Below are 56,786 nucleotides of genomic sequence, written 5' to 3'. Positions count from 1 at the left end.
TCGAAGGAATAGCGGTAGAGTTTGCCGGTGCCGGAGCGGGCGCGCTTCAGCGCCTCCTCGATCGTCTGGCCGAGCACGAAATGGTTGCCCATGACGCGCATCGCCTGGCGGGTCGCGGTACGCACGGTCGGTACGCCCAGGCGCTTGGCGAGGCTGCTGACGATGCCCGTCGGCGTCTCGCCCGGCTGGATGACGCGGGCGGTGATTCCGAGCGCCCAGGCCGAAGCCGAGACCAGGAAGGCGTCTGACTTCGATTCGTGATGGGCGAAATCGCCCTGGCCGAGCTTGTCCTCGATCAGCCGGTCGGCGGTGGCGGCGTCCGGCACGCGCAGCAGCGCCTCCGCCAGCACCATCAGCGCGAGGCCCTCCTTGGTGGAGAGCGAATACTCGCGCAGCAATTCCTCGATGCCGCCAAGCCCGACCTTGCGGGTGCGGATCGCCTCGATCAGCCCGGTCGCACGCGCGTCGATCCGCGCCTTGGCCGCGGGGTCGCGGCGCGCGGCGGCAAGCAGCCGGCCGGCGATGGCACCATCATCCTCGGCGAAGGGTGCGCGGAAAGGCGGCATGGCGGTACGCGGGGCAGAGGCGGCCATGGAGGGCTCCGGAATGGATCAGGCTGGATTATCTGAAGGATGATGGATCATAGACCGCATATCAATTGGCATTTCCTCTCCCGTTCCAGTATAAATCTCAGTCAAATGGCGACTCAATAGAGATTTATCATGCTCGACAGGACGGACCGCCGTATCCTCGCTTTGCTGCAGGGCGATGGTCGCATCGCCGGCGTCGAGCTTGCGGAGAAGGTCGGGCTTTCTCCCACCGCCACGGGCGAGCGCCTGAAGCGGCTGACGCGCGACGGCTACATCACCGGCTATCGCGCCACGCTCGATCCGATGAAGCTCGGCCTGCATCTGCTCGTCTTCGTCGAGGTCTATCTCGACAAGACGACGCCCGACGCCTTCGAACGCTTCGCCGCAGCGGTGAAGCGGGCGCCCGAGGTTCTCGAATGCCACATGGTCGCGGGCGGCTTCGACTATCTGGTCAAGACGCGCGTCGCCGACATGAACGCCTATCGCCGCTTCCTCGGCGAGGTGCTGCTGGCGCTGCCGGCGGTGCGCGAGACGCGGACTTATGCAGTGATGGAGGAGGTCAAGACTGACGGTGCGCTGCCGTTGTGACGAAACCTCTGCCGCGTTGACGCCATTTCAACATCTTATGATGTCAAGAAGCGTGGACGATACGGAGATGCCGTATCGCGGTCAGCAAGGCGCCCGGAGGCCTGCCATGCCCATCGTTCCGCCCCCTCGTTCCCCAGTCCTGTGTCGGCGCGGGTTCGGGCAGCTGGCGGTCGGCGCTGTGGCTGCCTGTATCGCTGGCGGCGGCGCTGCCCGGGCGCAGGGCAATACCCCGATACGCTTCGCTCTGGACCGGCGTTTCGATGGGCTGGCGGCACCCTTCTTGGTCGCGCAGGACAAGGGCTATTTCGGCGCGGAAGGGCTCGATGTCACCATCGAGCCGGGCAGCGGCTCGCGTCCCATGCTGCAGCGACTGGCGACCGGCGCGCAGGATGCCGGCTTCGGCGACGTCAACGCGCTGATCCGCTTCCGCGACGAGAATCCGAGCGCCGATCTGACGGCGGTGATGATCATGCACGATCGGCCGGGCTTCGCACTCGTCGGCCGCAAGAGCCGGGGCATCACGGCTGAGCCGGTGAGCCTGGAGGGCCGCAAGCTGGGCACGGCGAGCACCGATGCCAGCTTTGCGCAGTGGCCGATCTTCAAGAGCCTGAACAAGATCGACGACAGCAAGATCAAGCTGGAGATCGTGGGTCTTCCGGTGCGGGAGCCGATGCTGGCCTCCGGGGAACTCGATGCCGCCTTTGGCTTCGGCGCGTCGACCTATGTTTCCCTCAAGGGGCGCGGCGTGCCGGCCGAAGATATCGTGCTGATGGACATGGCCGACCACGGCCTCGTGCTCTACGGCAGCGCGGTCATCGTGGCCGCCAAGTTCGCCGCCGGCAAGCCGGATGCGGTGCGCGGTCTGGTGCGCGCGGTCATGCACGGGGTCCGCGATACCGTCACGAACCCCGGCGCCAGCGCGCAACTGGTGGTTCGCCGCAACGAGGACGCTCAGCTCGAGATCGAGCGCGAGAAGCTCGGCATGGTCAACGAGCGGAACGTATTGACGCCCTATGTGCGGGCGCACGGCCTGGGCGGGATCGATGCCGAGCGCTGGTCGCGGGCGCTGGATCAGCTCACCCTGGCGGGAAGCTTCCGGGACAAGGCGCGCGCGGGCGATGCATTTTCGGAGGCATTCCTGCCGCCGGCCGGCGAACGCATGTTCTGAGCGCATCATGACGCACGGAAAGGCCGCGCCGGGGGGAGGTGACAGGGGCTGAGCGCCTGCCTATCGTGCCGCGCCTCCCACCGGACCTCTATCTCTTGATATTGCCAGCCCTGACCGACTACGCCGCATCGCGTGACGCTTTCCGCTGGCGCATTCCGGATCGCTACAACATCGCCGTCGACGTCTGCGACCGCTGGGCGGCGAGCGCGCCGGAGCGGTCCGCCATCATCGAGGTTTCGCAGGACTGGCGCGTGACGCCGGTCAGCTTCGGCTGGTTCCGCGAGCATTCCAACCGTCTCGCCAATGCCCTGCGCGCCCGCGGCGTCGGCCGTGGCGACCGGGTCGCGATCCTGCTGCCGCAGGGGCGGGAGGTGCTGACCGCCCATCTCGCCGCCTACAAGCTCGGCGCCATCGCCGTGCCGCTGGCGGCGCTGTTCGGTGTCGATGCGCTGGCCTACCGGCTGGAGGATTCCGGCGCGAAGGTCGTGATGACCAACGAAGCCGGCCTCGCCAAGCTCAGCCAGATCGCGCAGTCCCTGCCTGAACTCGCTTTGCGGGTTTCGACCGACGGGCCGGGGCGCGGCGCGGAGGGGTGGAACGATCTCCTCGCCGGGGGCAGCCCCGATTTCACGCCGGTCGAGACCACTCCGGACGATCCGGCGCTGATGATCTATACCTCCGGCACGACGGGCAATCCGAAGGGCGCGCTGCACGGCCACCGCGTTCTGCCCGGCCATTTGCCGGGCGTGCAGATGCCGCACGAATTCATGCCGCAGCCCGGCGACCTCGCCTGGACGCCGGCCGACTGGGCCTGGGCAGGCGGGTTGCTCAACATGCTGCTGCCGGCGCTGCATTTCGGCGTGGCGGTGGTCGCCCGGCCGGTGACGCGCTTCGAGCCGGACGAGGCCTATCGCCTGATCCAGGACCTCGGCATCCGCAACGCCTTCGTGCCGCCGACGGCGCTGAGGATGCTGCGCGGCGCCGGCAGTCCGCGTGGGCGTTACCAGCTGAATCTGCGCACGGTCGCGGCGGCCGGCGAGGCGCTCGGCTCCGAGACCCTGGCCTGGGGGCGCGAGGCGCTGGGTCTTACGATCAACGAGGCCTATGGCCAGACCGAATGCAATCTCGTGCTCGCCTCCAGCGCCGCCATCGGCGTGAGCCGGCCCGGCTCGATCGGCAAGGCGGTTCCAGGGCATGACGTCGCGATCATCCGGCCGGACGGCTCGATCTGCGCGCCGGGAGAGGAGGGGCAGATCGCCGTGCGCCGCCCCGACCCGGTGATGTTCCTCGAATATTGGCGCAACCCGGAGGCGACGGCGGCGAAGTTCGTCGGCGACTGGATGATCACCGGCGACGAGGGCGTGCAGGATGCCGATGGCTATGTCCGTTTCATCGGCCGCGACGACGATGTCATCACCTCTTCCGGCTATCGTATCGGGCCGGGCGAGATCGAGGATTGCCTGCTGAAGCATCCTGCGGTTTCGCTCGCTGCGGTGGTCGGGAAGCCCGACGTGCTGCGCACCGAGATCGTCAAGGCCTTCATCGTGCTGAAACCGGGTCGGGACGGCTCGCCGTCGCTGGTCTCCGAGCTTCAGAACTTCGTGCGCTCACGGCTCTCGGCACATGAATATCCGCGCGAGATCGCGTTTCGCGGCGAATTGCCCCTGACCACGACGGGCAAGATCATCCGCCGTGTGCTGCGGGCCGAGGCTTAGAGCCGGATCCGATCAGGTTGAGGCAACCTGATCGGCGAATCTGTCTCTCACTTCAAACCGCAGGCGCTTTACCGATCAGCTTGCGTCGCAGGCTGATCGGAACGGGTTCTGAACAGCGACTGGCCGATCCGGCGCTGGATGCGGGCTGCCAGATCGGCCGGAGTGCCGGCCCGTCGATGGCTGAGACGAAGCGTGCCGAAGCCGTCGCTCTCGGCTCCGAAGATCCGCAGGCCGCCGGCCAGCCTGATCTGTCGTGCGGGAGCCGCCTTGTTCATCATCGCCAGGAGCAGCGCCAGCGGCTCGGCCGGAGCCAGACTGTCGTCGCCGGCCGCCAGATAGAGCCAGTTCGTCGGAGCGCGGCCGAGCGTCAGTGCGGCCGCGATAGGCCTTTCGTCCAGCATCAGCAGCGCGATCCGGCAAAGTTTCTGCCGGCTGAGGCTGCGGGTCATGCTGCGCAGGAAGGCGGCCTCACGGATGTCCTGAAGGGTTGCGCGGCCTGTCTGCCCGCGCCGGCCCGAGGCTTCGAGCGCAAGGAGCATCTCGACGGCGTCGCGCCGGTCGGCGAGGGTCGACGGTTTCTCCAGGCGCAGCGTTCCCTGCGCCTCCAAAGCCGTCCGTGCCTCTGCGACGACGGCCATGTCCGCCAGCTGCGGACCAGGCATGCCGAGACCTTGCCAGTCCGCCACAAAGCCGTGCCGGCGGGCGATGCGGATGAGCGCCGCTGCGAACGGTCCGGCCGGATCGACGGCCGGGAAGGTCAGGCCGGCGGTCGGCCCCGCTTCCCGGCGCCAGGCGCGGAGCAGCGCCGACAGGGCCGGCGCCATGAAGGTGCTGTCGATCAGGGGCGTGCCGTTGAACAGGCGGGGATCGGCGAATTCGTCGAGAGCCTCGGCTGCGAACAAGCGCTGGCGTCGGCGGAACGGCACGAGGCCGATCAGCCGGCGCGGCTGCCGTTCGGCCTCGCCCTGCCAGAGGAGCATGAGCGCGACGTCGCGGAACGAGACGAGATGCTGGGCCGCCGTGAGCGCGAATCCGGGATCGAGAAAGGGGTTGGGCTCGATCGCGCGCGCTGCGAGATCTGCCCATTCCGCAGCGATCCCGTCACAGGAGGCGAGCGGACGGATTTCGCAGTGGACGGCAGTGCCGGGGTGCGATCGCCGGCCGGCGGGCACCATCGACGCCGTGCCGCCCATGCCAGCCAGGGCTATGAACTCGCTCATCCGGTCCCGCTCCCGATGTATCGTTCCGGTGCAAGGCTGTACCGGAATGGCGAGACACAGGCTTGTGCCTCGCCATGCAGGAGGGCGGGTTCAAGAAGCGGGCCGCAGCGGACGTGTCAGAACATTCTCGAGCGAGGTGGATACCGGTCCGCGTTAAGAAAATACGATCTAGGAGCGCGCAGTTCCGGCGCGCTCCGCCTGTTGACCGAGGAAGGCCGACCACAGGCGCTGAACGGTCTCCACCTCGACGTCCTTGACGATCAGGACAAGGCGAGAGCGCCGGTCGGCATCAGGCCAGGAGTCGAGCGTGACGGGCGGGTGCAGGATCTGCTGCACGGCGTGCACGAGCAGCGGACGCCCCGGCTGCTCGGCCACGTCGACCAGACCTTTCAGCCGTAGCAGGCGCGGCCCATGGAGCGAGCGCAGCAGGGTCCAGAACAGATCGAAAGTGCTTCGGGCGACAGGTCGGTCGGCCGTCAGCGCGAACGCACGGATTGCCTCGTCGTGACGATTGACGTCATGCGGATCCTCTCCGTGATGGTGATGCCCGTGCCCATGATCATGGTGGTGATGATGGCCGTGGCGGTGATCCGGAACTTCGGTTTCCGCCAGCCAGCGGCGTAGCGCCGCCGGGCGTCGCGCCAGATCGTAGAGGCCTGCACCGATCAGCGCGCTTGCCGCCGCATCCGGAAGGAGGATCTCGACACCCGGATTGAGAGCGGCGAGGCGTGCGCGCAGCGCATTGGCCGAGCCTGCGAGGTCGGTCTTGGTCAGGATAAGCCTGTCGGCGGCGACGACCTGCCGGCGCGCCTCCTCATGGGCATCGAGCGTCGCCATGCCGTTGACCGCGTCGACGAGTGTGACGACGCCGTCGAGCTGGAAGCGCATGGCGAGATACGGGTGGTTGATCAGCACGTTGAGGATGGGCGCCGGGTCCGCGAGGCCGGTCGTCTCGATGACCAGGCGCGAAAAGGCGCCGATCCGGCCATTGTCGCGCCGGCGCAGCAGATCCTCGAGCGTCACGATGAGGTCGTCCCGGATGGTGCAGCACAGGCAGCCGGATTCGAGGAGGATCATGTTCTCCTCGACGCCTTCCACCATCAGGTGGTCGAGCCCGACCTCGCCGAACTCGTTGACGAGCACAACGGTGTCCGCGAGCGCCGGGTCCTTCAGCAGCCGGTTGAGCAGCGTCGTCTTGCCGGCGCCGAGGAAGCCGGTGAGCAGCGTCAGCGGAATGGGAGCGGGGCGGGCGTTGGCGCCGGTCATGATCAGTCGTCCGGTCTCAGGGCATCGGACCGAAAGATGGAACCCACCCTCCGGGAAAATCCGATGCTTCGTCAAAGGGCTGGATCGCCACGATGCGTTTCGGGACGCAGGGCGCTCCAGCTTCTAGGCAGGCACCACGGCCCGCCTCGAATGTTCTACTATTACATTAATGACCAGCGCGACGATGACAAGGGCGCCGCCGGCATATTGCAGCGGACCGAGCCGCTCGGCGAGCACGATGGCGGCGATCGCCACAGCGAAGACCGGTTCGGCGCAGAAGGCAAGGCCGGCCGGCCCGGGCGCAATGCGGGCGAGCGCCAGGATCTGGAAGAGGAAGCCGATGATGTAGCCGCCATAGGTGACGGCGACGGCGATCGGCGCGAGCAGGAAGGTCTGCGGCGGCAGCAAGCCGCCGGTGATCAGCAGGATCGCCAGCGTCACCGGCAGGATGACGATATGCGACCAGAACAGCTTCGGCAGCGTCGCGACCTGGGCGCAGCGTGCGGCGGCGAAGAACTGCGCGGTGGCGCTGAGGCTGGCGATGAAGGCGAGGGCCAGCCCGCGCGGATCGAGCCCCTGCAGATCGGGGCCCACGACCAGCGCGACGCCGAGAAAGGCCAGGAGCGCGACAGCGAACCGGTCGACCCGGAATGGCGCTGGCGTGAACAGCGGCTCGGTCAGCACGATCAGGATCGGAAATGTGTAGAACACCACGGCCGCGACCGAGACGGGCACGAAGCTGACCGAGGAGAGATAGGCGGTGCCGACCAGCGCGGTCGCGAGACCGAAGAGCAGGACGGGCTGCCGTTCGTCGCGGGTGAGACTGAGGGAACTGCGCCAGGCCAGCGCCGCACCGCCGACCAGGATCAGCATCAGCAGGACGCGGTAGAAGACGAGCAACGGGCCGCTGAGGCCGGCCTGCCCGGCGATCTGCGCGCTGACGATATTGGTGCCGAAGGCGGCTGCCGAGGCAAAAGCCAGCAGCAAACCCTGGCGTGCGCTGGCCGGCCCCGCGTCCAATCAGGCCTCAGGCGTCGCTGGCGGGCTTGGCCTTCGCCTTGGCCGCGGGCTTGTCGGCCTGCGGCTTCGCGGCGGCCTGCGATGGCCGCGGCTTGGGCAATGCGCTCGTGCTGGCGGGCGCCTTGCCGGACTGGGGCTTGGCTGCCGGGGTCTTTGCTGGCTGGGGCTTGGCCGCCTGCGCCTTGGCGTTGCGGGGAGCGGGCTTGATGCCGGCGGCAGCGCCCGCACGCAGGCTCGCGGCATTCGCCGCACCGCGCTGGACCGCGCCCTGAAGCCGCAGCGGGCCGGCCTCGAACGCATCGGAGGACGGCTGGATCGGGGCGTCGGCCGGGGCGAAGGCCGTGGTGCCGCGCGGGATCGCGCCATTGCTCGACGCCGTGCGGCGGGGCGGCATGGCGAGTCCGGCGGTAACGGGTGCGCCCGGCTCGATCGTCGGGGCCGTGCCGCGCGCGACGCGCGACTCCGGCTGGGCCGTGGCGTTGGCGGCCAGCGGAGCAGCAGCGGAGCCCGCGGTGCGGCCGAAGGAGACCTGAATCGGCGCGACCTGCGCGCGCTGGCCGAGAACGATACGCCCGCGCGGCGAGCGTGTCGCGACCGGGCCTGCCGACTGGGTCGCGAAGGTGCCGAACCGGCCGCCATCGGAATCATTGCCGCCGGCGGCTGCGGACGCGGTGAGCGGACCGGAGATATCGGCATCGTCGGCCAGCGCCACGCCGCCGCCGCGATGGCGAACATCGTCGCAGATGTTGGGGGCGCGCGTGCCGCTGGGCGACATGGAAGCGACAGTGAGGCCTCCTCCACCCCAACGGCTGAAGCCGTCGTCGAGGAGCTGTGCGGCCTTGACGGTGCGCTCGACGCCGGAAACCGAGCCGAGCACCACGGCGATCAGGGTCTTGCCGCCGCGGCTGGCCGTCGCGACGACGTTGAAGCCCGAGGCGCAGGTGAACCCGGTCTTCATGCCTTCGATGCCGGCATAGCGGCCCACCAGGCCATTGGTGTTCTGCATCACCTGCTTGCCGAGCTGGACGGCCGAGGTGTTCCAGTAGTCCGAATACTGCGGGAAGTCGTGCATCAGCGCCATGGCGAGCACGGCGAGGTCACGCGCGCTGGTCTGCTGGTCGGGATGGTCCCAGCCATTGGGATTGACGAAATTGCTGTCCCGCATGCCGAGGCGCTGGGCCTCGGCATTCATCATGCCGACGAAGGTCGGGACATCGCCGCCGACGCCCTCGGCCACGACATAGGCGATGTCGTTGGCCGACTTCACCATCATGATGCGCAGCGCGTTGTCGAGCGTGATCTCCTGCCCGGGCCGGGCATAGACCTTCACGCGCGGCTGGCTGGCGGCGAGCTTCGAAACCGGGATCGCGGTCTCCAGTCCGAGGCGTCCTTCCCGCACGGCCTTCAGCGCGAGATAGATCGTCATCATCTTGGTGGTGGAGGCCGGCCGCCAGGCCTGCGTCGCGTTCTCGCTGGAGAGCACTGCACCGCTCGCGGCATCGACGACCAGACTCGCGCCGGCGAGGGCGGGGCCCGTTGCGACGAAGCTGAGGGCGAGGGCGGCGGCAAAGCGGGAGGGGGTCATCGGGCGGGCTTTGAACCTGTCTGGATGAAACTGGCGGGACGAAGAGGAGGCGGGCAGTCTGGACCAAGCGGGACGCGCAGCTTTCAACGCGACGCATGCTGCATTTTCGAGACGGCCGACGCAGTCGCCAGCCAGCAGATGCATACCTACCCTCTGCCGAGCGATTTGCCTAGACGGGGGCGTCGGTTCAAAAGCTGCAAGCAACCCTAGGCGCTCATTCTTTCCCGGAGTTTACCGTGGCTTTCGGCCTTCTCTGGATTCCGGCGACGATTCTCGCCTCGCTGCTGCAGACTGCCCGCAATCTGGCGCAACGCTCCCTCACCGATATCATCGGAGTCGTTGGTGCCACGCAGGTGCGCTTCCTCTTCGGCCTGCCTTTCGCGGTACTGTTCCTGATCCTGGCCTGCATTGGCCTCGAGCGCCTGCCGCCGGCCGTCGGCACGGCTTCGCTCGGCTATACGCTCTGGGGCGCGCTCGCACAGATCGCGGCGACGGCGCTGATGCTGGCGGCGATGCGGGAGCGCTCTTTCGCAGTGACGACCGCCTACACCAAGACCGAGCCGGTGCAGGTGGCGCTGTTCGGCGCGGCTCTGCTCGGCGATGCGCTGACGCCGCTGAAATTCCTCGCCATCGCGATCGCGACGGCCGGCGTGATCGTCGTGTCCTGGAAGCCCGGCGAGAAGCTGACCCGCGCCGGCCTGCGCCCGGCCGTGCTCGGCATCGTCTCGGGCGCCTTCTTCGCACTGTCGGCGATCGGCTTCCGTGGCGGCATCCAGGCACTGCCGGAGGGCGGCTTCCTGATCCGCGCCTCGACCATTCTCGTGCTCGGCCTCGGCCTGCAGACGCTGATCCTCACGGTCTACCTGCTCGCCGCCAATCGCGAGGCCCTGTTCCGGAGCCTCAAGAACTGGCGCCGCTCGCTCTCCGCCGGCTTCCTCGGAGCCGCCGCTTCGCAGTTCTGGTTCATCGGCTTCTCGCTGACCACGGCCGCCAATGTCCGCACCCTGGCGCTGATCGAGGTGCCGCTGGCGCAGATTGCCTCGCGCCGCCTCTTTTCCGAAGGCACCAGCTGGCGCGAGATGCTGGGCATGGCGATGATCGTCGGCGGCGTGGGGCTGCTGCTCTCGGTGGCATTGCAGTGAGTGTTGGGGGCGGCTAGTGCTGGAGGCAGAGCTAGCCAGCCGATCCGCGCACGGCGATCATGCAAGGATACGGGCTTGCCGGACGGCGCAAGGCTGCCAAGATAACGTGTAGCTACACATTATAGGGAGAACCGTCATGAGCGCTGCAATCGTCGGCTGGGCGCATACGCCGTTCGGCAAGCAGGATGCCGAAACCGTCGAAAGCCTGATCGTGCGGGTTGCGACCGACGCGCTGGTCGATGCCGGCATCACCGCCGACCAGGTCGATGAGATCGTGCTCGGCCACTACAACGCCGGCTTCTCGGCCCAGGACTTCACCGCCTCGCTGGTGCTTCAGGCCGATCCGGCCCTTCGCTTCAAGCCCGCGACCCGTGTCGAGAACGCCTGTGCCACCGGCTCCGCCGCCGTGCATCAGGGCGTGCGCGCGATCAAGACCGGTGCCGCCAAGATCGTCCTCGTCGTCGGCGTCGAGCAGATGACCAAGACGCCCGGTCCCGAGATCGGCAAGAACCTGCTGAAAGCCTCCTATCTGCCCGAGGAGGGTGAGACGCAGGGCGGCTTCGCCGGCGTCTTCGGCAAGATCGCCGCCGGTTATTTCCAGCGTCACGGCGACCAGTCCGACGCGCTCGCGATGATCGCGGCCAAGAACCACAAGAACGGCGTCGAGAACCCCTATGCGCAGATGCGCAAGGATCTCGGCTACGCCTTCTGCCGCGAGGAAAGCGAGAAGAACCCCTATGTCGCCGGGCCGCTGAAGCGCACCGACTGCTCGCTGGTCTCGGACGGCGCCGCTGCGCTCGTGCTGGCCGATGAGGAGACCGCGCTGCAACTGCGCCGTGCCGTCGGTTTCCGCGGCATGGCCCATGTCCAGGACTTCCTGCCGATGTCGAAGCGCGACATCCTGAAGTTCGAAGGCGGGGCGCTCGCCTGGCAGAAGGCACTGGCTCAGGCCGGCGTCACGCTGGACGACCTCTCCTTCGTCGAGACGCATGACTGCTTCACCATCGCCGAGCTGATCGAATACGAGGCGATGGGCCTGACCAAGGAAGGCGACGGCGCCCGCGCCATCAAGGAAGGCTGGACGCAGAAGGACGGCAAGCTGCCGGTCAACGTCTCCGGCGGTCTCAAGGCCAAGGGCCATCCGATCGGCGCGACCGGCGTCTCGATGCATGTGCTCTCGGCCATGCAGCTCACCGGCGAGGCGCCGGAAGGCATGCAGCTCAGCGATCCCCGCCTCGGCGGCATCTTCAACATGGGCGGGGCGGCAGTCGCGAACTACGTCTCCGTGCTCGAACGGATCAAGTGAGTCACCTCGGGCAGGTGCTTGTTCGGTCCGCCCGGAAGTTTGTGCCATCCCGGCCGTAGCGAAGCGAAGAGCCGGGATCCATGCCTGAACCTGCTTCGGCGGTGCTCCGGCACGGATACCGGGTCGAACCGGGGATGGCGTGTGGTTCCGGGCGAGCCGGGCGTCACCGGCTTAGCAGCCAAAGCGGATACCCCAACGTGACCGTCTTCATCGCGCTTCTGCCGGCCTACATCCTCTCGATCTTCTACCGCTCCTTCCTGAGCGTGATCGCCGGGCCGGTGATGGGCGATCTCGGCATCGGCCCGGCTGCCTTCGGCCAGCTCGGCGCCGCCTGGTTCATCGCCTTTGCGCTGGCGCAGTTCCCCGTCGGCTGGGCGCTCGACCGGGTCGGGCCGCGCCGGACGGTGGCGGTTGCGATGGCGATCGGCTCGGCGGGAGCCTTTCTGTTCGCCCAGGCGGGCGGCGCGATGTCGGCTGGCATTGCAATGGCGCTGATCGGAATAGGCTGCTCGCCGATCTTCATGTCGTCGCTCTTCCTTTTCGCCCGCACGGCCGCGCCTGCCCGCTTCGGGCTGCTGACCTCGCTGTTCATCGCGCTGGGCTCGCTCGGCAATATCGTCGGGGCCGGGCCGCTTGCCATCGCCGCGGCGCATTTCGGCTGGCGGGCGTCGATGATGGCGATGGCCGCGGCTTTCCTGGCCGCGACCGTTCTGGCCGTGATGCTCGTGCGTGACCCGCCACCGCGCCCGGCCTTCGCCGCGCCGGACGAAGGGCTGTTGCAGGGACTCGCCAGTATCCTGGCGCTCAGGCCGCTCTGGCTACTCGCGCCGCTGACCATCACCGGCTACGCCATCGTCGCCACGGCGCGCGGGCTGTGGATTGCTCCCTTCATGACGCAGGTCCACGGCTTCGACGCCGTCTCGGCCGGCCATGCCGCGACGATCATGGCGGTGGCGATGATCGTCGGCGCCTTCATCTATGGCTGGCTGGAAAGCCGCACCGGCCGAGCCAAGGCGATCGTCGCCTGGGGAACGGTCGTGACCGCACTCGGTTTCGTCCTGCTGGCGCGGAGCGGGCAGAGTTCGCATCTGACGGCGGTGGCGCTGTTTTCGCTGATCGGCGCGGCAGGCTTCACCTATGCGATCCTGATGGCGCATGCGCGGCAGTTCTTCCCCGAGCATCTGATCGGGCGCGGCATGACCTTCGTGAACTTCCTCTTCATCGCCGGCGCCGCGGCGGTGCAGTCGGCCTCCGGCTGGTTCATCGCCGAGCAGCGCGCGGCCGGGCTCGATGCCGCCGCGACCTTCGCCAATCTGCACTGGGCCTTCGCCGTCCTGCTGCTGGTCTCGGTCGCGATCTACGCGCTCGCGCCGCCCAAGCCGGCAAAGGCATGAGTGCTCAGGCCTCGCCCGGCGCCTTCGCGGCGATGGCAAGCGCGTGGACACGGTCTTCCAGCTCCTGCGCCAGCGCCGCATTGACGAGGCGGTGGCGCTCGAGCCGGCTCTTGCCGGCGAAGGCCTCTGATACGATATTGACGCGGAAGTGAGTCTCGCCGCCCTCGCGCCAGCCGCCATGCCCCTGATGCTGGTGCGACTCGTCGATCACCTTCAATTCCTGTGGCGCAAAGGCCTCGGTCAGCTTTCGCGTGATTCTTTCAGCGATTGCGGTCATGATCGTGCCACCGTTGCGATGATTGTCCTGTCGGTTCGGCGGTGCGCTGCATCGCACTTGCCGGCCCGAACCCTGCGTCTCATAAACCGTCGACGATGAACATCAACTCGCGCCTTTTCGACAGCATCAGGATCGGCTCTTCCGAGGCCGAAGCGACCGTGGACGGCGATGCGCCACGCTGTGACCATCCGGGCTGCGCGCGCGGCGGCGAGTTCCGTGCGCCGAAGGGGCGCGGCCGCGAGGGCCAGTTCTTCCTGTTCTGCATGGAGCATGTGAAGGCCTACAACGCGACCTACAACTACTTCGCCGGCATGGACGACGACGCGCTCGCTGCCTACCAGAAGCAGGAGGAGATCGGCCACCGGCCGACCTGGAAGCTCGGCGTCAACTCCAAGGCGGCGCGGATGTCGCAGCGCGGCCGTGCGGCGAACGGCGAGGCAGGCGCCGACATGAACGACGCCTTCAACCTCTTCGGCGCCCGCAACAAGCAGCAGGCCGCGCAACCGGAATCGCGCGTTGGCATCGTCGCGCGCAAGGCGCTCGATACGCTCGGCCTTGACGACACCGCCGATTCAGCCGCGATCAAGGCGCGTTACAAGGAGCTGGTGAAGCGCTTCCACCCGGATGCCAATGGCGGCGACCGTTCGCGCGAAGGCACGCTTCAGGAGATCCTGAAGGCCTATCAGCAGTTGAAGAGCGTGGGGATGGTTTGACCCTCTCGCGTCATGCCCGGGCTGACCCGGGCATGACGCGAGAGGGACGGTCCTGAAGCGTTCTTAGGCAAGAGATTCTCGGGTCTGCGCTGTGCTTCGCCCGAGAATGAAGCCGCCTAGTTTTTCGGCTTCGCCGCCAGCCCCGCCACATCGGCGATGATGCCGTCCAGCGCGAAATCCTTCGGCGTATAGACCCGTGCCACGCCCATGTTGCGCAGGGCGTTCTCGTCGTCCGGCGGGATGATGCCGCCGACCACGACCGGCACGTTCATGCCGGCGACGCGCAGGCGGGCGGTGACGTCGCGCACCAGCGGCAGATGCGAGCCGGAGAGGATCGAGAGCCCGATGATGTCGGCCTGCTGCTCCCTGGCCTCGCTGACGATCTCCTCCGGCGTCTGGCGGATGCCGCCATAGCTGACGCTCATCCCGGCGTCGCGGGCGCGCACGGCGATCTGCTCGGCGCCGTTCGAGTGCCCGTCGAGGCCGGGCTTGCCGACGAGGAAGCGCGGCGGGCGGCCGAGCCGCTCCGTCGCCTTCTCCACGGCCGCCTTCGCCGTGGCGAGGCCGGTGGCGTCGCCGAGCTTCGTGGTGTCGACGCCGGTCGGCGCACGGTACTCGCCGAAGATTTCGCGCAGGGTCTGCGCCCATTCGCCGGTCGTGACGCCGGCCTTGGCGCAGGCGATCGAGGCCGGCATGACGTTGCGGCCCTCCCGTGCGCTCGCCGCAAGCTCGGTCAGCGCCGTCTCGGCAGCCTTGGCATCGCGCGCCGAGCGCCAGGCCTTGAGCCGGGCAACCGCCTCGCTCTCGACCGAATCCGGCACGGTGACGACGGCGCTGTCGCCGGCCGAGAGCGGGGAGGGCTCGCTGTTGGTGAACTTGTTGACGCCGACGACGACCTGCTCGCCGCGCTCGATCGCCTCGATGCGACGGGCGCCGTTCTCCACCAGCGCCTGCTTCATGTAGCCGGTCTCGACGGCGGCGAGCGCGCCGCCCATGTCGTCGATCTTGGCGAGTTCCTCCAGCGCCGCTTCCTTGAGTTCGCGGACCTTGGCGTCGATCGCGGTCGAACCATCGAAGATGTCGCCGAATTCGAGCAGATCGGTCTCATAGGCCAGAACCTGCTGCATGCGCAGCGACCATTGCTGGTCGAAGGGGCGGGGCAGGCCGAGCGCCTCGTTCCAGGCGGGCAGCTGCACGGCCCGCGCGCGCGCCTTCTTCGAGAGCGTCACGGCGAGCATCTCGATCAGGATGCGGTAGACATTGTTCTCCGGTTGCGGCTCGGTCAGCCCCAGCGAATTGACCTGCACGCCATAGCGGAACCTCCGCATCGCCTCGTCGGCGACGCCGTAGCGGCCAAGCGTGATCTCGTCCCAGAGCTCGACGAAAGCCCGCATCTTGCAGAGCTCGGTGACGAAGCGCATCCCCGCATTCACGAAGAAGGAGATGCGCCCGACGGTGCCGGGGAACTCCTCCGCCGAGACCTCGGGCCGGGCGCGGATGGAATCGAGCAGGGCGATGGCCGTCGCCAGCGCGAATGACAACTCCTGCACCGGCGAGGCGCCGGCCTCCTGCAGATGGTAGGAGCAGACATTCGTCGGGTTCCACTTCGGCAGCTCGCTGGCCGTGAAGACGACGATGTCGGTGGTGAGCTGCATCGAGGGGCGCGGCGGGAAGACATAGGTGCCGCGCGAGAGATACTCTTTCACGAGGTCGTTCTGGGTCGTGCCCTGCAGCAGCTTGCGGTCGGCCCCCTGCTCGTCGGCGACGGCGATGTAGAGCGAGAGCAGCCAGGCGGCCGTCGCGTTGATCGTCATCGAGGTGTTCATCTGCGCCAGCGGGATCTGGTCGAACAGCGCCCGCATGTCGCCGAGATGGCTCACGGGCACGCCGACCTTGCCGACCTCGCCACGCGCCAGCACGTGGTCCGGATCGTAGCCCGTCTGCGTCGGCAGGTCGAAGGCCACGGAAAGGCCGGTCTGGCCCTTGGCGAGATTGGTCCGGTAGAGCCGGTTGGATTCAGCCGCGTCGGAATGGCCCGCATAGGTGCGGAATATCCAGGGCTTGTCGCGTTGGCCCGTCTGGTGGCCGCCAAGCTTGGTCGCGGTCATGGCGTCTCCCCGTATTGCAGAGCAATCTGAATGTTGCACTGCGGCGAAGATAACGCCAGAGCCTCGACGATGTCCTCTTCGACGTTAGGCGGACGCAATCCGGGCGTCGGTACGGGGTCGCACAGGGCTGCGCTGGTCCCGATGCCTATCGCGAGGAAAGGCTGCCCCTGATCTCGGAATCCGGCAGCAGCGCCAGGCGATTGTCGGCCTTGGGAGGCACCACGAAGGCGCGGATGGAGGCTTTCGGCAGATCGAGATCGAGCGGCCGGCCCGGCGGCAGCGGCGCGTTCTTGACGAGCATGACAGCCGGTGTCTGGAACGTAACGAGCTTGGGTGCCGCCGTCTCGGGAGCGAAGGCAAGCGGCGCCGATGCGAAGGACGTGGAGACCGTCGAGGAAGAGGTCGCGAGGGGTGCGGAGGTGGACGCCGATGCGAGCTGGATCGTCGGCTCCTCGATACGCCTGCGCTCGGGGCGCTCGCCCTTGAGATAGAAGGCGTTGCCGCCGGCCACGGTCACGTAACGCATGTTGGCGTAGCCGAAGCGCATGCCAGCCATATGGAAGTGCTTGGCAGACCCGACCGACTCGTTCCGGCGGCCGTTGAGGATGTCTTCCGCGATCGCCTCGATCTTCGGCAGGGTTTTTTCCGGCATCGGGCGCGTCAGGACGCCGGACGCGAACTGGCGGGGTGCTCCGACCACGCCGCAGATGGTCTCAGGGTAGCGCGCCGATTCGACCCGGTTCATCACCACCGTCCCGACGCCGAGCAGGCCGGCTTCGCTCGACCGGTTCGATTCGAAATACATCGCGCGGACGAGGCATTCCTTCTCGCGCGGATCGGCCTTGGCCAGAGCGACGGCGCGCTTGCGCGCGGCGGTCGGCTCCTTCGTCGCCGGCGCAGAGACCGCGGCGGTCTCGACCGGCGACATGCTGCAGGCGCCCAGCGCCGGCGCGAGGAGAGCCATCAGAATCGGGATGGATCCACGTCCGCCGTACCGGAAAACCCCGTCGGAACGGAGACCATGCGCAGCGATCGCGGCCCGCTTCATGCGGCAACCTCCTGAGTTCGGGATCATGGGCAGCCGGGGGGCGCACCGGGATCACCGGCAAAGAAACCCGAAACACTTAACAGAAAGTTAATCCGGGAAGGAAGGGCCGAGGCGCGCAAAGCTGCCGCCGACGGAGGTCTCCTTCCGCCGGCCCTTGATTTAACGCTTTGCCATAGAACGCAAAACCGGGTGTCCCGGGTCCCGAATTTTTATTCGTGGCGCGCTTGTGGCGGGAAGGAGGCGCGTGTCGGTCCGGCCGGAGGCTTCAGTTCCGCGTGCCGGGCAAGCGCGGCAGCGGCAGGAAGTCGACGCCCTCCTCATGCAGCGCGCGGGCGTCGTCGGCCGTCGCCTCGCCATAGATGGGGCGGGATTCCGCCTCGCCATGATGGATCTTCAGCGCCTCGTCGGCGAAGCGCTCTCCGACATGCTCGGCATTCTCATGCACATGCTGGTGCAGCGCCGTCAGCATCTCGCGGAAAGCCTTCTCCTTGTCGCTCATCAGCGCGACCGGGGCTGGCGGCGCGGCCGCGGGCGCAGAAGCTTCCGGTGCAGGCTCGGCCGCGCGTGCGTCGAGATCGGTGCGCGCGACACTGGGCGCCATGATCGCGCGCTCGACCTTGGTGCTGTTGCAGATCGGGCAGCTGACGAAGCCGCGCTTCGCCTGGTCCTCGAAACCGGCCGAGGACGGAAACCAGCTGTCGAATTCGTGGCCGTTGTCGCAGATGAGGGTGTAGCGGATCATGTCGTCTTAGATGGTGGTGTCGCGCCACCAAGGCAAATGGGCACGCAAGGGGCGCCGCAGGCTGGCTTGGCAGGGCCGTCGAGGCCCCGTGCTTCAGGCCGCCAGCAGTTTGTCGAGTTCGCCGCGGGCATCGAGCGCGTGGATGTCGTCGGAGCCGCCGACATGGCGCTCGCCGATGAAAATCTGCGGCACCGAAGTGCGCCCGCCGGCCCGGGCAGTCATTGCCTGCCGCAGTTCCGGCTGGCCGTCGACATCGATCTCCGAGAAGGCGACGCCCTTTCGGGTCAGCAGGGTCTTGGCCGCCTTGCAATAGGGGCACCAGGAGGTGGTGTAGATCGTGACCGGCGGCATGGGCTGAGGACTCTCGATAAGATGCTGAGCCCTCATGTAGTGCCTTCCCGGCCATCCGTCACGACCCGCGCGAAGGTCAGGATGTCGACTTCGCGGGCGCCGGCCCGCAACAATGCCCGGGCTGCGGCATTGGCGGTCGCGCCTGTGGTCAGCACGTCGTCGACCAGGAGGACGCGCCGGCCYTCGACCTGCGGGCGCATGCCGTCCGGCACCCTGAACGCGCCCTGCAGGTTGTCGGCGCGCTGCGCGCGGGTGAGCCCGACCTGCTGGCGCGTGCGCTTGACGCGGGCGAGCAGCTCTGGCGCGAGCGGAAGCTTCCCCTGGCGCGCGACGATGCCGGCCAGCGTGGCTGCCTGGTTGAAGCGCCGGTTCCAGAGTCGCGTGCGGTGGAGCGGGATGGGCGCGACGATCTCGGCCTCGCCGAGGAGCTCGCGGCCTGCCTGCGCCATCATGCGCCCGAGTGTCAGGGACAATTCGATGCGGTCGCCATATTTCAGGCGATGCACCAGTTCGCGCGCCGCACCGTCGAAGCGGCAGACGGCGCGGGCCCGCGTGAAGACCGGCGGGTCGGCGATCGCGGTCGGTGAAAGCAGGCCGGGACCGAGATCTACGGCGAAGGGCGTGCCGAGCCGCTCGCAATAGGGCCGCTCGATGAAGCCGATGCTGCCCCAGCAGGCCGCGCAGAGCGCCTGCGCCTCGCCGGTCGCGGCCTGGCAGGCGATGCAGACCGGAGGATACACGATCGAGATGAGGCCACGGAGCCCGGCCCGAAAGGCCAGGCGGCTGCGCTGGAGCGCGGCGAAGGGCAGGTGTCGTCGCTGCTCGCTCCCGTCCACCGAAACGCTCCCCCAAGCTCCTCCGGGGCAGTCTTCAGCTTCATCGGCAGGCTTGCAAGACCTGTCTGGCCGCTTCCCGCGCGGCCCGCGCCGTCTTTTCGTCGGTGCAGCGCGTCGGTCGCGCCGGCAACCGAGCGGGATGTTCCGATCGTCTCCACCTTGGCCACAATCCGCATGGAAAGGTCCGGATTATCGCCGCGGCTGTCGAACCCGCCGGGCAGGCTCAATGATTTTTGTCGGGACAGCTGCAAAAAAGCAGTTGCGGCGCCGCGGTGCTCCGACTACAGAACGCCCACGACCGGCGCTGCTCCCTTCGTCTAGCGGTCTAGGACGTCGCCCTCTCACGGCGAAAACAGGGGTTCGAGTCCCCTAGGGAGCGCCACAGCCAAGTCGCTGAATTTTTTCCGATCAGCCCTATCATGCCGACGTCCTCTGGGACTCGCGCAGGGCTGATTCAGATGCCGTCATTTTTTGATCGGCCAGCCCTTCGGCAGGGTCCAACCTTTCGTTGTCCTCGTCGTTGCCGGCACGACCTCTCGCGAACCGTTCTCTCGATAACGGAAGGGAGCTGCGGCAAGCTGCCGCTGCACCTTGCCGTGCTCGTCCTTGGGTTTGCGTATCCAAATTTCTATCGGATACGCGCTTCAATCCCAAGTATCTTCTCTATGGGAGCTGCTGGTTTTCGAAAAAGCCATCCAACGGTATTTGCGTCGTCTTCTCGAAATCATCCATCGCGTCGAGGAGACGTTGGCGATAGTTCAGCAGGGCCAGCAGGAGCTGCGCCGCATCCCTTGAAAGCCCGTATCGCGCCCAGCTTTCGGCTGTCCGCTGTTCCAGGCCGATCCGATCTCCGAATGCTTCGACCGTTTCAAAGCCCAGGCCGCGAACAACCTCGAGCAGCTCCTCCGGTGTCATGCGTGGCTTGACGACATGAGAATGCACGCGCTCCAGAACGAGGCGGATATCGGACGGCCGAAACTGGAGGGAATTTCGCGCGAATTGCTCGAAATTGGTTGCCATATCGTGTTCTCCCTATGCGTGAATTCGCTCTTTGGCGGTATTGCTCGCCGTGTTCTTGGCCAGAAGCGCTTCTGCGGCGCTCTCATCGGTGATGAGGACCTTGGCATTGCTGGCCCGCAGAGCCGCGCGAATCGCTTCCTGCTTGTCGGCACCGCCCGCCGCGATGGCCACCAGGCCGATCCCCCTGAGATCGGCAGGGCTTACCGCCATGACCCGCCTGTTAACGGGGTGATCGACCAACTGCCCCTCGGCATCGATGAAATGGCAGACAAGGTCGCCGACCGCTCCGGCCGCTTTTAGAGATGCCAGGTCCGATTGCGGCAACAGGCCCTCGCGAAACAGCGTCGACCCGGCAGCGACATCGCCAACGCTGACCAATGCGATATCGGCCGCTTTGGCCCGGTCGCGCAATTCGCGCAATGTCGGCTCGCGCCACAGCGCATCCCGCAATTTGGCGTCTGACACGAAGACCGGTGCGGTGAGCTGAAAGCAATCGGCCCCGAAAAGATCGGCGACGCGCCGCGCCACCGCTGAAGGATTGATGCTGCGGGAATGGGTCAGCCCGCCGAGCAGGGACACCACCGACATCGCCTCGATCTGACGGGGTTGAATGCCGCGGAGCGCTTGGCTCAGTGTTCGTCCCCAGCCCACGGCGAGCGACATGCCGTCGACAATCCGGTCCGAAAGCCAAAGACCAGCAGCGTAGCCAACGAGAGAGGACACGCTCGCCGGGTCGCGTGCCGCAGGTACGACGACTGCCTCCTGGAGCCCGAGCGCGGTCACCAATCCGCGTTCCAACGCGGCTTGCCGGGCCGAGCGCGCGTCGATTCTGATCTTGACGATACCGTCGTTTCGGGCCGCGGCCAGCATCCTGATGACCTTGACCCGGCTCAGGCCCAGCGCTTCGGCGATCTGCTCCTGGGTCAAGCCCTCGACATAATACAGCCAGGCAGCGCGGACCTTGGTTTCCGCGACCGGTCCTTCGCCCTGAGCAGATCCTCCGTCGAATGCGTCTTGCACTGCTAATCCGCCATACCGTCCACCGCGCCCACACAGCATCGCAGCATCGGCGCATCAAAGGCAACTGCCCCGAACATAGTGCTCTTGACAGAATAGATGTCCTGTCCTTTTGTTCCGGCAAAAGAACATATGTCCAAGGGAGCACTCGAGGAACATGGCCGCCATTCAACCGCCGCCGCCATCTGGCGCGCCAGCAGTCGGGCTCTCCCTGGCCGAAGCCCTGGACCTGCGCGAGAAAGCCGGAAAGCGCGTTCGCGTCGGCCTGATCGGCGCCGGCCAGATGGGTACCGACATTGTCGTGCAGATCTCTCAGATGCCCGGAATCGAGATCGCGGCCGTGGCCGACATTGCGCAGGACAGGATTTCGGACGCCGCCGCGCTGGCCGGGCGCAAGGGCGAGGTTGCTTCGGTCTCTGACGAGGCGGGGCTCGACGCCGCCCGGCGCAGAGGCCACATCGCCGCCACGTCCTCGCTCGATCTGATCTGCCGCTCGCCGTCGGTCGACGTCATCATCGACGCCACCGGCAATCCGGAAGCCGGCTCGCGGGTGGCGTTGACGGCGATCGCCGCGCGCAAGCACATCGTGATGATGAATGTCGAGGCCGACATCACCATCGGCTCGTATCTCGCTGCCGAGGCGGCGAAGGCTGGCGTGGTCTACACCCTGGGCGCCGGGGACGAACCGGCCGCCGCGATGGAGCTGATCAACTTCATCCGCGCCATGGGCTATCCGGTCGTCGCCGCCGGCAAGGGCAAGAACAACCCCTTCCGGATCGACGCGGTGCCGGCCGATTATGTCGACGAGGCCAAGCGCCGAAACATGAACCCGCGCATGCTCGTCGAGTTCGTCGACGGCTCGAAGACGATGGTCGAGATGGTCGCCATCGCCAATGCCTGCGGCTTCATCCCCGACATCCCCGGCATGCACGGCCCCGCCGCGCCGAAGGACGAATTGCAGAACTATTTCTGCCCGAAGGAAGAAGGCGGCCTCCTCTCGCACAGGGGCGTGGTCGATTTCTCCGTGGCCAAGGGCGTGGCGCCCGGCGTCTTCGCCATCGCCGAGATGCGCCATCCCCGCGTCCGCGAGCGGATGAGCGACCTGCATCTCGGCCCCGGCCCCTACTACTCCTTCTTCCGGCCCTATCACCTGACGAGCCTGGAAGTGCCGCTTTCGGCCGCTGCCGCCGTCATCTTCAACCAGAGCCATATGCGCCCGCTGCCGGTGCCGACCTCCGAGGTCGGCTGCGTCGCGAAGCGCGATCTCGCGGCCGGCGAAACGCTCGATGCCATCGGCGAATACGGCTATCGCGGCTTCGCGCTCTCACGCGCCGATGCTCAAGCGCGCAAGGCGCTGCCGATCGGCCTCGCTCAGGGCGCGACGATGACGCGCGCCGTCGCCAAGGGCGAATTGATCACGCTCGCCGACGCTACCCCCGACGAGCGCTTGAAGATCGTCGAGGTGCGCCGCGCTCAGGACGCGATGATCGCCGCGCTGACCTCCGGAGCCCAGACATGAGCGCACGCAAGACGGACGACATGGCGAGCGCCGCGCCGAGGCCCAACCAGCGGCCCGAACTCGCCGCGCTCGACGACGAGACGGTGGCGCGCGCGCTGACCCGGATGCACCTCATCCGCAAGTTCGAGGAGGCGGCCGAGGCGAGCTACATGCGCGGCCTGATCCACGGCACGATGCATCTCTCGATCGGCCAGGAGGCCAGCGCCGTCGGCACGACGTTGCCGCTCGAAGCGCACGACTACATCCTCTCGACCCATCGCGGCCATGGCCACTGCATCGCGCGCGGCGCCGAGCCGAAGCTGATGTTCGCCGAGTTCTTCGGCAAGGAGACCGGCTACTGCAAGGGCCGCGGCGGCTCGATGCACATCGCCGATGTCGAGGGCGGCAATCTCGGCGCCAACGGCATCGTCGGCGGCGGCCTGCCGATCGCGGTCGGCGTCGGCATGAGCATCAAGGCCCAGAAGAACGGCCGGGTCTGCATGGTCTTCTTCGGCGACGGCGCCTCCAACGAGGGCGCCTTCCACGAGGCGCTCAACATGGCCTCGATCTGGAAGCTGCCGGTCGTCTTCGTCTGCGAGAACAACAAATACGGCATGTCGATGGACATCTCGCGCGCCATGGCGGTGGCGAATGTCGCAGACCGTGCCGCCGCCTACGCCATGCCCGGCCATTGCCTCGACGGAAACGACCTTGCCGGCGTCGCGGCCGTGGCGCGCGAAGCGATTGCGCGGGCCCGCTCCGGCGAAGGCCCTTCGCTGATCGAGTGCAAGACCTATCGCTGGCGCGGCCACTCCAAGAGCGACCGCAATCTCTACCGGACCAAGGAGGAGATCGAGGAGTGGCGGGCGCAGGACCCGATCCGGCGCCTGGAGGACGAGCTCAAGGCGCATGACCGGTTCGACGCTGCGGCGCTGATGAAGCTGGAAGAGGATGCCCAGCGCGACATCGACGCCGCCGTCGAATTCGCCCGCGCCTGCCCGGACCCCGATCCGAAAGACCTGACCCGTGACGTCTATGCCCTCTGACACCCTCGAGGCCGCGGCCGAGATTCGCGAACTCTCCTATGCCGAGGCGGTGCGCGAGGCGCTCGGTCAGGCGATGGAAGCCGACGAACGCGTCTTCCTCTTCGGCGAAGACGTCGGAATCTATGGCGGCGCCTTCGGCGTCTCCGGCGATCTCGTCCACCGCTTCGGCAAGGAACGCGTGATCGACACCCCGATCAGCGAACTCGGCATTGCCGGCGCCGCGGTCGGCGCCGCGATCACCGGCATGCGGCCGGTGCTGGAGATCCAGTTCTCGGATTTCGTCACGCTTGCCATGGAGCAGCTCGTCAACCAGGCGGCCAAGATCCGCTTCATGTTCGGCGGCAAGGCGAGCGTGCCGATGGTGGTGCGTCTGCCCGGCGGCTCCGGCACCGGCGCCGCCGCTCAGCACAGCCAGAGCCTGGAGGCCTGGTTCGCGCATGTGCCGGGCCTCAAGGTCCTGCAACCGAGCACCCCGCATGACGCCAAGGGCATGCTGCTTGCCGCCATCGACGACCCCAACCCGGTCCTGATCTTCGAGCACAAGCTGCTCTACAAGACCAAGGGCCATGTCCCGGCCGAGGCCTATCGCGTGCCGATCGGCCAGGCGGCGATCCGCCGCGAGGGCACGGACGTCACCATCGTCGGCTCCTCGATCATGGCCCGCAAGGCGGAGGCTGCAGCCGAGCGCCTTGCAGCGGACGGCATCTCGGCCGAGGTCATCGACCTCCGCTCGATCCGCCCGATCGACTTCACCACCATTGCCGAGAGCGTGCGCAAGACGCACCGCTTGCTGGTCGTCTACGAGGGCGTCAAGACCATGGGCATCGGCGCCGAGATCTCGGCGATGATCGCCGAGAGCGAGGTCTTCGACTTCCTCGACGCGCCGATCATCCGGCTCGGCGGCGCTGATGCGCCGATCCCCTACAATCCGGTGCTGGAGAAGGCCGCCGTCCCGCAGGAGGACGACATCGTTGCCGCCGCCACCAATCTCGTGCGCCGCGGGGAAGCCTGATGCCGGTCGAGGTCATCCTTCCCAAGGTCGACATGGACATGGAGACGGGCACGATCGAGGCCTGGCATGTCAAGGAAGGCGATCTTGTCCGCCAGGGCGACACGATCTTCGAAATCGGCACCAACAAGGCCGTGATGGAGGTCGAGGCGCCGGCCAGCGGCGCGATCCGCGGCATCAAGCTCGAGACCGGCGTGCCGATCACGGTGGGGACGCCCGTCGCCTGGATCTACCTCGACGGCGAGGCCGCCACCACGCCGTCCGAGCCGGCAGCCGCTGCGGCTTCCGTGGCGGCTGCCACCTCCAACCCTGAAGGCGCGGCTCTGGGGTCAGGCGCCTCTGCGGCTCAATCTGTGGCGCCGGGCCTGCGCGCCACGCCGCTCGCCCGCCGTATCGCGCGCCAGAATGGCCTCGATCTCAAGGCAGTGGCCGGCACTGGACCGCGCGGACGCATCGGGGAAGCCGATGTGAAGCGCCATCTGGAGCAACGCCCGCGTTGCGCCCCCGCGCAGGAGACGCGCCCCGCGCTAGTCCCGGCCGCGAGCAATTCCGAGGGCCGGCTGCAGCCCTTCTCGGCGATCCGCCGCATCGTCGCGAACCGGCTCTCCGAGAGCATGCGCACGGCGCCGCATTTCTATCTCACCTCCGAGATCGAGATGAGTGCATCCCGCGATCTGCTGCGCCGCCTCGCCGTCCGTCACGAGCGCATCGGCGCACCCAAGCCCAGCATCACCGTGCTGATCGCCCGCATCGCTGCCCGCATCCTGCGCGACCACCCGGTCATCAACGCATCCGCCGAGGGCGAGGCCACGCGCTTCCACGAGCGCATCGACATCGGCATCGCCATGGAGCGCGACGGCGATCTCGTCGTGCCGGTGCTGCGCGATGCCGGCAACATGGATATGCCGGCGATGACGCGCGAATTCGCCAGATTGCGCGACGGCATGGCCAGGCGCACGCTGACACCGGCCGAGCTCGGCGGCGGCACCTTCACCATCTCCAATCTCGGCATGTACGGCGTCGACAGCTTCACCGCGATCATCAATCCGCCGCAGGGCGCGATTCTCGCGGTCGGCCGAACCGTCGACAAGCCTGTTGGCCGAGACGGCCAGATCGTGCTGAGGCCGATGGCGAATTTCACGTTGTCCTCGGACCACCGGATCGTGGACGGCGTCGCCGCCGCCCGCTTCATGGCCGATCTGCGCGAGGCGCTGGAAAGCCCCGAGATACTTTTGTGATTGAAGGGCGGTCGCGGCCGCGCAAGGCCGTGAATTGCCAGCTATAGACCATCAGAATGCAAGATCGGCCACCGCAACGGGCGCAAAGGTCGACGGCGAATAACGGAGGAGACGAAATGATGACCCAGACGAGACGCAAATTCGTGATGGCCGCGGCCTTCGGCGCGCTGCTCGCCGCCGGCCCGGCCTTCGCGCAGGCCCCCTCGGGCAAGCTCGTGCTCTACACCTCGCAGCCGGAGAAGGATGCGGCCCAGACCATTGCCGCCTTCAAGAAGGCTTATCCCAGCGTCGACGTCGACATCTTCCGCTCCGGCACGACCGAGGTGATGGGCAAGCTCGCCGCCGAGATATCGGCCGGCCAGCCCGGCGCCGACGTGCTGCTGATCGCCGATGCCGCGAGCATGGAGATCCTGAAGGCGCAGAAGCAGCTTCTCGCCTATCCCGGCGCCAAGACCGACGGCCTGCAGCCCGGCTCCTTCGACGCCGACAAGACCTATTTCGGCTCGAAGCTGATCACCACCGGCATCGCCTACAACACTGCCGCGAAGGAGAAGCCGAGCTCCTGGACCGATCTCGACAAGCCCGGCTACAAGGACCAGATCTCGATGCCGAGCCCGCTCTATTCGGGCGCCGCAGCGATCATGCTCTCGACCATGACGGCGCGTCCCGATCTCGGCTGGAAGCTTTTCGAGGGGCTGAAGGCCAACGAAGCGGTCGCCGTGCGCGGCAATGGGGCCGTGCTGCGCTCGGTCGCCACCGGCGAGAAGGCCTATGGCGTGCTCGTCGACTTCATGGCCTACAACGCCAAGAAGCAGGGCTCGCCGATCGACTTCGTCTTCCCGAAGGAAGGCGCCCCGGCGGTGACCGAGCCGGTCGCGATCGTGAAGACGACCAAGAACGAGGCCGCCGCCAAGGCCTTCGTCGACTTCATCCTCTCCGATGACGGCCAGAAGCTTGCGCTCGCCATGGGGTATATCCCGGCCAAGCCCAGCGTCGGCTCGCCGTCCTGGCTGCCGGAGGGCACCAAGATCAACGTCATGCCTTCCGACATCGCAGCCGTGGTCAAGGTGACGGAAGCCGACAAGGCCCGCTTCGCCACCATGTTCGGCAACTGAGCCCGGACGGGTGCGCATGTCACTCGCTGATACCGCGACGCTGCGCACGCGCGTCGAGGAGACGGGGCTCCTCTGGGGCCTCGTCGGTCTCGTCGCGCTGCTCTCGCTGCTGCCGATCGGGCGGCTGGTCGTCGAAGGGCTGGCCCCCGGTGGTCAGCTCTCGGCGACGGCGCTCGGCAAGGTGTTCGCCAGTCCGGCGACCTGGACGGCCACCGCCAACAGCCTGGTCACCGCGATATCCGGCACCGTGCTCGCGGTTCTGATCGGCGGTACCGTCGCGCTGCTGGCGACGCTGACCGACATCCGCGCCCGCAACGCCTTCACCTTCTGCTTCGTGCTGCCGCTGATGATCGCACCGCAGGTCACGGCGCTGGCCTGGCTCCAGCTTTTCGGCCCGTCGAGCACGCTGCTGAAGCTGATCGGCATGGCGCCGCCGCTCGGCAGCCGCAATCCGCTCTATTCGCGCGAGGGCATCATCCTGCTGCTCGGCCTGCAATATGCGCCGCTGGTCTTCCTGACGCTGCGGGCCGGCCTGCGCGCCCTGCCCAAGGAATTGATCGAGGCCGGCCTTGCCGCCGGCGCCAGCCCGCTCACCGTGCTGCGCACCGTCGTGCTGCCGTTGATGACCCCGCCGCTCGTCGCCGGCATCGCGCTCTGCTTCGTCTCCTGCCTCGGCAATTTCGGCATCCCGGCCTTCCTTGGCATCCCCGGCAACTTCCTCGTCCTGCCGACGCTGATCTACCAGCGCCTCGCGGGCCTCGGGCCGGGCGTGCTCTCGGAAGTCGCAATCCTGTCGCTGCTGATCGGCGTCATCGCCATGGCCGGCATCCTGCTGCAGGATTTCATGATGCGCCGTCGCGACTTCCGCATCACCACGACTTCGAGCGCCGCGCGGCCCTTCGAGCTCGGGCGCTGGCGCGCGCCGGTCGAGACGCTGCTCTGGACCTTCGCGATCCTCGTCCTGGCTCTGCCGCTGCTCGGCCTGCTCAGCACGTCGCTGATCCCGGCCTTCGGCGTGCCGCTCAATGCGGCGACGGCGACATTCGGCAACTATGCCTATGTCCTCTTCGAGCACGCCGCCTCGAAGCGCGCCTTCGTCAACAGCTTCCTGATGTCGGCGGGAGCAGCGATCCTGATCGTGCTGATCTGCGTCCCGCTGGGCTACTTCATCGTCTGGAAGAAGTCGCGGGCGCTCAGGTTGCTCAACCTCGCCGCCGAGCTACCCTATGCCATGCCTGGCGTGGTGCTCGCGATCGCCGCGATCCTGCTTTTCCTCAAGCCGCTGCCGGTGCTCGGCGTCTCCCTCTACAACACTGTCTGGATCATCGTCTTCGCCTATCTCGCGCGCTTCCTCGTGCTCGGCCTGCGGCCGATCGTCAGCGGTTATCTTCAGATCGACCGCACGCTGGAGGAGGCCGCGCAGATCGCCGGCGCCGGCCTGCCGCGCCGCCTCGTCACCATCATCTTCCCGCTGGTTGCGCCGGCGGCGGTGGCAGGCGCGCTCTTGATCTTCCTCACCGCCTTCAACGAGCTGACCGTCTCGGCGCTGCTCTGGTCTTCCGGGGCCGAGACACTCGGCGTCGTCGTCTTCTCCTTCGAGCAGGGCGGCGACTCCACCTATGCCTCGGCGCTGGCGACGATCACCGTTCTCGTCACGGTCGCCCTGATGGCTTCGACCACTCTCTTCGCCCAAAAACTGCCCCAGGGAGTCCTGCCGTGGCGCGACTGACCATCGACCGGGCGCAGAAGCGCTTCGGCTCCTATATCGCCCTCGACGACGTCTCGATCGATGTCGAGGACGGCGAGTTCCTGGCCGTGCTCGGTGCGTCCGGCTGCGGCAAGACCACGCTGCTGCGCCAGATCGCCGGCTTCGACAAGCTCGACGGCGGCGCGATCCGCATCGGCGACCGGCTCGTCTCCTCGCCCGAGCAGCATGTTCCGCCCGAGCATCGCAAGCTCGGCATCGTCTTCCAGTCCTATGCGCTCTGGCCGCATATGACGGTGGCGGAGAACGTCGCCTATGGCCTGACCGTCGCCGGCGTGCGTGATCCCGAGCGGGCTCGCCGCGTCGCGGCGGCGCTCGATCTCGTCGGCTTGAACGGCTTCGCCGAGCGTCGGCCGGGCATGCTCTCCGGCGGCCAGCGCCAGCGCGTCGCGCTCGCCCGCTGCCTCGTCACCGAACCCTCGCTCGTTCTGCTCGACGAGCCGCTCGCCAATCTCGATGTGCATCTGCGTGCCTCGATGGAGGAGGAGTTCTCCCGTTTCCATGAGCGCACCGGCACGACCATGGTCTACATCACCCATGATCAAGCCGAGGCGATGGCGCTGGCCGATCGCATCGCCGTGATGGATCGCGGCCGGCTGCTGCAGCTCGCCACGCCCTCGATGCTCTATCGCGAGCCTGCCAACATCACCGTCGCCGGCTTCATCGGCGACGGCATGGTGCTGCCGGCAACCGTGCTGTCGGCGCCCCAGGCCGGCCGCTGCAAGGTCAGCGTGCTCGGTGTCGAGGCGGTGGTGCGCTGCCGGCCGGATCAGGCGGTGACCGACCAGGTGAAGCTCTGCCTGCGGGCGCGCGACATCGGCATTGCTTCCCCCGGACAGGAGGGGCTTTCCGCCGCAGTCGAACGGCTGTCCTATCAGGGCGGCTTCTTCCGGCTCGAGGCACTTCCCGCCGCCAGCAACGACCTCGTGCTGCATCTCGACGCCGCCGAGCCCGCGCCGGCCCAGGCTGGCGACGCGATCCGCATCGCGATCCATGATGGCTGGGTCATCCCCGAGGCCGGGACAATGGACAAAGCCGCATGAGACCGGCCGTATGAAACTCAGGATCCATGGCGGGGTCGGCGAGAAGGGCCGGACCTGCATCGGTATCGAACATGGCGGAACCCGGCTTCTGCTCGATGTCGGCGTCGACACCAGCGCGCCGCGGGGGCCGGGCTACTACCCCGCGATCACGCCGGACGAGCTGAAGCGGCTCGATGCGATCATCGTGACCCATGCCCATGAGGACCATGTCGCGGCGCTGGGCTGGTGCCTCGCCCACGGATTTGCCGGCCGCGTGCTGATGACGGCCGAAAGCGCCGCCGAAACCGATGCGACGCTCGCGGCTTATGCGACGCCGCAGGAGCGTACGCTTGCCGCGCAGAGCCCGCCCGAGATCATCGTCGCTGGCCAGGATTTCAGGCTCGGCCCGATCGAGATCCGGACCGGCCGCAGCGGTCATGTCGTCGGCGGCGTCTGGTGCCATCTGAGCGCCGAGGGCCGCAGCGTCGGCTATTGCGGCGATGTGGTGCCGGCGAGCCCAGTCTTCGCCATGGATCCGCTGCCGCCTTGCGACCTGTTGCTGGTCGACGCCTCCTATGGCGATGACCGCATCCCGGCGGCCGAACGCGGCGCCGCCATCGGGCGCTGGCTCGCGGCGCATCCGCAAGGCGCCGTGCTGCCGACGCCGCTATCCGGCCGTTCCATCGAGCTGATCGGGCTGATCGAAGGCCCGATCGCCATCCACCAGTCGATGCACGCCGCACTGGCTCAACAGATCGCGGCCTCCGCCTGGTTGAAACCGGGGAGCGTCGACCTGCTGTCGGCGCGCTTCGCCGAGGCGTCACTGTGGGAAGAGGGGCAGAAGCTGCCGCCGGCGGCCCTGCTTTGCGACGATGGCATGGGGCTCTCAGGTCCGTCCAAGGCCGCGCTTGCCCAGGCTCGCCGCGACGGGCACCCGGTGCTGCTGACCGGCCATGTCCCCAAAGGTAGCCCCGCCGACGCGATGCGTGCTGCCGGAACGGCGGACTGGCTGCGCTTCCCGACCCATCCGACCCTGCCCGAGAACGCGGCCATTGCCATGGCAAGCGGTGCGGAACGTGTGCTCGCCCATTCCTGCGATGCGGCCACTGCACGGGCGCTCGCAGGCGACATTCCAAGCCTCGTCGCCAACCTAAAGCCCGGCGACGTCATCGAGATCTGACCCATGCGCATCCTGATCGCCAATGACGACGGCATCGACGCCCCCGGCATCGCCCTGCTGCGCCGCGCCGCCGCCCGCGTCGCCTCCGACATCTGGGTCGTCGCGCCGGAGCGGAAATGGACGGCGGCGAGCCATCACCTCTCCTTCGACCGCGACCTGACGCTGACCCGCCGCGAAGCGCAGGTCTACGCATTGAACGGGACGCCGGCCGATTGCGTCGTCGCGGCGATGACCGTGCTGTTTCGCGCCGGCGGCAAGCCGGACCTCGTGCTCTCCGGCGTCAATGACGGCCGCAACGCCGCCGAGGACGCCGCCTATTCCGGCACGCTCTCGATCGCCCGCGAGGCGAGTTTTTGGGATATCCCCGCCATCGGCTTCTCCCGCACCAAGGGCGGGACATCCGAGGAGCGCGATGTCACCGCACTGGCGGCCCTGATCGACAATCTCTGGCAGCGCCGCGCCGCCTGGAGCCGCGAGGGTGCCTATCTCAGCGTCAATCTGCCCAAGGAGCTGCCGGCCGAGATAGGCCTTGCCGCGATCGGCCGCGACAAAATTGCAGGGGCGGCCGACATCCATTCCGAGGAGGGCGACCGCATCGTCTGGCGCATCCGTCGCGGCCGGCCGCATACCAGCCGCCCGGGCGACGAGAACAGCCTGATCGATGCCGGCCGCATCGCGATCGTGCGCCATTGCTGGATCGATGGCGCCCCGCTGGACGCGGACCTCGCCGCAGGCCTCAATGCCGCGCTGTCCCAGGCCTCCGTTGAATCGGCTTGAGAAGACAGCGCGCGAACACACCGTGGTGGTCGTCGTCACAATAGCCGCCGGTGGCCGCCAAGAGGTGCATCGGGCTCGATGACAGGCTCGGGCCGTGACGCCGGCGACGGCTTTCCTGTGGGCGATGGCGTCAAGGCCCGAGCTTGTCGGTGATCATGCACCGGGGCGCATAGCCCTGCTTCTTCAGAAGACGCCGCGCCGCCTTGGCGTGGCGCCGGGTCTGGAGGATTTCGTCGCGACGTATCCATCCTGGTCGAGAGCCCGCCCGAGCCAGTGCTCTTGCCGGCAATGGTGACCGCGACCTCGTCGAGATGCCGGATGTCGCTCCGCCTCGGCGATCGAAGCTCCGCCCTGCGATCCCAGCCCTTCTTACCCAGCGGTTTGCTAGCTGTGCGGAGCAACGGCTGACGGGGCTCCGCAGCTGCAAGGGATGTTCCGCGAACGCTCGCCTCCGCCAGGATCGATGAGATCGCACGCGCGATGCAGGGGCTGCCATGCTGCACCTTGCCCTTGTCGGGACGACCGAGCCGGCCCCGCAACAGGCATGGGCTGCTCACCAGCGCGGTAACCGCGCCGGCGCCGCCTGGTTCTGACGGCCGAACAATGATGTCGGGCAGTCACGCAGGCGTCATCCGCGGCGGATAGCTGGACGTGACTTCACGAGGCAAGGCAATGAAACGTAAGAACGTTCTCCTGATCGTCGTCGACCAATGGCGGGCCGATTTCGTACCGCATCTGCTGCGTGCCCGCGGTCAGGAGCCTTTCCTCAAGACGCCCAATCTCGACAGGCTCTGTGCCGAAGGGGTCACCTTCGCCAACCATGTCACCGCCTGCGTTCCCTGCGGTCCGGCGCGAGCCAGCCTGCTGACCGGGCTCTATTTGATGAACCATCGCGCCGTGCAGAATACGGTGCCCCTCGACCAGCGCCATTTCAACCTGGGAAAGGCGCTCAGGGCGATCGGTTACGACCCTGCTCTGATCGGCTACACCACGACAACGCCGGACCCGCGCACGACCGCGAAGAACGATCCGCGCTTCCTCGTGCTCGGCGACCTGATGGACGGGTTTCGTTCCGTCGGCGCCTTCGAACCGAACATGGACGGCTATTTCGGCTGGGTGGAGCAGAACGGCTTCAAGCTGCCCGAAAAGCGCGAGGACATCTGGCTGCCTGAGGGTGAGGACTCGGTCCCGGGTGCGACTGACAAGCCCTCGCGCATCCCGAAGGAATTCTCGGACTCGACCTTTTTCACCGAGCGGGCGCTGACCTATCTCAAGGGCCGGGCGGGCAAGCCCTTCTTCCTGCACCTCGGCTATTATCGTCCGCATCCGCCCTTCGTCGCGCCGGCGCCGTACCACGCGATGTACCGGCCGGAAGATATGCCGGCTCTGGTGCGGGCGGAATCGCCGGAGGTCGAGGCCGCGCAACACCCGCTGACCAGGTTCTATGTCGACTCGATCAAGCGCGGTTCCTTCTTCCATGGCGCCGAGGGCTCGGGTGCGACGCTGGATGCGGCCGAGATCGCCCAGATGCGCGCGACCTACTGCGGCCTGATCACCGAGATCGACGACTGCCTCGGCCGGGTGTTCGCCTATCTCGATGAGACCGGGCAGTGGGACGACACGCTGATCGTCTTCACCAGCGACCACGGCGAGCAACTCGGTGACCACCATCTGCTCGGCAAGATCGGCTTCAACGACGAGAGCTTCCGCATTCCTCTGGTGGTGAAGGACCCGCGCGGCGCGCACGAACGCCGCGGCGCGATCGAAACGTCCTTTACTGAGAGCGTCGACGTGATGCCGACGATCCTCGACTGGCTCGGCGGCGAGGCGCCCCGCGCCTGCGACGGGCGCTCGGTCATGCCTTTCCTCGCCGAAGGCCGTCCGGCGAATTGGCGGACGGAGATGCATTACGAATACGACTTCCGTGACGTGCATTATTCGCAGCCGGAGCAGGTGCTCGGCCTGCACATGGACCAGTCAAGCCTCTGCGTGATCCAGGACGAAAACTACAAATACGTCCATTTCGCCGCGCTCCCGCCGCTCTTCTTCGACCTGACGAACGATCCGCACCAGTTCGTCAATCTGGCCGACGCTCCCGCCTATGCCGCGCTGGTGCGCGATTACGCCCAGAAGGCCCTGTCCTGGCGGCTGACCCATGCTGACAGGACCCTGACCCATTACCGCTCCAGCCCGCGCGGGCTGGAAGAGCGCGACCCCAACGCCACCCCATCTGGAGATGAACAATGGTCGGTTCCCTCACGCGTCGCGGCGCAATAGCGCTCGGGGGCTCTGCCCTCATCCTGCCCCGCTTCGCGATCGCCCAGGCCGACAGCCGGCCTTCGATCACGATCGCGGTCCAGAAAATCGCCAATTCCAACCAGCTCGACGTGCTGCGCGAGCAGTCCAATGTCGGCGAGCGCATCTTCTTCTCGTCGCTCTGGGAAGGGTTGATCGGCCGCAACTGGCTGGGCGGTCTGGGCGCCGTGCCCGGCCTCGCCACGGAGTGGAAGCGCATCGACGACAAGACCGTCGAACTCAAGCTGCGCCAGGGCGTGAAGTTCCACAATGGCGACGAGCTCACCGCCGAGGACGTTGCCTTCACCTTCGGCAAGCAGCGCATGTTCGGCGACACGCAGCCGGCTGCGGGCAAGACCATCTCGGCCGATTTCGTTGTCGGCGGCGGTCGCGCCAGCAAGGAGCTGCCGGCGGAAGTACCGGCGGTGGCGCGCCGCTCCTGGCCGGCCCTGCTCGGCGTCGAGATCGTCGACAAGCACACCGTGCGCTTCGTCAACGGCACCCCGGACGTGACGATCGAGGGTCGCATTTCGCGCTATGGCAGCGAGATCATGAACCGGCGCGCCTTCGATGAGGCGGCGACCTACAATGAGTGGGCGATGAAGCCGGTCACGACCGGCCCTTACAAGGTCGCTGAATACCGTCCGGACGTCTCGCTGCTGCTCGAGGCCCATGACGAATATTGGGGCGGCCGGCCGCCGCTGAAGTCGATCCGCTTCGTCGAGGTGCCGGAAGTCGCCTCGCGCATCAACGGATTGCTCTCCGGCCAGTATCAGTTCGCCTGCGACATCCCGCCGGACCAGATTGCGCAGATCGAGAAGAATTCGGCCTTCGAGGTGCAGGGCGGCACGATCCTGAATCACCGCCTGACCGTCTTCGACAAGAGCCATGCCCAGCTGCAGAATCCGCTGGTTCGCCGCGCCATGACGCATTCGATCGACCGGCAGACGATCGTCGACTCGCTCTGGGCCGGCCGCGCCGTGGTGCCGAAGGGGCTGCAATGGCCCTATTATGGCGAGATGTTCGTCGAGGACTGGTCGGTGCCGGCGTTCGATCTCAAGCTGGCGCGCGATCTCGTCAAGCAGTCCGGCTACAAGGGTGACCCGATCCCGTACCGCCTGCTCAACAACTACTACACCAACCAGACTCCGACCGCGCAGATCCTGGTCGAGATGTGGAAGGAGGCCGGCCTCAACGTCGAGATCCGGATGGTCGAGAACTGGCAGCAGATCCTCGAGCGCACGCCGACCCGCGCTGTGCGCGACTGGTCGAACTCGGCGCCTTTCAACGATCCGGTCTCCTCGATCGTCGCCCAGCACGGCCCCAACGGCCAGCAGCAGCAGGCCGGCGAGTGGACGAATGCCGAGATGAACACGCTTTCGGTCGAGCTGGAGACCTCGACCGACCGCGCCCGCCGCAAGGCCGCCTTCCGGCGCATGCTGGAGATCGCCGAACGCGAAGACCCGGCCTACACCGTGTTGCACCAGAACGCGACCTTCACGGCCAAGCCGAAATCGATCGCCTGGAAAGCCGCACCGGCCTTCGCGATGGATTTCCGCGCCGGCAACTGGGGCCGGCAGAGCTGACCCGACAATCGCGGCGCGCCCTCCAACGGGCGCGCCGCCTCGTTTTGACGACCCGGAGCGTTCGATGACTGGACACACTCGCCGCCACGCGCTTGCGCTCGGCGCGGCCTCGGCCGGGATGCTGATCCTGCCGCGTTTCGCCATCGGGCTGTTGAAGCAGTCCGGCTATTGGGGCGAGGCGATCCCTTATCGTCTGCTCAACAATTACCACACCAACCAGGCCGCGACCGCGCAGGTGCTAGCCGAGAGCTGGCGCCAGATCGGCATGAACGTCCAGATCGAGAGCAAGGAGAACTTCCCCCAGGTTCTCGCCAGGGGGCCGAAGCGGGCAGTGCGCGCCTGGTCGAACGGTGCGTCCTTCAACGATCCGGTATCGTCGATCACCTCCAGCCACGGCCCGAGCGGCCAGCAATGGCAGGTCGGCGAGTGGAGCAATGCCGAGATGGGCAAGCTCTCCGACCTGATGGAGAGCTCAACCGATCCGGCTCTGCGCAACGCCGCATTCCGCCGCATGCTCGAAATCTGCGAGCGCGAGGACCCTGCCTATACCGTGCTGCACCAAACCGTGAACTTCACCGCCAAACGCCGGGACATCCAGTGGAAGGCCGCGCAGTCCTTCGTCATGGACTTCAGCGCCCGCAATTGGGGTGGGGTCCGCTCGTGAGCGAGAGGCTCGACAGGTTCGGCAGCGTCGACAATCCGCTCGTCGAGATCCGGGGGCTTACCGTCGCCTTCGACGGGGTCAAGGTGCTGCACGGCATCGACCTGACCGTCGCGGCGGGGGAGGCGGTCGGCCTCGTCGGCGAATCCGGCTGCGGCAAATCGGTGACCTGGCTGGCGGCGCTTGGCCTGCTGCCGAAGAAGGCCGCCATCACCGGCAGCGTCAGGCTCGGCAGCACCGAACTGATCGAGGCCAACGCCGACGTCCTCGATAAAGTGCGTGGCGGGCGCATCGCGATGATCTTCCAGGATCCGGCGAGCGCGCTCAATCCGGTCATTAGACTCGGCAGGCAAGTCGGTGAAGCCCTGGCGCTGCATCGCGGTCTCTCCGGCAGCGCAATCAGGGCCGAGGTGAAACGCCTGTTCGACCTCGTCGGCATTCCAGACGCGGCGCGACGCCTCGATGCCTTCCCTCACGAGCTCTCGGGCGGCCAGAATCAGCGTGTGATGATCGCGATGGCGCTCGCGGGGAACCCCGATCTTCTTGTCGCTGACGAGCCGACCACGGCGCTTGATGCCACCATTCAGGCGCAGATTCTCGAATTGCTGACGCTGATCCGACGCGAGACCGGCATGGCGCTGGTGCTGATCAGCCACGATCTGGGGGTGATCTCGCAGACCTGTGAACGCGTCTGCGTGATGTATGCCGGGCGCATCATCGAGATGGCCGATTCGATCGAGCTGTTCGAGCAGCCGCAGCATCCCTACACGCAGGGCCTCATCGCGGCGCTGCCGCCGCTGGAGGGCGTGCGCCGCCGGCTCGGCCCGATCGAGGGCAATGTGCCGGAGCCCTGGAACCTGCCGCCGGGCTGTGCCTTCGGGCCGCGTTGTCCGCGTCATGGCGCGCTCTGCGATGCCGGCGTGCCGCCGCTCGTGCAGAAGGCGCCGGGCCGCTTCGCCGCCTGCGTTCGGACGGCGCAGGCACAGTCCGCGCGCACCTCGGAGTTCGTGTTCGCATGAGCGCGCCGGTGCTTCAGGTCCGCAACGTCTCGCGCCGCTACACGATGCGCCGCGGCTTGCTCGGCAGCCCCGTCGAGGTGCGTGCCGTCGACGGAGTGTCACTCACGGTCGAACGCGGCAGGACGCTTGGCGTCGTCGGTGAGTCCGGCTCGGGCAAGTCGACCACCGGGCGCGTCGCGCTCGGGCTGGAGAGGCCGGATGCGGGCGATGTCCTGTTCCAGGGCGCGCCGTTGCCGACACTCGACACCGGCGATTGGCGCAAGATCCGCGCCCGCATGCAGATGATCTACCAGGACCCGCTCGGCGCGCTGGACCGGCGGCTCTCTATCGTCGAGCAGGTGCGCGAGCCGTACGATGTCCATGAAATCGGCGAGGCCAAGGCGCGCGGCGACATGGCGCTGAAACTGCTGCAGTCGGTGGGTTTGCGGGCCGATCAGGGCGCGCGCTATCCGCACGAGCTGTCTGGCGGCCAGCGCCAGCGCGCCGTGATCGCTCGCGCGCTCGCGACCACGCCGGACCTGCTGGTCTGCGACGAGCCGGTCTCGGCGCTCGACGTCTCCATTCAGGCGCAAGTGATCAACCTGCTGGTCGACCTTCAGCAGGAGCTGGGCCTGGGCCTGCTCTTCATCAGCCACGATCTCAAGGTCATCAGGCAAGTCAGCCACCGCGTCGCGGTGATGTATCTTGGCCGTATCGTCGAGGAGGGCGAGGCCGATCTGCTGCTCTCCTCGCCGGCGCATCCTTATACCGAGGCGCTGGTCTCGGCCGCGCCGGTTCCCGGCCGGCGAGCCCGCCCGCGCATCGTGCTGCAGGGCGATCCGCCCAACCCGGCGGCGCGCCCCTCGGGCTGCGCCTTCCATCCCCGCTGCCATGCCGCGCGCGATCGCTGCAAGGTCGAGAGTCCGGCGCTGCTGCCGCTGCCGGATGGTCGCTTGACCGCTTGCCATGTCGCGCAGGACCAGGCCAATTTCCTGAAGGCGGCGAGCTGATGCTGCGCTTTTTCCTGATCCGGCTCGCCCGCGCGCTGCTGACCGTTGCGCTTGTCGTCACCTTCGCATTCGTCGTGCTCCGGCTCTCTGGCGATCCGGCGCTGATCATCATGAGCGCCGACGCGCCGCCCGAGGCGATCGCTGCCTTCCGCAAGGCGTGGGGCTTGGACGACCCGATCTGGCTGCAATACCTGCGCTACTTCACGGCGATAGGGCAGGGCGAGCTCGGTCAGTCGATGCGCGATGGCCGTCCGGCGATCCAGCTCGTCCTCGAGCGCATCCCGGCGACCCTGGCGCTGACCTTGCCGGCCTTGGCGCTGAAGCTCGGCATCGGCATCCCGGCCGGCATATACGCGGCATTGAACCGCGACAGCCTGACCGACCGCATCGTCATGATCACGGCGGTCGCCGGCTTCACCATTCCAAGCTTCGTGCTCGGCCTCGTGCTGGTGCTGATCTTCTCGGTGCAACTCGGCTGGTTGCCCTCGGGGGGGCAGGAGAGCTGGCGCCATGCCATTCTGCCGGTGGTGACGCTCGGAATCGGCGGAGCGGCGGTGCTGGCCCGTTTCACCCGCAGCGCCATGCTGGAGGTGCTCGGCCAGTCCTATATCCGCACAGCCAGCGCCAAGGGCGTGCCCTGGGCCGCGGTCGTGCGCGGGCACGCGCTGCCGAACGCGGCGGTGCCGACCGTGACCGTCGTCGGCTTTATGGTCGGCAGCCTGATTGCAGGGGCAGTCGTGGTCGAGAGCGTGTTTTCCTGGCCGGGCGTCGGTCGGCTGCTCGTCGTCGCAGTCTCCAATCGCGATCTAGCGGTGGTGCAATGCATCCTGCTGCTGGTCGCGATCACCATGGTCAGCGCCAACTTGATCGTCGACCTGCTTTACGGCGTGCTCGATCCACGTCTGCGCAGTGGTGCCCGGGCAGGAGGGCATTGAAATGGCCGATGTAACAGCCGCCGCGCCACCTGCCATCCGCGAGAAGGTTGCTCCCAGGCCGAAGAAGCGCATCCCGCTGCTGGTCTGGTTCGGCATCGTCTGGGTCGGCTTCATCATCGTTTTGGCCCTGAGCGCCGATTGGGTCACGCCCTATCGCTTCACGGCATATGACCTGCGCAACCGGCTGTCGCCGCCCTTCCATCCACTGCACTGGCTCGGGACCGATGAACTCGGCCGCGACGTGCTCTCGCGGCTGATCATCTCGATCCGCATTTCGCTGCTCGTCGCCTTCGGCGCGACGATCATTTCGGCCACGCTTGGCACGCTGATGGGCTTCCTCGCGGCGCATTTCCGCGGCTGGGTCGAGCAATTCGTGTTGATGCTGGCCGATTTCCAGGCCGCGATGCCCTTCCTGATCCTGGCACTCTCGGTGCTGGCCTTCTTTGGAAACGCGCTGCCGCTCTTCATCTGCCTGATGGGGCTCTATGGGTGGGAGCGCTATGCCCGCATTGCGCGCGGGCTCGCCATCTCCGCTGGCGCGCAAGGCTATGCCGGGGCGGTGCGCCAGATCGGTGCGAGTCCCTCGCGGGTCTATCTGCGCCATATCCTGCCGAACATCGCCTCGACGCTGATCGTCTCGATGACGTTGACCTTCCCGGAGGTGATCCTGCTGGAGAGCGGGCTGTCCTTCCTGGGCCTCGGCGTCCAGCCGCCGATGACCAGCCTCGGCAACATGGTCGGCTATGGCCGCGAATATCTGACGCGTGCTCCCTGGATCATGCTGGCTCCGGCCTGCACCATCGTGCTGACAACGCTTGCGGTCAGCCTCGTCGGCGACTGGCTGCGCGATCGGCTCGACCCCACACTGCGCTGAGCCGGGCTTATCCGAAGGGTTGCCGGAGAAGGATTTGGGACAGGGGGGGCGGCTATGGATCGCTCCGAAAAGAATTGAGCTTCCGCCATGGGCGAGCGGCTTATCGGCTGATGGATCAGCGACGTTCCGCGCGCGGGTCGAGCCAATCACGCAGCCAGTCGCCCAGGAGATTGACGCTCAATACCGTCAACATCAAAGCCAGGCCAGGCAGGGTGATGATCCACCAGGCGCTGGCGATATAGGTGCGCCCGTCGGCGAGCATCCGGCCCCAACTCGGCGAGGGCGGCTGGATGCCGAGGCCAAGGAAGCTCAAGCCCGCTTCGAGCACGATGGTGCGCGCGAGTTCGAGGGTCGCGACGACGAAGACCGGCGTCAGGACGTTGGGCAGGATGTGGCGCAAGAGCAGGCGGGCGTGGCCCGCCCCCATCGCCAGAGCCGCCTGGACGAATTCGCGCTCCCGGACCGTCAGGACCTGGGCTCTGATGATGCGGGCATAGCGGACCCAGCTCGTCAGGGCGAGCACCGCGATCAGGTTGTGCAGGCTTGGGCCGAGCGCGGCGACGACCAGAAGCGCCAGCAGCATCAGCGGGAAGGCGAGCTGGATGTCGACCAGGCGCATCAGCACGCGGTCATACCAGCCGCCGAAATAGCCGGCGACGAGGCCCATAAACACGCCGACGACGCCGCCGAGGATCACGGCCGAGCCGGCGATCGTCAGGGTGACGCGGCTGCCGGCGATGATACGGCTCAGGATGTCGCGTCCGAGCTGGTCGGTCCCGAAGGGGTGGACGCCCAGCCCGGTCCAGGAGATCGTCGGCGCCATCATGCGGGCGCGCAGGTCGCCACGCGTCGGGTCGGGCAGGCCGAGCCAGGGCCCGGCGAGCGCCAACGCCAGCAGGAGCACCAGCAACGCCGCACCGGTGAGGCCGAGCCAATTCGCACGCTGGCGGCGCAGGAACGAGAAGAGCCTCATGATTCCTGCCGGATGCGTGGGTCGATCAGGGTGTAGAGCAGGTCGACCAGGAGATTGACCAGGACGAAGATGGTCGCGACCACGGCGACGCCGGCCTGCACGACCGGAAAATCCTTGGTCTCGATCGCCTGCACGATCAATCGCCCGACGCCCGGCCAGGCGAAGACCGTCTCGGTCACGGCGGCGCCGCCGAGAAGCTCGCCGGCCAGGATGCCGGTCATGGTCACCACGGGGATCAACGAGTTGCGGCCGACATGCCAGATATAGATGCGGCGGGGGCCGAGGCCCTTCGCATAGGCCGTGCGGACGTAGTCGTCCCGCATCACGTCGAGCATGGAGGAGCGGAGCAGGCGCGCGATGCTTGCGGTCGTAAAGCAGGCCAGCGTCACCGACGGCAGGACAAGGTTCTGCCATTCGCCGTAGCCGCCCGTAGGGAACCAGCCGAGCTGCACAGCGAAGAAGAGGATCAGCATGATGCCGAGCCAGAAGGAGGGCGTCGCCTGGCCGAGCAGCGCCACCAGCAGGACGAGCCCCTCGATCGCCGAGCCGCGATAGATCGCGGCGAGCGCGCCTGCGAGGCCGCCGACCAGCACGCCGATCGCGAGCGCGCAGCCGGCGAGCAAGGCCGTCGCCGGCAGCCTTTCGAGGACGACGTCGAGCGCCGGGCGCGCGAACTGGAAGGACTGGCCAAAGTCGCCCTTCAGCGCATGGAGGAGGAAGGTGAAGTATTGCTGCAGCAGCGGCTGATCGAGCCCGAGCTGCGTACGCAGCTCCTGCAGTTGCGCCTCCGTCGCGCCGATCGGCAGCAGCAGCACGGCGGGGTCGCCGAGCAGCCGCGAGACGACGAAGACGATCGTGACCACGCCCCAGATCGCGATCAGGCCTTCGCCGAGGCGGGAGGTCAGGTGGCGCGGCATCCGGCGGCCTCCATCGTCACGACGTTTGTCAGAGCTTCAGCCCGTAGATCTCCACGGCCGCCTGCCGCGAGATGCGCTCCTCGCGCAGATCGCGCTCGACCAGTGCGCGATCGCGCTTCTTCGGGTCGCCGAAGCCACCGCCGCCAGCGGCGACCATGCCGACCCACTCGCCCGGCTGCAGGATGCCGGCGCGACGGTCGAGCGGCCTGGCGCCGGGCGAAAGCTCGACGCGGGCGGTCTGGCCGTCCTGGCCGCCCTTGAGGCCGAAGGGCGGCACGATGCTGTTCGTCCCGCCGGCCGAGATGCGGGCGGTGTGGTCGAGCATCTCGACGCGCCGCCGCAAGGTCATGCCGCCGCGGAACTCGCCCGCGCCGCCGGAATCCTGCACCAGCTCGTAGCACTTCACCATGACGGGGTGCTCGATCTCGAGCGCCTCGATCGGCAGATTGGCGGTGTTGGTCGTGTTCACCTGCACGCCGTCGAGCCCGTCCTTGTCGGCGCGCGCGCCCATGCCGCCGCCATGCATCTCGTTATAGACGTAGAAGCGGCCGGTGCGCGGATGGATTCCGCTGGTCGTCAGCAGCGTGCCGCCGGTCGAGGCTGCGGCGATGCGCTCGGGCACCACATCGGCGAGCGCGGCGAAGATCATGTCGACGAGACGCTGGCCGATATCGGTGCGGCTGTAGACGGCGGCCGGCGGCGTCGAGTTCAGCACGGAGCCCAGCGGCGCGGAGACATGGATCGGCCGGTGGAAGCCGGCATTGGCCGGCAGATCGGGATCGACGATCGCCTTCACCGCGAAATACACCGTCGCCAGCAGCGCCGTGTAGACCATGTTGATCGGCGCGCGGACCTGCTCGGGCGCGTCGGGGAAGTCGATGAAGATCTCGTCGCCCTTGACCTCGATCACGACCTTGAGGTCGAGCACGCCGTCGATCAGGTTGCTGTCGAAGTCGTGGCGGAAGCTGTAGGTGCCGTCCGGAATTTGCGCGATGCCGGCGCGGGTGCGCCGCTCGGTATAGTCGAGCACCTGCGCGCCGGCGGCGCGCACCGTCTCGGCGCCATATTTGTCGCAGAGCGCCTGATAGCGCTGCACGCCGAGGCGGTTGGCCGCCATCTGGGCGCGGAAGTCGTTGATGCGCTCGCGCGGAACCTGGCAGTTCAGCAGGATGAGCTGCATCAGGTCTTCCTGCAGCACGCCCTCGCGATAGAGCCGCACGGGCGGGATGCGCAGGCCTTCCTGGAAGATATGGGCGTGGCCGCGATCGACGAAGTCGGAGTGGTGGGCGAGGTTCGTCACCCAGGCGACCAGCTCGTCGCCATGGAAGATCGGCTCCAGGAAGACGATGTCGTTGAGATGGGTGCCGCCGCCGGTATAGGCGTCGTTGCCGACGAAGACGTCGCCGGGGCGCACCGTCGCGAGGTCGTGGTTCTTGAAGACGTGCTCGGCGATGCCGAGCAGCGATCCCAGATGCACCGGAATGTGCTCGGCCTGGGCGATGGTGCGCCCGGCGGCGTCGAACAGCGCGGTCGAGCAGTCCTGCCGCTCCTTGATGTTGGTCGAATACGCCGCGCGGATGATCGCCTTGCCCATCTCCTCGACGATGGTGGTGAGCGCGCTGCCGATGACCTCGACGGTGATCGGGTCGAGCTGCGTCTTGGCTTTGTCCAGCATGGTCAGCCCTCGAGGATCAGGTTGAGATAGGCGTCGACGGTCGCGACCTGCCCGGGCAGGACGAGGGTGGTCGAATCCATCTGGTCGATGATGGCGGGCCCGGTCACCTCGTGCCCCGGCCCGAGCAGGGCGCGGTCATAGATCGGGCAGTTGGTGAAGCCGCCGGTTTCCGGCAGCCAGACCTCGCGCCAGCTGGTGATCGCCACATTGCTCGTGCCGGAGGCGGGGGGATACGCCTTGAGATCGGCCTTCGGCACGAGGCCCACCGCCTCGATGCGCAGGGTCGTGACCTGCACCGGCTCCTCGGCGGCGATATAGCCATAGACCTGCTTGTGGATGCGCTCGAACTCCGCGCGCAACTTCACCAGCGCCGCCGCATCGATCGGGCCGGCCGGGCAGGGCACGGTGAGCTCATAGCCCTGGCCGCCATAGCGCATGTCGACCGAGCGGATCAGCGAGCGCCGCTCCACCGGGATCGCCTCCTGGGCGAACCAGTCCTGCCCGCGCTCTTCGAGGCCGGCGAAGCCGGTCTCCATGCCCGGCGCGCCGGCCTCGCTCAGGGGCAGGAGCCGCGTCAGCGAGAGATTGGTCCGCAGGTCGGTCAGCAGCAGGCCGAGCGCACACATGATGCCCGGATATTTCGGGACGACGAGGCGCGGGATCTCCAGTTCGCGGGCGAGCCGCGCCGCATGGATCGGGCCGGCGCCGCCGAAGCCGAGCATGACATAGTCGCGCGGGTCATAGCCGCGCTCGACCGAGATCACGCGGATGGCCTTCGCCATATTGGCGATGACCACGCTGATGATGCCCTGCGCCGTCTCCATGACGCCGAGCCCGAGCTGGTCGGCCAGGCGCCCGATCGCGGCCTTGGCACGCGCCTGGTCGATCTTCATGCGCCCGTTCAGGAGATGCGTCGGGTTCAGCACCTGCAGCACGACATTGGCGTCGGTGACCGTCGGCTCCTCGTTGCCGCGCCCGTAGCAGACCGGGCCGGGGTCGGCCGCGGCCGAGCGCGGGCCGACCTTGAGCAACCCGCCGGCATCGATATGGGCGATCGAGCCGCCGCCGGCGCCGACGGTGTGGATGTCGAGCATCGGCAGCTTCAGCGGATAGCCGTGGACGACGGCGTCGTTCGACATTTGAGGCCGACCGCGGTCGATCAGCGAGACGTCGGTCGAGGTGCCGCCCATGTCGAAGGTGATGACGTTGTCGAAGCCGGCGAGTCCGCCGACCGAGAGCGCACCGATGACACCGGCCGCCGGGCCAGAGAGCACGGTGCGCGCCGGGAAGTTCTGCGCCACCTCGGACGAGATCACGCCGCCATTCGACTGCGTCAGATGCGGATGGGCGTCGATGCCGATCTCCGCCAGCCGCGGCTGCAGCTTCGAGAGATAGGACTTCATGATCGGGCCGAGATAGGCGTTCACGACCGTGGTCGAGAGCCGCTCATATTCGCGGAACTCGGGCGCGACCTCGTGCGAGATCGAGACGAAGGCGTCCGGCATTTCCTCGGCCAGGATCTCCTTGACGCGCTTCTCATGCGCCGGCTCGACAAATGAGAACAGGAAGCACACCGCGACCGTCGTGATGCCCTGCTCCCTGAGCTTGCGGGCGGCGGCGCGCACCTCGTCCTCGTCGAGGGCGGTGTGGATGCTGCCGTCGAAGCGCACGCGCTCGCTGACCTCGAGCCGCTTGTCGCGCGTCACCAGGATGCGCGGCTTCTGCGTCTGGATGTCGTAGAGGGAATCGCGCTTCTGGCGGCGCAGCTCCAGCACGTCGCGAAAGCCCTTGGTGGTGATCAGGCCCGTCTCGGCGCCGCGCCCGACGATCAGCGCGTTGGTGGCGACCGTGGTGCCATGGCCGAAATAGACGACGTCGACCTTCTGCCCCGTTGCCTTGGCGACCTCGGCGACGCCCTGCTCGATGCCCCCGGCAATGCCGAGCGACGGGTCCTGCGGCGTGCTCGACACCTTCCAGACATGGATCTCGCCATGCGTCTCGTCGAACATGCAGACATCGGTGAAAGTGCCGCCGGAATCGACGCCGACACGTAGCTTCAGGGTGGTTTCGTCTTGTGCGGTCATGACTTTTGTCGCGATCCGGTTGATCGGAAATTCAGGCAATGCTGTCCCGACGGCGGGCCGATGGAGCCCGCCGCTCAGCTCGTTTCGGTTGCCGTCAGCGCGTCTTGATGTCGATCGCGCGGACCCAGTCGTCTCCACGCGCCTGCCACGCGATGCTCTTGGACTGGGCGTAGGTGATCGGCGTGAAGAACATGAAGATCGAGGGCGAATCCTCGCAGAGCTGCGCGGTGAGCTTGCGGTAGAGCTCGGTGCGCTTGGCTGCGTCGTTGGTCGAGCGTGCAGCCTTGGCGGCTTCGTTGAAGCTCGCACTCTCCCAATAGGATTGCGGGTTTTCCTTCTCCCAGAAGTTCAGGAGCCCGCCCGCATCGAGCGTCGGCCATCCCAGGCCGAAATAGGCGGAGTCGCCGAGGTTCTTGCCGACGATGTACTTGTTCATGAAGGCGCCGAATTCCATCTCGCGCAGCTTCACGGTGACGCCGATCTCCCCGAGCTGAGAGGCGACGACCTGGGCGATGTCGGAAGCCTGGATGTAGCGCCCCGTCGGAACTTCGAGATCCATGGTCAGGCCATTGGCAAAGCCGGCCTCGGCCAGCAGCTTCTTGGCCTGGGCGGGATCGTAGGGCACCGGCTTCAGATCGGGGTTGAAGCCGAAATAGACCGGGGAAAGCGGCTGGCAGGCGCTGATTTGGGCGAGGCCGTCGAGCAGCCCGTCATTGATCGCCTTGCGATCGATGCCGAGGTTGAGCGCTCGCCAGAGCTTGGGATTGTCCTTGAAGGGCGCCTTCAGCCCGTTGAGCTTGATGAACATGCCGCGCGTGCCGGCCACCGAGGAGGCCTCGGCCTTGCCGCCCGCCTTGATGCGCGCGATCTCGGAAGTCGGGAAGCCGGTGATGAGGTCGACATCGCCGGCCTGGAGCGCCGCGATCCGGGAGGAATCCTCCGGAATGATGCGGAAGGTGACGTTGTCGAAAGCCGGCTTCTCGCCCCAATAGTCCTTGCGCGCCTTCAGCACGACCCGGTCGCCGCTGGCGAACCGCACGAGCTCGTAGGGGCCGCTGCCGAGCGCCGCCACGGAAGGGTTGTTCTCCGCCGTCCACTTCGGCGGCATCAGCAGGAACATCGACATCTGGTCGGGCAGGTCGGGATAAGCGCCTTTGGTGACGAATTCGACGGTGGTCGGCGAGACGACCCTGACCTCGCTGATGGCGGCGAACCACGGCTTGTTGCGCGCACCGGTCTTCGGATCGAGCACACGCTCGACGTTCCACTTCACGGCCTCGGCGTCGAGCTGCTCGCCGTTCGAGAAGGTCACGCCCTCGCGCAGCGTGAAGCGCCAGGCCGTGTCTCCGATCGCTTCCCATTTGGTGGCGAGACCGGGCCTCAGCTTCAGGTCGGGCCCGCGATCGACCAGCGGGGTGTAGATATGCGCGGCGACGCTGAGGTCCGTGCCGACCGTCGTCGACTTGTCCGGATCGAGCGTGTTGACGTTGCTCGACAGCGCGATCGTCAGGTCGCGTGCCGCCGCGGGAGCGATCAGGGCGAGGGAGCTTATCCCGAAGGCGAGGGCGGCGGCGAGGCGGCGGGCTGAGGCCTGGTTGCGCATGACAATCCCCTGTTCTTGACTTTGGCGCCAATCCTGAGTTCATGATTGGCATCTGTCAATCTCGACTTGTGGGATATTTTGCTTAATGGGAGTGCATATGCAGGAGATCTCATCTCCGCGGGTGTGTTCGACCGCCCTGAGTATGAATTGCGATTGGGCAGCAAAGCGGGCGATGATGGTTGCGGTCATGCTCGGATTCGTCTGCGGAACACGGCACTAATGGCTTTGGTAACTCAGCAAGATAAGACAGATGCTGGAGAGCGCCGCGGGCGCGCTGCTGGCGGCAGTGCGTCGCGGGCACGAGAACTGGCAAAGCTGATCGAGAGGGACATCAGCACCGGCCGCCTCAGTGCAGGCTCGTGGCTGAAGCAAGTCGATCTCGAAACGCAATACAGCGCCTCGCGGCTCGACATTCGCCAGGCGCTGGATCGGCTCGAGGAAAAGGGCTTCGTCAAGCTGGAGGCTAATCGCGGTTACCGCGTCGAGACCTTCGACAAGGAGCGCTACCGCAATGTCGTGACGATCCGTGCCATCCTTGAGGTTGCGGCGGCCGGCGAAGTGCTGAAGCGTATCGACGAGGCAGGGCTGGAGCGGCTGCAACTGCGGGCTGACGATTTCGCCGCGGCCGTCAGTTCCGGCACGGTGCTTGCGCAGGAGGAGGCGAACTACGCTTTCCACGCCGCAATGCTCGACTTCTGCCCGAACCGCGACCTTGTCTCGATGATTTTCGATTTACGTAGCCGCGTTCCCGTTACGCTGACGCGCGAAAAGAACACCGCCGCGCTGCTCGCCGACACGGTACGGGACCACTACGAGATCGTCGAACGCCTGCGCGAACGCGATAAGCCCGGCCTGGAAACCGTCGTCCACCGGCACGTGTTGGGCGGTCTCGAAATCATCTGAAACCACTCGGGGGATTACCCATGCGCGTCGCCATCGTCGGCTTCGGCGGGATCGGGCGCGGCTATGCCGCCTACCTGACCGGCCAGGGGCATGAGCCCGTGATCTGGTCGCCGAGCGGCGCGGCCCTGGCCGATTTCTCCGGCGATGCCTTGCTGACCGTCACTGGCAAGCTCGAAGCCGACTTGCCGTTGCGGATCGCCCGCCATTGCGCCGAAGCCGTTGGCGGCGCTGAGGTGGTCATCGTCGCGGTTCAGGCCAATGGGTTCAGGGCGGTGCTGGACGCCATCGCCCCGCATCTCGCCGCCGGGCAGATCGTCATCATCAGCGCCCATTGCTCCTTCGCAGCGCTCTATCTGCATCGCCTGCTGAGCGCGCGCGGGGTCGACATTCCGATCGCCGCCTGGGCGACAACGGCGCTCACCGCGCGCAAGAGCGGCCCGCGCAGCGTCCATGTCTCGGGCATCCGGGCCAAGCTCGACGTTGCCACTCTCCCTGCCGGTCACGCGCAGGTTGGTCTGGACGTCTGCCGTTCCCTTTTCGGCGATCGGTTCGAGCTGCGCGAAGACCTGCTGGCCATCATGCTCAGCAACCTCAATCCGCCGGCGCATGTCGCCAACATGCTGGGCAACCTGACGCGCGCCGAGCGCGGCGAGGACTGGCCGAACTACGGCTCGATCACCCAGGGCGTCGGGCGCATCGTCGATGCCATGGATGTCGAGCGCCTGGCGCTGGCCGGAGCTTTCGGCCTCTCGGTCCGCAGCGTGCAGGACCACTATGTCCATTCCTTCGGCGTCGCTGCCGGCCCTGTCGGCGAGATGGCCGCCGCCGTCTACAGGAACCGTCCCGAACTGCTCGGCCCCAAGACGCTGGAAACTCGCTTCATCACCGAGGACGTGCCCTTCGGGCTGGTGCCGCTCGAAGCGCTGGGCCGGATCGCCGGGGTGCCGCTACCGCTCCACAAGGCCGGCATCGCTCTGTTCGACGCGATCTGCGCCCGCGATTTCCGCGCCGAGAACGATCTGCTGCCGGCCCTCGATCTGGAGCGGTTCACCGCGGACGAGCTCCATAGAGAGCTGCGCGGCGCGTGAACACGGTCGGAAAACGAAGGGCCTCATGCGTGGTTCTTATTCGAATGCCAGGCGAGGCATGCCAATTTATTCGCTCTAACACGATGTTATAAAACGGAAATCATTCCTCCATCGACGTATATTATTTGACCGTTGACGTAGTTCGATGCTGGCGCGGCAAGAAATACGGCCGTTCCAATCAGTTCGTCAGGCCTGCCCCAGCGCTTCGATGGCGTGCGGCTTCGGACCCATGCATCGAACGCGGGATTGTCGATCAACGCCTGGTTCATGTCGGTCAGCATGTAGCCGGGGCCGATGGCATTGGCCTGAATGCCGTGCTCTGCCCACTCGGCCGCCATGGCCTGGGTCAGCATCTTGATGCCGCCCTTGGCCACGGTGTAGGGGGCGACGGTGGCCCGTGCCAAGGCGCTGGTCAGCGAGCCGATGTTGATGATCTTGCCGTGGCCGCGCGCGATCATGCGTTTCGCGGCTTCCCGTCCGATCACGAAGGCCGATGTCAGGTTCGTGTCGATCACGCGCTGCCAGTCCACCGTCGCCAGTTCGACCATCGGCTTGCGGAACTGAATGCCGGCGTTGTTGACGAGGATATCGACCGCGACACCTGACGCATCGAAGTCGGCGAAGGCTTTCGTGACCTGCTCCTCGGAGGTGACGTCGAAGGGCGCGGCATCAGCCTCGAATCCGGCCTGACGCATCTCCTTGACCGCGGTTGCGACGCGCTCGGGGTCGGTCCCATTGACGAGGATGCGCGCACCAGCGGCAGCAAGCCCTTCCGCCATCGCCCGTCCGAGGCCGCGCGAGGAGCCTGTGACGAGAGCGGTGCGACCAGTGAGATCGAAGAGCGGATTGGTCATCCTGAAATCCTCACAGGCTCGAACGACGATGATGCAGGTCCGGGCGCTCGAAGACGGCCGGGAGCAGTTCCACGCCCAATCCCGGCGCCTCCATCGGATAGACATAGCCGTCCTTGATGACCGGCATCTCGGTGACGAGCTCCTTGTACCAGCCGGTGTAGAAGGCGCGCACCGATTCCTGGATCAGCGTGTTTGGCTGGCTGAAGGAGGCGTGGATCGCGGCGATGAAGCCGACCGGGCCGATGCAGTCATGCGGCGCAAAAGGCCGGTGATAGGTTTCGGCCATCGCGGCGATCTTGCGGCCCTCGGTCAGGCCGCCGGTCCAGCAGAGGTCGGCCATGACGACGTGCATCGCGTCACGGTCGAGCATGTCCTTGTAGGGGAAGCGCGAGCCCAGCGTCTCGCTGGCCGTCACCGAGACCGTCGTCGAGCGGGCGAACTCGGCCAGCGCCTGCGGCGAGTTCATCCGGATCGGGTCCTCGTACCAGCTCGGCTCGTAGGGCTCGAGGGCGCGGGCGATCTTGATCGCGGTCGGCAGGTTCCAGAGCGAATGGAACTCGACCATGATCTCCATCCTGTCGCCGACGGCCTTGCGGATCTTTTCGAACGGCTCGATCGCCTTCCGCATCTGCTCGGGCGTGATGTAGAGCCCCTGGTTCTCGATCGCGGGCGGATCGAAGGGCCAGATCTTCATCGCCGTGATGCCGCTTTCGAGCAGGCTCTCGGCGACCGCGTCGGCGCGGTTCATGAAGCCGTCCAGATCTTCATAGGGGCCGCTGGTCGCGCCGAGATTCCAGGTCGATACCGGTTTGATGTTGTGGGAGCGGACATATTTGTAGCCGGCGCAAGTGTTGTAGATGCGCTGCTTGTCGCGGCAGAGGCCGCCGAGCATCTGGTGCACCGGCTGGCCGCAGACCTTGCCGAAGATGTCCCACAACGCGATGTCGACCGCCGAGGTGGCGCGCGATTCGACGCCGGTCGAGGCCTGCGCCATCGGCAGGTTGGTCATCTCCTTGTGCAGCGCCTCGATATGCAGCGGGTTCTTGCCGAGCAGCCGCATCGCGAGCGTGTCGTGCAAATGGGCTTCCACCGAAGCCGCGCCGTAGAACGTCTCGCCGAGGCCGATGATTCCGGCATCGGTGTGCACCCGCACCCAGAGGACGTTGGCGAACTCTTCGGTCCGCAAGGTTTCGATCGCGGTGATCTTCAAATCGGCCTCCCGGGAGCTGCGCTCTTCGGCGAGACGAGCTCGGGGAGCGCCTTGTTCGCTTGTCGCGCGGCCCCGCCGAAAGGCGTTGATGACCGCGCAGGCCGAAATCATAGGAGTGCTTGTAAAATTTCACAACATGTTTATCGTCGGGCGCAAGATGGCGTTGTTTCGAAACGCCACACGGGATTCGAAGCGCCGCATGGGGAGGAGCAGGGCATGGCGAAGCGCCATAACCAGCCGCGACTGGTCGCAGCCGACGACACGGCCGTGTCGAAGCGGCGCAACCGTGTGAACCTGTTCGAGCTTGCCTATGGCCGCATCGAAGAGATGCTGGTGACTTGCGAGCTCAGCCCGGGCCGTTTTCTTGCCCTGCAGGATCTCCAGGATCTGACGGGCTTCGGCCGGACCCCGGTTCACAACGCCGTCAACCGGCTCGCGGCCGACACGCTGATCATTATCCGTCCGCGCCACGGCCTGCAGATCGCCCCGATCGACCTTGCGCGCGAGCGCCTGCTGCTCAAGCTCAGGCGCGATCTCGAGCGCTTCGTCATCGGCCTCGCGGCCGAGCGCGCCGGACCTTCGCACCGCAACCAGATGCTGCATATGGAGCGCCTGCTGCGGGAGCGCCGGACAGAGCTGACGCTTGCCGAATTCAACACGCTCGACAGACGCATCGACCAGATGGTGCTGTCGGCCGCGGCCGAGCCTTTCCTGGAGCATACGTTGCGCCCGCTGCACACGATCTTCCGGCGCATCGGCTTCATCTACCACAACTACATGCCCCGGCATGTCGGGCTGGAAGGCACGATCGACCACCATCTCGCCGTGCTGAACGCCATCGCGACACGCCATGGCGACCGCGCCGTCGCGGCCTCGGATGCGCTGATCGGTTTCGTCGACGGCATGTTCGACGAGATGGAAGCCGCCATTGACCCTTCTTTACTGGATTGCAGCGTCGAGCCGCTGCTAAATACCTGACCTAAGGAAAGCCGCCCGATCATGCGCATCGTCTTCCATGGTGAGAATGCCGCCTCCTTCAGCCATGGCTTTGCCGAGCTGGCGGGAGCGGGTGCCGATATCAGGGTTCTTCCGGACCGGCTGGAGACCGAGGCGGATCGTCTGGCCTATGCCGCGGCCGACGTCATCGTCGGCGTGAAATTCGATGCCACGCTTCCCACCCCCGCGAGCCTGCGCCTGTTCCACGTCCCGGGAGCCGGCTATGACGCGGTCCAGCTCGACGAGCTCCCGCCCGAGACGAACCTCTGCAACTGCTTCGGCCACGAGCAGGCGATCGCGGAATATGTGATGAGCGCTTTGCTGGCGCGGCACATCCCGCTCGCCGATGCCGATCAGCGCTTGCGGCGAGGGGATTGGGCCTATTGGGCCGGCGCGCCCGATCGCGTCCATGGCGAGATCGCCGGCAAGACCATCGGCCTGCTCGGCTTCGGGCATATCGGCAAGGCGGTGGCGCGGCGCGCCAAGGCATTCGAGATGCAGGTGAACGTGGCCAACCGCAGCCCGGTCGCGACCTCCGAAACCGTCGACCGTTCTTTTACGCTCGACCAGCTCGGCGAATTCTGGGGTTCGGCCGACGCGATCGTCGTCTCGCTGCCGCTTACCCCGGAAACCCGGGGAATCGTCGGCGCGGACGCCTTTGCCGCGATGCGCCGCAATGCCGTTGTCTTCAATGTCGGGCGCGGTCCATTGCTCGACGAGGCCGCCCTGTACGAGGCGCTCAAGCACGAGCGTATCGGTGGCGCCGTGATCGACACCTGGTACCGATATCCCTCTCCCGACGACATGAATCCCCTGCCAGGCTCGTTGCCTTTTCAAGAGCTGCCGAACATCGTGATGACGCCGCACATGTCGGGCTGGACGAGCGGCACGATCCGCCGCCGCCAGCAGACGATCGCCGACAACATCCGGCGCTCTTTCGCCGGCGAGCCTCTGACCAACCTCGTGCGCCAGGGCAAAGCCGCAGCCTGATCTTCGATTTCCGAGCCGGACGCCAAGAAGCCGGCTGGGCCAACCGCGGACAATCCGCAAACAGCAGGGAAACGCACCATGGGTCTTTTCAAGCATTTCAGGATTGCCGGCACGCTGCTGGCGCTGGGAGCCGGCATGCTGGCCGCAAGCCAGGCCTCGGCCCAGACGGTCACGGACATCATCAAGCGCGGCTCGGTCAAGATCGGCGTGCTGATCGGCGCACCGCCCTATGGCTCGGTCGACTCGCAGGGCAATGCTGTCGGCTACGACGCGGACGTCATCGCGCTGATCGGCAAATATCTCGGCGTCAAGGTCGAGATGGTGCAGCTCACTCCGCCGGCGCGTATTCCTGCGCTTGAGGCCAACAAGGTCGACTTCCTCGTCGCGACGCTCGCGCCGACGCCCGAGCGCGCCAAGGCGGTGATGTTCTCGATTCCCTACAGCGCCTTCCAGACAGGCATCTACGCCAAGAAGAACGTCGCCATCAAAACCTGGGACGATCTCAAGGGGCGCAAGGTCGGCGTCAACCGTGGCTCCAGCGTCGAGCGCGAGTTCACCAACCGGGAGAAGGAGCTGAACCTCACCATCCTGCGCTTCGAGGACGACGCCACCACCATGCAGGCGCTGTTCTCCGGCCAGGTCGAGGCCATCGCCGGCCCCGATGCGCAGGCCAATGCCGCGATGAAGGCGCGCGGCGAGACCGAGACCGAGCTCAAATTCGTCTTCGGCATGCAGCCGAACTCGATGACCATGCGCAAGGACGCCTGGGAGCTGCGCCAGTGGCTCAATAACTTCATCTACTACGTCAAGCAGAACGGGGAGCTCGACGCGATCGCGCAAAAGTGGGTCGGTAGCCCGCTGCCGCCGCTGCCGACCTTCTGATCCCGCTCTCATCGACGCGCCGGCGCGCGATCCAGCGCGCTGGCGAAATCCTCGACCTCCAGGGCCGAAGGAGCGCGCCGTTGCTCTTCCAAGACGTCTTATCCAAATGGCCGATGATCCTGAATGGGGTCCTGCTGACGATTGCGCTGTCCTTCGTCGCGATCACGCTCGGCCTCGTGCTGGCGACGGCGATGACCGCGCTGCGCAGCCTCGCCGGCAGCTGGGCCGGCTACATCGTCGACGCCTATGTCGAGCTGATGCGGAACACGCCGTTTCTGGTGCAGCTCTTCATGATCTTCTTCGGACTGCCGCAGATCGGCATCCGCCTCAACGGACTCGAAGCCTCCATCCTGGCGATGACGCTCAACCTCGCCGCCTACGCCACCGAGATCATTCGCGCCGGCGTCGACTCCATTCATAAATCGCAGATCGAGGCCGGGCTCGCGCTGGCGATGAGCAAATGGCAGGTCCTGAAGCACGTCGTGCTGCAGCCCGCCTTCGCCCGCGTCTGGCCGGCGCTGTCGAGCCAGTTCGTTCTGATGATGCTGGCCTCCAGCATCTGCTCCTTCGTCTCGGTGCAGGAGCTTTCCGGAACGGCCGCGATCATCGAGCAGGACACGTTCCGCAGCTTCGAGACCTACATCGTCGTCACCGTCATCTATCTCGTGCTGGCGCTCTCGCTGAAGCTCTTCCTGAACTGGCTCGGCCGGAAGCTCTTCCCGCAGGTGTCGGGCCTCGCGCGCCTCACCGAAGCGCATGGGGAGGCCGCCTGATGCAGACCTTCGGTTGGCCCGAGGCCCTCTTCATCCTGCGCTCCGCCGGCTGGACGCTGGCGCTCACCGCCATCGCCTTCTTCATCGGCGGCATCCTAGGCGGTGTCTTCGCGATCATGCGTCTGTCGCGCATCCGCTGGCTGCGTCGCTTCGCGGCGGGCTACATCCTGGTGATCCAGTCGATCCCGGTGCTCATGGTGCTGTTCATGAGCTATTACGGGCTCTCGGCCCTGGGCATCGAGCTGCCGCCCTTCCTCGCGGCCTCCGCCTCGCTCTCGATCTACGTCTCGGCCTATCTCGCCGAGATCTGGCGCGGCTCCATCGAATCCGTGCCGCGCCAGCAATGGGAGGCCTCGGCTTCGCTGGCGCATACGACGGCGCAGACCTATCGCTACGTGATCCTGCCGCAAGCGATCCGCATCTCGCTGCCGCCGACGGTGGGGTTCCTCGTCCAGCTCGTGAAGAACACCTCGATCGTCCAGGTCGTCGGCTTCGTCGACCTGATGCGCGCGGGCATGCTGGTCAACAATGCGACCTATCAGGCCTTCCAGATCTTCACCCTGGTCGGGGCGATCTATTTCGCGATCTGCTTCCCGCTGTCCCGGCTCAGCCGCCATCTCGAAAAGGTGATGAATGCCAGCCGTTCTCATTGAAGACGTCCATAAGCGCTTTGGCTCGCTGGAGGTGCTGAAGGGCGTTTCGCTCAGCGTCGACACGGGCCAGGTCGTCGCCATCATCGGCCGCTCCGGCTCCGGCAAGTCGACCCTGCTTCGCTGTATCAACGGGCTCGAGACCTTCCACGCCGGCAAGATCGAGGTCGCTGGCCACACCATGACCCAGGACCCGAAGAAGCTGCGCGAGTTGCGCAAGGACGTCGGCATCGTCTTCCAGAGCTACAACCTGTTCCCGCATCTCACGGTGGGCCAGAACATCATGCTCTCGCCGCGCATCACCCAGAACGTGTCGCAAGCAGAGGCACTGACGCTGGCGAAGGAGGTGCTGGCGCAGGTCGGCCTCTCCGAGAAGTTCGACAGCTATCCGGACAATCTCTCCGGCGGCCAGCAGCAGCGCGTCGCCATCGCCCGCTCGCTGGCGATGAAGCCGAAGGTGATGCTCTTCGACGAGGTGACCTCGGCACTCGACCCGGAGCTGACAGGTGAGGTGCTGCTGGTCATGGAGAAGCTCGCCAAGGGTGGCATGACCATGCTGCTCGTCACCCACGAGATGAACTTTGCCCGGACGGTCGCCGACACCACGGTGTTCATGCATCAGGGGAAGATCTGGGAGCAGGGGGCGTCGAAGTCGCTGTTCGCAGACCCGCAGACGGCTGAACTGCGGAACTTCGTGAGGGCTGGCGCGCATTGAGCGCTTGCTCCGCGCGCGTTGTCGCCGGCTTCCCGGCATCCTGCTGGGCACCGCGCGTGCCTCCTAAGATCCCCACCAAAGCCGGGGTTTTCGTCAGCCCGGACGTGGCTGCCACCGTGTGCGGCCGTCCCTTGGCGAGGGCCTTCAAGGTGCGCGGAATCGGAAATCGAAGAATAGTGATCCAGACGTGTTGACAGGGGTTCTTTTGGTGTCCTATAAGCCACCCATCGAGACGGCGCCGCCGCTGAGCGGCGCCTCTTCTGCGCTTCCTGATGAGGCTGGGGCTGACGTCCGGGACACCGGGCGAGTTCCTGTCGGAATTTGTAGAGCGCACGTGTCGGAATTTGTAGAGCGCACG

The 56,786-nt window shown here is 66.9% G+C and carries 50 protein-coding genes, 1 tRNA gene and 2 pseudogenes (1 of these 53 running past the window's edge); 32 read left to right on the top strand and 21 right to left on the bottom strand.

Annotated features, from left to right (window positions below; genetic code table 11):
• A protein-coding gene (putA, locus tag AC1DNE_RS21820; protein WP_476841187.1) for a bifunctional proline dehydrogenase/L-glutamate gamma-semialdehyde dehydrogenase PutA crosses the window boundary here: on the bottom strand, positions 1-593 show its 5' portion. The gene continues 2,509 nt to the left of window position 1, outside the view; only the first 593 of its 3,102 coding nucleotides appear in the window; the start codon lies at positions 591-593; its stop codon lies off the left edge, out of view.
• Between the two features lie 126 nt (positions 594-719).
• Here putA and AC1DNE_RS21815 point away from each other — a divergent pair, with 126 nt between their 5' ends.
• From AC1DNE_RS21815 to AC1DNE_RS21805, 3 genes are all read left to right on the top strand, one after another.
• Positions 720-1,178 carry an Lrp/AsnC ligand binding domain-containing protein gene (locus AC1DNE_RS21815; protein ID WP_441472414.1) on the top strand — a complete coding sequence of 153 codons (459 nt, stop codon included), beginning with the start codon at positions 720-722 and terminating at the stop codon, positions 1,176-1,178.
• A gap of 178 nt (positions 1,179-1,356) precedes the next feature.
• Positions 1,357-2,346 (top strand): ABC transporter substrate-binding protein, encoded by a 990-nt coding sequence (locus tag AC1DNE_RS21810; RefSeq protein WP_441472359.1) that lies wholly within the window; start codon positions 1,357-1,359, stop codon positions 2,344-2,346.
• 98 nt (positions 2,347-2,444) lie between these two features.
• Positions 2,445-4,061, top strand: coding sequence for an acyl-CoA synthetase (locus AC1DNE_RS21805; RefSeq protein WP_441472415.1), 1,617 nt, complete (start codon positions 2,445-2,447; stop codon positions 4,059-4,061).
• Positions 4,062-4,129: 68 nt separating this feature from the next.
• Here the strand turns inward: AC1DNE_RS21805 and AC1DNE_RS21800 are convergent, their stop codons facing one another.
• From AC1DNE_RS21800 to AC1DNE_RS21785, 4 genes are all read right to left on the bottom strand, one after another.
• Complete coding sequence (locus AC1DNE_RS21800; RefSeq protein ID WP_441472360.1) at positions 4,130-5,281, bottom strand: GNAT family N-acetyltransferase; 1,152 nt, start codon at positions 5,279-5,281, stop codon at positions 4,130-4,132.
• A 168-nt stretch (positions 5,282-5,449) separates the two neighbouring features.
• Complete coding sequence (locus tag AC1DNE_RS21795; protein WP_476766950.1) at positions 5,450-6,553, bottom strand: CobW family GTP-binding protein; 1,104 nt, start codon at positions 6,551-6,553, stop codon at positions 5,450-5,452.
• Between the two features lie 117 nt (positions 6,554-6,670).
• Positions 6,671-7,567 (bottom strand): DMT family transporter, encoded by an 897-nt coding sequence (locus AC1DNE_RS21790; protein WP_441472361.1) that lies wholly within the window; start codon positions 7,565-7,567, stop codon positions 6,671-6,673.
• A 7-nt stretch (positions 7,568-7,574) separates the two neighbouring features.
• A complete protein-coding gene (locus tag AC1DNE_RS21785; protein ID WP_441472362.1) occupies positions 7,575-9,152 on the bottom strand; it encodes a D-alanyl-D-alanine carboxypeptidase family protein in 1,578 nt (525 codons plus the stop codon).
• A gap of 236 nt (positions 9,153-9,388) precedes the next feature.
• Here AC1DNE_RS21785 and AC1DNE_RS21780 point away from each other — a divergent pair, with 236 nt between their 5' ends.
• From AC1DNE_RS21780 to AC1DNE_RS21770, 3 genes are all read left to right on the top strand, one after another.
• Positions 9,389-10,294, top strand: a complete 906-nt coding sequence (locus tag AC1DNE_RS21780) for an EamA family transporter (protein WP_441472363.1) — start codon at positions 9,389-9,391, stop codon at positions 10,292-10,294.
• Between the two features lie 136 nt (positions 10,295-10,430).
• Positions 10,431-11,600 carry an acetyl-CoA acetyltransferase gene (locus tag AC1DNE_RS21775; RefSeq protein ID WP_441472364.1) on the top strand — a complete coding sequence of 390 codons (1,170 nt, stop codon included), beginning with the start codon at positions 10,431-10,433 and terminating at the stop codon, positions 11,598-11,600.
• A gap of 197 nt (positions 11,601-11,797) precedes the next feature.
• Positions 11,798-12,994, top strand: coding sequence for an MFS transporter (locus tag AC1DNE_RS21770; RefSeq protein ID WP_476766941.1), 1,197 nt, complete (start codon positions 11,798-11,800; stop codon positions 12,992-12,994).
• Between the two features lie 4 nt (positions 12,995-12,998).
• Here AC1DNE_RS21770 and AC1DNE_RS21765 read toward each other — a convergent pair whose 3' ends face one another.
• A complete protein-coding gene (locus AC1DNE_RS21765; RefSeq protein WP_476766940.1) occupies positions 12,999-13,271 on the bottom strand; it encodes a BolA family protein in 273 nt (90 codons plus the stop codon).
• A gap of 95 nt (positions 13,272-13,366) precedes the next feature.
• Between AC1DNE_RS21765 and AC1DNE_RS21760 the strand changes: the two genes are divergently transcribed.
• Positions 13,367-13,984, top strand: a complete 618-nt coding sequence (locus AC1DNE_RS21760; protein ID WP_441472366.1) for a J domain-containing protein — start codon at positions 13,367-13,369, stop codon at positions 13,982-13,984.
• A 116-nt stretch (positions 13,985-14,100) separates the two neighbouring features.
• On the opposite strand, the gene AC1DNE_RS21755 is transcribed toward AC1DNE_RS21760, so the two are convergent.
• The 5 genes from AC1DNE_RS21755 to AC1DNE_RS21735 all read right to left on the bottom strand — a co-directional run bounded on the left by AC1DNE_RS21755 (position 14,101) and on the right by AC1DNE_RS21735 (position 19,042).
• Positions 14,101-16,092 carry a methylmalonyl-CoA mutase family protein gene (locus tag AC1DNE_RS21755; protein WP_476766939.1) on the bottom strand — a complete coding sequence of 664 codons (1,992 nt, stop codon included), beginning with the start codon at positions 16,090-16,092 and terminating at the stop codon, positions 14,101-14,103.
• Positions 16,093-16,237: 145 nt separating this feature from the next.
• A complete protein-coding gene (locus tag AC1DNE_RS21750; protein WP_441472368.1) occupies positions 16,238-17,056 on the bottom strand; it encodes a cell wall hydrolase in 819 nt (272 codons plus the stop codon).
• A 349-nt stretch (positions 17,057-17,405) separates the two neighbouring features.
• The gene (locus AC1DNE_RS21745) at positions 17,406-17,882 is read right to left on the bottom strand and encodes a DUF1178 family protein (protein WP_476766938.1); all 477 of its coding nucleotides are present in this window, start codon (positions 17,880-17,882) and stop codon (positions 17,406-17,408) included.
• A gap of 93 nt (positions 17,883-17,975) precedes the next feature.
• Positions 17,976-18,233: a glutaredoxin 3 gene (gene grxC, locus AC1DNE_RS21740; RefSeq protein WP_441472370.1), complete on the bottom strand. Its 258-nt coding sequence runs from the start codon at positions 18,231-18,233 to the stop codon at positions 17,976-17,978.
• A gap of 32 nt (positions 18,234-18,265) precedes the next feature.
• The gene (locus AC1DNE_RS21735) at positions 18,266-19,042 is read right to left on the bottom strand and encodes a ComF family protein (RefSeq protein ID WP_476766949.1); all 777 of its coding nucleotides are present in this window, start codon (positions 19,040-19,042) and stop codon (positions 18,266-18,268) included.
• Between the two features lie 333 nt (positions 19,043-19,375).
• On the opposite strand from AC1DNE_RS21735, the gene AC1DNE_RS21730 reads away from it, so the two are divergent.
• A tRNA-Glu gene (locus AC1DNE_RS21730) sits at positions 19,376-19,451 on the top strand.
• A 281-nt stretch (positions 19,452-19,732) separates the two neighbouring features.
• Here the strand turns inward: AC1DNE_RS21730 and AC1DNE_RS21725 are convergent.
• The gene (locus tag AC1DNE_RS21725; protein ID WP_441472371.1) at positions 19,733-20,089 is read right to left on the bottom strand and encodes a hypothetical protein; all 357 of its coding nucleotides are present in this window, start codon (positions 20,087-20,089) and stop codon (positions 19,733-19,735) included.
• A gap of 12 nt (positions 20,090-20,101) precedes the next feature.
• Positions 20,102-21,109, bottom strand: a complete 1,008-nt coding sequence (locus AC1DNE_RS21720) for a sugar-binding transcriptional regulator (RefSeq protein WP_476766937.1) — start codon at positions 21,107-21,109, stop codon at positions 20,102-20,104.
• 154 nt (positions 21,110-21,263) lie between these two features.
• Between AC1DNE_RS21720 and AC1DNE_RS21715 the strand changes: the two genes are divergently transcribed.
• The 9 genes from AC1DNE_RS21715 (at position 21,264) to surE (ending at position 31,756) form a co-directional block, all read left to right on the top strand.
• A complete protein-coding gene (locus AC1DNE_RS21715; RefSeq protein ID WP_476766936.1) occupies positions 21,264-22,625 on the top strand; it encodes an NAD(P)H-dependent oxidoreductase in 1,362 nt (453 codons plus the stop codon).
• Positions 22,626-22,645: 20 nt separating this feature from the next.
• Complete coding sequence (locus AC1DNE_RS21710; protein ID WP_476766948.1) at positions 22,646-23,650, top strand: thiamine pyrophosphate-dependent dehydrogenase E1 component subunit alpha; 1,005 nt, start codon at positions 22,646-22,648, stop codon at positions 23,648-23,650.
• Positions 23,640-24,662 carry an alpha-ketoacid dehydrogenase subunit beta gene (locus AC1DNE_RS21705; RefSeq protein WP_476766935.1) on the top strand — a complete coding sequence of 341 codons (1,023 nt, stop codon included), beginning with the start codon at positions 23,640-23,642 and terminating at the stop codon, positions 24,660-24,662. The genes AC1DNE_RS21710 and AC1DNE_RS21705 overlap by 11 nt, the downstream gene beginning before the upstream one ends.
• Positions 24,662-25,897 carry a dihydrolipoamide acetyltransferase family protein gene (locus AC1DNE_RS21700; RefSeq protein ID WP_476766934.1) on the top strand — a complete coding sequence of 412 codons (1,236 nt, stop codon included), beginning with the start codon at positions 24,662-24,664 and terminating at the stop codon, positions 25,895-25,897. The genes AC1DNE_RS21705 and AC1DNE_RS21700 overlap by 1 nt, the downstream gene beginning before the upstream one ends.
• Positions 25,898-26,013: 116 nt before the next feature.
• Positions 26,014-27,012 carry an ABC transporter substrate-binding protein gene (locus AC1DNE_RS21695; RefSeq protein ID WP_476766933.1) on the top strand — a complete coding sequence of 333 codons (999 nt, stop codon included), beginning with the start codon at positions 26,014-26,016 and terminating at the stop codon, positions 27,010-27,012.
• 16 nt (positions 27,013-27,028) lie between these two features.
• The gene (locus AC1DNE_RS21690) at positions 27,029-28,741 is read left to right on the top strand and encodes an ABC transporter permease (protein ID WP_441472377.1); all 1,713 of its coding nucleotides are present in this window, start codon (positions 27,029-27,031) and stop codon (positions 28,739-28,741) included.
• On the top strand, positions 28,729-29,820 hold the full coding sequence (locus AC1DNE_RS21685) for an ABC transporter ATP-binding protein (protein WP_476841186.1): 1,092 nt from the start codon (positions 28,729-28,731) through the stop codon (positions 29,818-29,820). Before AC1DNE_RS21690 ends, AC1DNE_RS21685 begins: the two co-directional genes overlap by 13 nt.
• A 10-nt stretch (positions 29,821-29,830) precedes the next feature.
• Positions 29,831-30,979: an MBL fold metallo-hydrolase gene (locus AC1DNE_RS21680; protein WP_441472379.1), complete on the top strand. Its 1,149-nt coding sequence runs from the start codon at positions 29,831-29,833 to the stop codon at positions 30,977-30,979.
• Between the two features lie 3 nt (positions 30,980-30,982).
• Positions 30,983-31,756 carry a 5'/3'-nucleotidase SurE gene (gene surE, locus AC1DNE_RS21675; protein ID WP_441472380.1) on the top strand — a complete coding sequence of 258 codons (774 nt, stop codon included), beginning with the start codon at positions 30,983-30,985 and terminating at the stop codon, positions 31,754-31,756.
• 139 nt (positions 31,757-31,895) lie between these two features.
• Here the strand turns inward: surE and AC1DNE_RS21670 are convergent.
• Positions 31,896-32,091, bottom strand: a pseudogene (locus tag AC1DNE_RS21670) (DDE-type integrase/transposase/recombinase); the annotation flags it as partial.
• 337 nt (positions 32,092-32,428) lie between these two features.
• Between AC1DNE_RS21670 and pehA the strand changes: the two are divergent.
• The 7 genes and pseudogenes from pehA (at position 32,429) to AC1DNE_RS21635 (ending at position 40,115) form a co-directional block, all read left to right on the top strand.
• Entirely contained in the window at positions 32,429-34,033 is a 1,605-nt protein-coding gene (pehA, locus tag AC1DNE_RS21665; RefSeq protein WP_441472381.1) for a phosphoric/sulfuric ester hydrolase PehA, read from the top strand.
• Complete coding sequence (locus AC1DNE_RS21660; RefSeq protein WP_476766931.1) at positions 34,000-35,637, top strand: ABC transporter substrate-binding protein; 1,638 nt, start codon at positions 34,000-34,002, stop codon at positions 35,635-35,637. The genes pehA and AC1DNE_RS21660 overlap by 34 nt, the downstream gene beginning before the upstream one ends.
• A gap of 130 nt (positions 35,638-35,767) precedes the next feature.
• A pseudogene (locus AC1DNE_RS21655) lies at positions 35,768-36,301 on the top strand (ABC transporter substrate-binding protein); the annotation flags it as partial.
• Positions 36,298-37,317 (top strand): ABC transporter ATP-binding protein, encoded by a 1,020-nt coding sequence (locus AC1DNE_RS21650; protein ID WP_476766930.1) that lies wholly within the window; start codon positions 36,298-36,300, stop codon positions 37,315-37,317. The pseudogene AC1DNE_RS21655 and the gene AC1DNE_RS21650, both read left to right, overlap by 4 nt.
• The gene (locus AC1DNE_RS21645) at positions 37,314-38,306 is read left to right on the top strand and encodes an ABC transporter ATP-binding protein (RefSeq protein ID WP_476766929.1); all 993 of its coding nucleotides are present in this window, start codon (positions 37,314-37,316) and stop codon (positions 38,304-38,306) included. Before AC1DNE_RS21650 ends, AC1DNE_RS21645 begins: the two co-directional genes overlap by 4 nt.
• Positions 38,306-39,241: an ABC transporter permease gene (locus AC1DNE_RS21640; RefSeq protein ID WP_441472385.1), complete on the top strand. Its 936-nt coding sequence runs from the start codon at positions 38,306-38,308 to the stop codon at positions 39,239-39,241. The genes AC1DNE_RS21645 and AC1DNE_RS21640 overlap by 1 nt, the downstream gene beginning before the upstream one ends.
• 1 nt (position 39,242) lies before the next feature.
• On the top strand, positions 39,243-40,115 hold the full coding sequence (locus AC1DNE_RS21635; protein WP_441472386.1) for an ABC transporter permease: 873 nt from the start codon (positions 39,243-39,245) through the stop codon (positions 40,113-40,115).
• A gap of 115 nt (positions 40,116-40,230) precedes the next feature.
• Here AC1DNE_RS21635 and AC1DNE_RS21630 read toward each other — a convergent pair whose 3' ends face one another.
• The 5 genes from AC1DNE_RS21630 to AC1DNE_RS21610 form a co-directional block, all read right to left on the bottom strand.
• Entirely contained in the window at positions 40,231-41,088 is an 858-nt protein-coding gene (locus AC1DNE_RS21630) for an ABC transporter permease (RefSeq protein ID WP_476841185.1), read from the bottom strand.
• Positions 41,085-42,005: an ABC transporter permease gene (locus tag AC1DNE_RS21625; protein WP_476841184.1), complete on the bottom strand. Its 921-nt coding sequence runs from the start codon at positions 42,003-42,005 to the stop codon at positions 41,085-41,087. The genes AC1DNE_RS21630 and AC1DNE_RS21625 overlap by 4 nt, the downstream gene beginning before the upstream one ends.
• Before the next feature lie 28 nt (positions 42,006-42,033).
• Complete coding sequence (locus AC1DNE_RS21620) at positions 42,034-43,680, bottom strand: hydantoinase B/oxoprolinase family protein (RefSeq protein ID WP_476767355.1); 1,647 nt, start codon at positions 43,678-43,680, stop codon at positions 42,034-42,036.
• A gap of 2 nt (positions 43,681-43,682) precedes the next feature.
• Entirely contained in the window at positions 43,683-45,764 is a 2,082-nt protein-coding gene (locus AC1DNE_RS21615; protein ID WP_476767354.1) for a hydantoinase/oxoprolinase family protein, read from the bottom strand.
• Positions 45,765-45,858: 94 nt separating this feature from the next.
• Positions 45,859-47,367 (bottom strand): ABC transporter substrate-binding protein, encoded by a 1,509-nt coding sequence (locus AC1DNE_RS21610; RefSeq protein WP_476767353.1) that lies wholly within the window; start codon positions 47,365-47,367, stop codon positions 45,859-45,861.
• A gap of 45 nt (positions 47,368-47,412) precedes the next feature.
• Between AC1DNE_RS21610 and AC1DNE_RS21605 the strand changes: the two genes are divergently transcribed.
• Both AC1DNE_RS21605 and AC1DNE_RS21600 read left to right on the top strand, forming a co-directional pair.
• Positions 47,413-48,270, top strand: coding sequence for a GntR family transcriptional regulator (locus AC1DNE_RS21605; RefSeq protein WP_441472392.1), 858 nt, complete (start codon positions 47,413-47,415; stop codon positions 48,268-48,270).
• 20 nt (positions 48,271-48,290) lie between these two features.
• Positions 48,291-49,358, top strand: coding sequence for an NAD/NADP octopine/nopaline dehydrogenase family protein (locus tag AC1DNE_RS21600; RefSeq protein ID WP_476767351.1), 1,068 nt, complete (start codon positions 48,291-48,293; stop codon positions 49,356-49,358).
• A gap of 86 nt (positions 49,359-49,444) precedes the next feature.
• On the opposite strand, the gene AC1DNE_RS21595 is transcribed toward AC1DNE_RS21600, so the two are convergent.
• A complete protein-coding gene (locus AC1DNE_RS21595; protein WP_441472394.1) occupies positions 49,445-50,212 on the bottom strand; it encodes an SDR family oxidoreductase in 768 nt (255 codons plus the stop codon).
• Between the two features lie 10 nt (positions 50,213-50,222).
• On the bottom strand, positions 50,223-51,422 hold the full coding sequence (locus tag AC1DNE_RS21590) for a mandelate racemase/muconate lactonizing enzyme family protein (protein WP_441472395.1): 1,200 nt from the start codon (positions 51,420-51,422) through the stop codon (positions 50,223-50,225).
• Positions 51,423-51,638: 216 nt separating this feature from the next.
• Here AC1DNE_RS21590 and AC1DNE_RS21585 point away from each other — a divergent pair, with 216 nt between their 5' ends.
• From AC1DNE_RS21585 to AC1DNE_RS21560, 6 genes are all read left to right on the top strand, one after another.
• Positions 51,639-52,400 (top strand): GntR family transcriptional regulator, encoded by a 762-nt coding sequence (locus tag AC1DNE_RS21585; RefSeq protein ID WP_441472396.1) that lies wholly within the window; start codon positions 51,639-51,641, stop codon positions 52,398-52,400.
• 21 nt (positions 52,401-52,421) lie between these two features.
• Positions 52,422-53,408, top strand: a complete 987-nt coding sequence (locus tag AC1DNE_RS21580) for a 2-hydroxyacid dehydrogenase (protein ID WP_441472397.1) — start codon at positions 52,422-52,424, stop codon at positions 53,406-53,408.
• Between the two features lie 78 nt (positions 53,409-53,486).
• Positions 53,487-54,290: a transporter substrate-binding domain-containing protein gene (locus AC1DNE_RS21575; protein ID WP_441472398.1), complete on the top strand. Its 804-nt coding sequence runs from the start codon at positions 53,487-53,489 to the stop codon at positions 54,288-54,290.
• A gap of 113 nt (positions 54,291-54,403) precedes the next feature.
• Positions 54,404-55,063: an amino acid ABC transporter permease gene (locus AC1DNE_RS21570; protein WP_441472399.1), complete on the top strand. Its 660-nt coding sequence runs from the start codon at positions 54,404-54,406 to the stop codon at positions 55,061-55,063.
• Complete coding sequence (locus AC1DNE_RS21565; protein ID WP_441472400.1) at positions 55,063-55,716, top strand: amino acid ABC transporter permease; 654 nt, start codon at positions 55,063-55,065, stop codon at positions 55,714-55,716. Before AC1DNE_RS21570 ends, AC1DNE_RS21565 begins: the two co-directional genes overlap by 1 nt.
• On the top strand, positions 55,697-56,428 hold the full coding sequence (locus AC1DNE_RS21560; protein WP_441472401.1) for an amino acid ABC transporter ATP-binding protein: 732 nt from the start codon (positions 55,697-55,699) through the stop codon (positions 56,426-56,428). The genes AC1DNE_RS21565 and AC1DNE_RS21560 overlap by 20 nt, the downstream gene beginning before the upstream one ends.
• Positions 56,429-56,786: the final 358 nt, after the last annotated feature.

Source organism: Allobosea sp. 05L423 (assembly GCF_056397745.1).
The sequence above is the reverse complement of the archived record's forward strand: the minus strand, read 5'-3'. Positions and strand labels throughout refer to the sequence as shown.

What these genes read in the sequence shown, in the direction of transcription:
- AC1DNE_RS21785 (WP_441472362.1), bottom strand. Translation starts at nt 9,152, where the DNA reads ATGACCCCCTCCCGCTTTGCCGCCGCCCTCGCCCTCAGCTTCGTCGCA.
- AC1DNE_RS21765 (WP_476766940.1), bottom strand. Translation starts at nt 13,271, where the DNA reads ATGACCGCAATCGCTGAAAGAATCACGCGAAAGCTGACCGAGGCCTTT.
- AC1DNE_RS21565 (WP_441472400.1), top strand. Translation starts at nt 55,063, where the DNA reads ATGCAGACCTTCGGTTGGCCCGAGGCCCTCTTCATCCTGCGCTCCGCC.
- AC1DNE_RS21755 (WP_476766939.1), bottom strand. Translation starts at nt 16,092, where the DNA reads ATGACCGCGACCAAGCTTGGCGGCCACCAGACGGGCCAACGCGACAAG.
- AC1DNE_RS21760 (WP_441472366.1), top strand. Translation starts at nt 13,367, where the DNA reads ATGAACATCAACTCGCGCCTTTTCGACAGCATCAGGATCGGCTCTTCC.
- AC1DNE_RS21700 (WP_476766934.1), top strand. Translation starts at nt 24,662, where the DNA reads ATGCCGGTCGAGGTCATCCTTCCCAAGGTCGACATGGACATGGAGACG.
- AC1DNE_RS21640 (WP_441472385.1), top strand. Translation starts at nt 38,306, where the DNA reads ATGCTGCGCTTTTTCCTGATCCGGCTCGCCCGCGCGCTGCTGACCGTT.
- AC1DNE_RS21625 (WP_476841184.1), bottom strand. Translation starts at nt 42,005, where the DNA reads ATGCCGCGCCACCTGACCTCCCGCCTCGGCGAAGGCCTGATCGCGATC.
- AC1DNE_RS21680 (WP_441472379.1), top strand. Translation starts at nt 29,831, where the DNA reads ATGAAACTCAGGATCCATGGCGGGGTCGGCGAGAAGGGCCGGACCTGC.
- AC1DNE_RS21600 (WP_476767351.1), top strand. Translation starts at nt 48,291, where the DNA reads ATGCGCGTCGCCATCGTCGGCTTCGGCGGGATCGGGCGCGGCTATGCC.
- AC1DNE_RS21745 (WP_476766938.1), bottom strand. Translation starts at nt 17,882, where the DNA reads ATGATCCGCTACACCCTCATCTGCGACAACGGCCACGAATTCGACAGC.
- AC1DNE_RS21585 (WP_441472396.1), top strand. Translation starts at nt 51,639, where the DNA reads ATGGCGAAGCGCCATAACCAGCCGCGACTGGTCGCAGCCGACGACACG.
- AC1DNE_RS21705 (WP_476766935.1), top strand. Translation starts at nt 23,640, where the DNA reads ATGCCCTCTGACACCCTCGAGGCCGCGGCCGAGATTCGCGAACTCTCC.
- AC1DNE_RS21560 (WP_441472401.1), top strand. Translation starts at nt 55,697, where the DNA reads ATGCCAGCCGTTCTCATTGAAGACGTCCATAAGCGCTTTGGCTCGCTG.
- AC1DNE_RS21575 (WP_441472398.1), top strand. Translation starts at nt 53,487, where the DNA reads ATGGGTCTTTTCAAGCATTTCAGGATTGCCGGCACGCTGCTGGCGCTG.
- AC1DNE_RS21660 (WP_476766931.1), top strand. Translation starts at nt 34,000, where the DNA reads ATGGTCGGTTCCCTCACGCGTCGCGGCGCAATAGCGCTCGGGGGCTCT.
- AC1DNE_RS21615 (WP_476767354.1), bottom strand. Translation starts at nt 45,764, where the DNA reads ATGACCGCACAAGACGAAACCACCCTGAAGCTACGTGTCGGCGTCGAT.
- AC1DNE_RS21725 (WP_441472371.1), bottom strand. Translation starts at nt 20,089, where the DNA reads ATGGCAACCAATTTCGAGCAATTCGCGCGAAATTCCCTCCAGTTTCGG.
- pehA (WP_441472381.1), top strand. Translation starts at nt 32,429, where the DNA reads ATGAAACGTAAGAACGTTCTCCTGATCGTCGTCGACCAATGGCGGGCC.
- AC1DNE_RS21570 (WP_441472399.1), top strand. Translation starts at nt 54,404, where the DNA reads ATGATCCTGAATGGGGTCCTGCTGACGATTGCGCTGTCCTTCGTCGCG.
- AC1DNE_RS21710 (WP_476766948.1), top strand. Translation starts at nt 22,646, where the DNA reads ATGGCGAGCGCCGCGCCGAGGCCCAACCAGCGGCCCGAACTCGCCGCG.
- AC1DNE_RS21620 (WP_476767355.1), bottom strand. Translation starts at nt 43,680, where the DNA reads ATGCTGGACAAAGCCAAGACGCAGCTCGACCCGATCACCGTCGAGGTC.
- AC1DNE_RS21715 (WP_476766936.1), top strand. Translation starts at nt 21,264, where the DNA reads ATGGCCGCCATTCAACCGCCGCCGCCATCTGGCGCGCCAGCAGTCGGG.
- AC1DNE_RS21690 (WP_441472377.1), top strand. Translation starts at nt 27,029, where the DNA reads ATGTCACTCGCTGATACCGCGACGCTGCGCACGCGCGTCGAGGAGACG.
- surE (WP_441472380.1), top strand. Translation starts at nt 30,983, where the DNA reads ATGCGCATCCTGATCGCCAATGACGACGGCATCGACGCCCCCGGCATC.
- AC1DNE_RS21580 (WP_441472397.1), top strand. Translation starts at nt 52,422, where the DNA reads ATGCGCATCGTCTTCCATGGTGAGAATGCCGCCTCCTTCAGCCATGGC.
- grxC (WP_441472370.1), bottom strand. Translation starts at nt 18,233, where the DNA reads ATGCCGCCGGTCACGATCTACACCACCTCCTGGTGCCCCTATTGCAAG.
- AC1DNE_RS21610 (WP_476767353.1), bottom strand. Translation starts at nt 47,367, where the DNA reads ATGCGCAACCAGGCCTCAGCCCGCCGCCTCGCCGCCGCCCTCGCCTTC.
- AC1DNE_RS21750 (WP_441472368.1), bottom strand. Translation starts at nt 17,056, where the DNA reads ATGGCTCTCCTCGCGCCGGCGCTGGGCGCCTGCAGCATGTCGCCGGTC.
- AC1DNE_RS21595 (WP_441472394.1), bottom strand. Translation starts at nt 50,212, where the DNA reads ATGACCAATCCGCTCTTCGATCTCACTGGTCGCACCGCTCTCGTCACA.
- AC1DNE_RS21635 (WP_441472386.1), top strand. Translation starts at nt 39,243, where the DNA reads ATGGCCGATGTAACAGCCGCCGCGCCACCTGCCATCCGCGAGAAGGTT.
- AC1DNE_RS21800 (WP_441472360.1), bottom strand. Translation starts at nt 5,281, where the DNA reads ATGAGCGAGTTCATAGCCCTGGCTGGCATGGGCGGCACGGCGTCGATG.
- AC1DNE_RS21695 (WP_476766933.1), top strand. Translation starts at nt 26,014, where the DNA reads ATGATGACCCAGACGAGACGCAAATTCGTGATGGCCGCGGCCTTCGGC.
- AC1DNE_RS21645 (WP_476766929.1), top strand. Translation starts at nt 37,314, where the DNA reads ATGAGCGCGCCGGTGCTTCAGGTCCGCAACGTCTCGCGCCGCTACACG.
- AC1DNE_RS21630 (WP_476841185.1), bottom strand. Translation starts at nt 41,088, where the DNA reads ATGAGGCTCTTCTCGTTCCTGCGCCGCCAGCGTGCGAATTGGCTCGGC.
- AC1DNE_RS21775 (WP_441472364.1), top strand. Translation starts at nt 10,431, where the DNA reads ATGAGCGCTGCAATCGTCGGCTGGGCGCATACGCCGTTCGGCAAGCAG.